At 55.3% G+C, this 43,932-nt stretch carries 41 protein-coding genes and 4 pseudogenes; 23 read left to right on the top strand and 22 right to left on the bottom strand.

The genetic code is table 11. The features are described from left to right. Positions 1 to 201, top strand: a 201-nt coding sequence (locus tag LPA44_RS15750; protein WP_230890455.1) for a transposase, incomplete at its 5' end; no start/stop codon positions are given. Between the two features lie 8 nt (positions 202 to 209). On the opposite strand, the gene LPA44_RS15755 is transcribed toward LPA44_RS15750, so the two are convergent. Further along, complete coding sequence (locus LPA44_RS15755) at positions 210 to 575, bottom strand: PD-(D/E)XK nuclease family protein (RefSeq protein ID WP_230890456.1); 366 nt, start codon at positions 573 to 575, stop codon at positions 210 to 212. Positions 576 to 852: 277 nt separating this feature from the next. Between LPA44_RS15755 and LPA44_RS15760 the strand changes: the two genes are divergently transcribed. After that, positions 853 to 9,414 carry a DUF5797 family protein gene (locus LPA44_RS15760; protein ID WP_230890457.1) on the top strand — a complete coding sequence of 2,854 codons (8,562 nt, stop codon included), beginning with the start codon at positions 853 to 855 and terminating at the stop codon, positions 9,412 to 9,414. Positions 9,415 to 9,520: 106 nt separating this feature from the next. Here the strand turns inward: LPA44_RS15760 and LPA44_RS15765 are convergent, their stop codons facing one another. Both LPA44_RS15765 and LPA44_RS15770 read right to left on the bottom strand, forming a co-directional pair. After that, positions 9,521 to 10,351: an IS5 family transposase gene (locus LPA44_RS15765; protein WP_230890458.1), complete on the bottom strand. Its 831-nt coding sequence runs from the start codon at positions 10,349 to 10,351 to the stop codon at positions 9,521 to 9,523. Between the two features lie 564 nt (positions 10,352 to 10,915). Beyond that, a pseudogene (locus LPA44_RS15770) lies at positions 10,916 to 11,551 on the bottom strand (IS6 family transposase). A 414-nt stretch (positions 11,552 to 11,965) separates the two neighbouring features. Between LPA44_RS15770 and LPA44_RS15775 the strand changes: the two are divergent. Continuing rightward, entirely contained in the window at positions 11,966 to 12,850 is an 885-nt protein-coding gene (locus LPA44_RS15775; protein ID WP_230890459.1) for an IS1595 family transposase, read from the top strand. 39 nt (positions 12,851 to 12,889) lie between these two features. Here the strand turns inward: LPA44_RS15775 and LPA44_RS15780 are convergent, their stop codons facing one another. Both LPA44_RS15780 and LPA44_RS15785 read right to left on the bottom strand, forming a co-directional pair. After that, positions 12,890 to 13,816 carry a restriction endonuclease gene (locus LPA44_RS15780; RefSeq protein ID WP_230890460.1) on the bottom strand — a complete coding sequence of 309 codons (927 nt, stop codon included), beginning with the start codon at positions 13,814 to 13,816 and terminating at the stop codon, positions 12,890 to 12,892. A gap of 91 nt (positions 13,817 to 13,907) precedes the next feature. Further along, positions 13,908 to 14,894, bottom strand: a complete 987-nt coding sequence (locus LPA44_RS15785; RefSeq protein WP_230890461.1) for a hypothetical protein — start codon at positions 14,892 to 14,894, stop codon at positions 13,908 to 13,910. 419 nt (positions 14,895 to 15,313) lie between these two features. Here LPA44_RS15785 and LPA44_RS15790 point away from each other — a divergent pair, with 419 nt between their 5' ends. Continuing rightward, the gene (locus LPA44_RS15790) at positions 15,314 to 15,628 is read left to right on the top strand and encodes a Duffy blood group (protein ID WP_230890462.1); all 315 of its coding nucleotides are present in this window, start codon (positions 15,314 to 15,316) and stop codon (positions 15,626 to 15,628) included. A gap of 893 nt (positions 15,629 to 16,521) precedes the next feature. On the opposite strand, the gene LPA44_RS15795 is transcribed toward LPA44_RS15790, so the two are convergent. The 5 genes from LPA44_RS15795 to LPA44_RS15815 form a co-directional block, all read right to left on the bottom strand. Further along, positions 16,522 to 16,809, bottom strand: coding sequence for a hypothetical protein (locus LPA44_RS15795; RefSeq protein WP_230890463.1), 288 nt, complete (start codon positions 16,807 to 16,809; stop codon positions 16,522 to 16,524). A 104-nt stretch (positions 16,810 to 16,913) separates the two neighbouring features. Next, positions 16,914 to 17,777, bottom strand: a complete 864-nt coding sequence (locus tag LPA44_RS15800; protein WP_230890464.1) for an ABC transporter permease — start codon at positions 17,775 to 17,777, stop codon at positions 16,914 to 16,916. Next, positions 17,774 to 18,706, bottom strand: a complete 933-nt coding sequence (locus LPA44_RS15805; RefSeq protein ID WP_230890465.1) for an ABC transporter ATP-binding protein — start codon at positions 18,704 to 18,706, stop codon at positions 17,774 to 17,776. The genes LPA44_RS15800 and LPA44_RS15805 overlap by 4 nt, the downstream gene beginning before the upstream one ends. Beyond that, entirely contained in the window at positions 18,703 to 19,566 is an 864-nt protein-coding gene (locus tag LPA44_RS15810; protein ID WP_230890466.1) for an ABC transporter permease subunit, read from the bottom strand. Before LPA44_RS15810 ends, LPA44_RS15805 begins: the two co-directional genes overlap by 4 nt. Positions 19,567 to 20,303: 737 nt before the next feature. Then, positions 20,304 to 20,585: a PadR family transcriptional regulator gene (locus LPA44_RS15815; protein ID WP_230890467.1), complete on the bottom strand. Its 282-nt coding sequence runs from the start codon at positions 20,583 to 20,585 to the stop codon at positions 20,304 to 20,306. A gap of 756 nt (positions 20,586 to 21,341) precedes the next feature. On the opposite strand from LPA44_RS15815, the gene LPA44_RS15820 reads away from it, so the two are divergent. The 7 genes and pseudogenes from LPA44_RS15820 (at position 21,342) to LPA44_RS15850 (ending at position 26,673) form a co-directional block, all read left to right on the top strand. Beyond that, on the top strand, positions 21,342 to 22,325 hold the full coding sequence (locus LPA44_RS15820) for a WD40 repeat domain-containing protein (protein ID WP_230890468.1): 984 nt from the start codon (positions 21,342 to 21,344) through the stop codon (positions 22,323 to 22,325). 101 nt (positions 22,326 to 22,426) lie between these two features. Continuing rightward, positions 22,427 to 22,640: pseudogene (locus LPA44_RS15825) on the top strand (RNA-guided endonuclease TnpB family protein); the annotation flags it as partial. Between the two features lie 313 nt (positions 22,641 to 22,953). Next, entirely contained in the window at positions 22,954 to 24,321 is a 1,368-nt protein-coding gene (locus LPA44_RS15830; RefSeq protein ID WP_230890469.1) for a hypothetical protein, read from the top strand. Positions 24,322 to 24,546: 225 nt separating this feature from the next. Beyond that, the gene (locus LPA44_RS15835; RefSeq protein ID WP_230890470.1) at positions 24,547 to 24,891 is read left to right on the top strand and encodes a DUF2178 domain-containing protein; all 345 of its coding nucleotides are present in this window, start codon (positions 24,547 to 24,549) and stop codon (positions 24,889 to 24,891) included. Between the two features lie 2 nt (positions 24,892 to 24,893). Next, a complete protein-coding gene (locus tag LPA44_RS15840; protein ID WP_230890471.1) occupies positions 24,894 to 25,106 on the top strand; it encodes a helix-turn-helix transcriptional regulator in 213 nt (70 codons plus the stop codon). Between the two features lie 245 nt (positions 25,107 to 25,351). Continuing rightward, entirely contained in the window at positions 25,352 to 25,510 is a 159-nt protein-coding gene (locus LPA44_RS15845) for a hypothetical protein (RefSeq protein WP_230890472.1), read from the top strand. Between the two features lie 923 nt (positions 25,511 to 26,433). Further along, complete coding sequence (locus tag LPA44_RS15850) at positions 26,434 to 26,673, top strand: hypothetical protein (RefSeq protein ID WP_230890473.1); 240 nt, start codon at positions 26,434 to 26,436, stop codon at positions 26,671 to 26,673. Positions 26,674 to 26,817: 144 nt separating this feature from the next. Here LPA44_RS15850 and LPA44_RS15855 read toward each other — a convergent pair whose 3' ends face one another. Further along, positions 26,818 to 27,039, bottom strand: a complete 222-nt coding sequence (locus LPA44_RS15855) for a hypothetical protein (RefSeq protein WP_230890474.1) — start codon at positions 27,037 to 27,039, stop codon at positions 26,818 to 26,820. A gap of 195 nt (positions 27,040 to 27,234) precedes the next feature. On the opposite strand from LPA44_RS15855, the gene LPA44_RS15860 reads away from it, so the two are divergent. The 3 genes from LPA44_RS15860 to LPA44_RS15870 all read left to right on the top strand — a co-directional run bounded on the left by LPA44_RS15860 (position 27,235) and on the right by LPA44_RS15870 (position 28,957). Beyond that, a complete protein-coding gene (locus tag LPA44_RS15860) occupies positions 27,235 to 27,996 on the top strand; it encodes an ABC transporter ATP-binding protein (RefSeq protein ID WP_230890475.1) in 762 nt (253 codons plus the stop codon). A gap of 367 nt (positions 27,997 to 28,363) precedes the next feature. Then, entirely contained in the window at positions 28,364 to 28,570 is a 207-nt protein-coding gene (locus LPA44_RS15865) for a hypothetical protein (protein WP_230890476.1), read from the top strand. Positions 28,571 to 28,579: 9 nt separating this feature from the next. Beyond that, positions 28,580 to 28,957 carry a hypothetical protein gene (locus LPA44_RS15870; RefSeq protein ID WP_230890477.1) on the top strand — a complete coding sequence of 126 codons (378 nt, stop codon included), beginning with the start codon at positions 28,580 to 28,582 and terminating at the stop codon, positions 28,955 to 28,957. Positions 28,958 to 28,973: 16 nt separating this feature from the next. On the opposite strand, the gene LPA44_RS15875 is transcribed toward LPA44_RS15870, so the two are convergent. After that, positions 28,974 to 29,147, bottom strand: a complete 174-nt coding sequence (locus tag LPA44_RS15875) for a hypothetical protein (RefSeq protein ID WP_230890478.1) — start codon at positions 29,145 to 29,147, stop codon at positions 28,974 to 28,976. Between the two features lie 126 nt (positions 29,148 to 29,273). Beyond that, positions 29,274 to 29,498, bottom strand: coding sequence for a hypothetical protein (locus LPA44_RS15880; protein ID WP_230890479.1), 225 nt, complete (start codon positions 29,496 to 29,498; stop codon positions 29,274 to 29,276). Between the two features lie 314 nt (positions 29,499 to 29,812). On the opposite strand from LPA44_RS15880, the gene LPA44_RS18485 reads away from it, so the two are divergent. Continuing rightward, complete coding sequence (locus LPA44_RS18485; RefSeq protein WP_442903408.1) at positions 29,813 to 29,965, top strand: DUF7837 family putative zinc-binding protein; 153 nt, start codon at positions 29,813 to 29,815, stop codon at positions 29,963 to 29,965. An 11-nt stretch (positions 29,966 to 29,976) separates the two neighbouring features. On the opposite strand, the gene LPA44_RS15885 is transcribed toward LPA44_RS18485, so the two are convergent. Both LPA44_RS15885 and LPA44_RS15890 read right to left on the bottom strand, forming a co-directional pair. Beyond that, positions 29,977 to 31,242, bottom strand: coding sequence for an RNA-guided endonuclease InsQ/TnpB family protein (locus LPA44_RS15885; RefSeq protein ID WP_230890480.1), 1,266 nt, complete (start codon positions 31,240 to 31,242; stop codon positions 29,977 to 29,979). A 146-nt stretch (positions 31,243 to 31,388) separates the two neighbouring features. After that, positions 31,389 to 31,994 (bottom strand): DUF835 domain-containing protein, encoded by a 606-nt coding sequence (locus LPA44_RS15890; RefSeq protein WP_230890481.1) that lies wholly within the window; start codon positions 31,992 to 31,994, stop codon positions 31,389 to 31,391. Between the two features lie 121 nt (positions 31,995 to 32,115). On the opposite strand from LPA44_RS15890, the gene LPA44_RS15895 reads away from it, so the two are divergent. The 5 genes from LPA44_RS15895 to LPA44_RS15915 all read left to right on the top strand — a co-directional run bounded on the left by LPA44_RS15895 (position 32,116) and on the right by LPA44_RS15915 (position 35,536). Then, positions 32,116 to 32,298: a hypothetical protein gene (locus tag LPA44_RS15895; protein WP_230890482.1), complete on the top strand. Its 183-nt coding sequence runs from the start codon at positions 32,116 to 32,118 to the stop codon at positions 32,296 to 32,298. 156 nt (positions 32,299 to 32,454) lie between these two features. After that, positions 32,455 to 32,826 (top strand): hypothetical protein, encoded by a 372-nt coding sequence (locus tag LPA44_RS15900; RefSeq protein WP_230890483.1) that lies wholly within the window; start codon positions 32,455 to 32,457, stop codon positions 32,824 to 32,826. 157 nt (positions 32,827 to 32,983) lie between these two features. Then, the gene (locus LPA44_RS15905) at positions 32,984 to 33,634 is read left to right on the top strand and encodes a hypothetical protein (protein WP_230890484.1); all 651 of its coding nucleotides are present in this window, start codon (positions 32,984 to 32,986) and stop codon (positions 33,632 to 33,634) included. Continuing rightward, on the top strand, positions 33,631 to 34,542 hold the full coding sequence (locus tag LPA44_RS15910) for a S49 family peptidase (RefSeq protein ID WP_230890485.1): 912 nt from the start codon (positions 33,631 to 33,633) through the stop codon (positions 34,540 to 34,542). The genes LPA44_RS15905 and LPA44_RS15910 overlap by 4 nt, the downstream gene beginning before the upstream one ends. Then, positions 34,529 to 35,536, top strand: a complete 1,008-nt coding sequence (locus tag LPA44_RS15915; protein WP_230890486.1) for a GldG family protein — start codon at positions 34,529 to 34,531, stop codon at positions 35,534 to 35,536. The genes LPA44_RS15910 and LPA44_RS15915 overlap by 14 nt, the downstream gene beginning before the upstream one ends. Positions 35,537 to 36,216: 680 nt before the next feature. Here LPA44_RS15915 and LPA44_RS15920 read toward each other — a convergent pair. The 3 genes from LPA44_RS15920 to LPA44_RS15930 form a co-directional block, all read right to left on the bottom strand. Further along, positions 36,217 to 36,597, bottom strand: a complete 381-nt coding sequence (locus LPA44_RS15920; RefSeq protein ID WP_230890487.1) for a hypothetical protein — start codon at positions 36,595 to 36,597, stop codon at positions 36,217 to 36,219. A gap of 177 nt (positions 36,598 to 36,774) precedes the next feature. Continuing rightward, positions 36,775 to 37,101, bottom strand: a complete 327-nt coding sequence (locus tag LPA44_RS15925; RefSeq protein ID WP_230890488.1) for a hypothetical protein — start codon at positions 37,099 to 37,101, stop codon at positions 36,775 to 36,777. A 206-nt stretch (positions 37,102 to 37,307) separates the two neighbouring features. Further along, a complete protein-coding gene (locus tag LPA44_RS15930) occupies positions 37,308 to 37,475 on the bottom strand; it encodes a DUF1931 domain-containing protein (RefSeq protein ID WP_230890489.1) in 168 nt (55 codons plus the stop codon). Between the two features lie 133 nt (positions 37,476 to 37,608). Between LPA44_RS15930 and LPA44_RS15935 the strand changes: the two are divergent. Further along, a pseudogene (locus LPA44_RS15935) lies at positions 37,609 to 37,889 on the top strand (helix-turn-helix transcriptional regulator). A 93-nt stretch (positions 37,890 to 37,982) separates the two neighbouring features. Here the strand turns inward: LPA44_RS15935 and LPA44_RS15940 are convergent. Both LPA44_RS15940 and LPA44_RS18290 read right to left on the bottom strand, forming a co-directional pair. Then, positions 37,983 to 38,543 (bottom strand): TATA-box-binding protein, encoded by a 561-nt coding sequence (locus LPA44_RS15940; protein WP_230890490.1) that lies wholly within the window; start codon positions 38,541 to 38,543, stop codon positions 37,983 to 37,985. 588 nt (positions 38,544 to 39,131) lie between these two features. Beyond that, the gene (locus tag LPA44_RS18290) at positions 39,132 to 39,998 is read right to left on the bottom strand and encodes a PQQ-binding-like beta-propeller repeat protein (protein WP_230890491.1); all 867 of its coding nucleotides are present in this window, start codon (positions 39,996 to 39,998) and stop codon (positions 39,132 to 39,134) included. 841 nt (positions 39,999 to 40,839) lie between these two features. On the opposite strand from LPA44_RS18290, the gene LPA44_RS18490 reads away from it, so the two are divergent. Then, the gene (locus tag LPA44_RS18490) at positions 40,840 to 40,986 is read left to right on the top strand and encodes a DUF7563 family protein (RefSeq protein ID WP_353635594.1); all 147 of its coding nucleotides are present in this window, start codon (positions 40,840 to 40,842) and stop codon (positions 40,984 to 40,986) included. A 153-nt stretch (positions 40,987 to 41,139) separates the two neighbouring features. Here the strand turns inward: LPA44_RS18490 and LPA44_RS18295 are convergent. After that, positions 41,140 to 41,262: pseudogene (locus LPA44_RS18295) on the bottom strand (ATP-binding protein); the annotation flags it as partial. Between the two features lie 561 nt (positions 41,263 to 41,823). Here LPA44_RS18295 and LPA44_RS15950 point away from each other — a divergent pair. After that, positions 41,824 to 43,125: a Cdc6/Cdc18 family protein gene (locus LPA44_RS15950; RefSeq protein ID WP_230890492.1), complete on the top strand. Its 1,302-nt coding sequence runs from the start codon at positions 41,824 to 41,826 to the stop codon at positions 43,123 to 43,125. A gap of 394 nt (positions 43,126 to 43,519) precedes the next feature. Here LPA44_RS15950 and LPA44_RS15955 read toward each other — a convergent pair whose 3' ends face one another. Further along, positions 43,520 to 43,738 carry a hypothetical protein gene (locus LPA44_RS15955; protein ID WP_230890493.1) on the bottom strand — a complete coding sequence of 73 codons (219 nt, stop codon included), beginning with the start codon at positions 43,736 to 43,738 and terminating at the stop codon, positions 43,520 to 43,522. Positions 43,739 to 43,932 lie beyond the last annotated feature (194 nt).

The following is a 43,932-nucleotide window of genomic DNA, read 5'->3' on the forward strand; positions in this document are numbered from 1 at the left end:
TTGGATGAGACGTACAACCGCCGTACTGGAGTCGAACGAACCAACGAATCAGTGAAGGACTGCGGCCTCGGGCGAACGCACGCCCGAGGCCGCGTCCACGCACGGGCGCAGGTGTTTGTTGCCCTGTGCCTTCGCCTCGTCGTCGCTATCACCAACTACGAACGTGGAGACAATCCGGGAAGTACGATCATCACGGTGTGAGAAGAGTTCTATGACACCCTCCACCGTGGGTGGTCGCCCAACGCACTCCCCCCGCAGATCACCAAGTCAATCCGTCCCTCCAAACCATCGTCTGCTATCCACACCTCGTCAGCAATCTCAACATGCTGCCTTGCCAGATTGAACTCAGGGAACCCAATACGCTCCAAAAACGAGTCGAGAAGCGTAGATCCAAACCCGTGCGGCTGCCGCGGATCCAAAAAATACTGCAGCGTATACTGGTATTTTTCCTCCCGAGGTCCTGGAAGAATCGAATATATTCCCTTCGGCCGCTGCACCCGCCGATCCAACCCCATATACTCCTGCACAAATGCCTCTAACTCAGCCGGGTTAAACCCAAAGACATCATCCCCCATACATCACCTCATCCACGTTCCCACCTTCAAACTAACTCCCAACCACGAGACGCTTCGACACTCTATTCTACGCAACACATAACTTCACACTCGAAGCGCTCACCGGAGCCACTCAGATACTATATTCGCGCTATACTGTACCCATCTCGATGGTATTCACCTCTTTACTGCAAGCAGTCCGCACCAGAGAACAGTTAGGATAGTCATACTGGTGTCAGCGAAATCTACATAGGGCGTCACGAGTTACCATATCGGAAGGACCCCTTCGCGCTTCATTATGGGACGGAATATTGACGACCTCGCGGACGACCGAGCACTAGGAATTCAATCAGCTGGTGAGAACTACCACGACGAATTCCTCGTTAAACGCCCCAAAACAGAGTGGTCGCCCTATATCGATGAAACAGCGAAGGATCTTTCGTCCGGCATCCAAATCAGCGATCTTTCACTCTCGAAAGATAACTTTGGCCGGGAGTTAGGGGCCTATTACCGGCGAGGATTAAAGAAATCCGCTGGACGCTATGCCGATTTACCTGCGGTGCTAGAAGAAAGAGTCAGCGATAAGAAACTCGGCCTTCTAGCATACCAACTTAATGAACTCAGTTATGATATTTCGACGACTGATATCGGTATCGACGACGTCGAGAAGGCGACCGAGGCCGTAATCGAGAAACTCCTCACTCGGCACGTCGGTGAGAACTTGAGTGTCTCGTTCGACCTTTCTGGTGTAACAGTCTCTGACATTACGACACAACTGTTCAACAACGATACTATCGCCTCCAACATCGATCTGCTATTGACTGAAATCGAAAACAGCGCATCACAAGGTCTGCTTTCGCTTTTGGACGAGCCCCAGATGATGACACCACTGTGGGAGCACCAACGTGATGCGCTGCAAAAGTGGTGGGACCAGGACAGGCGTGGCTACGTAGATATGGCAACTGCCACCGGGAAAACCGTTCTCGGTCTTGGCGCAATCGCGCTCCAGTACGGCGAGTTACATCCAGATGATCAGTCTATTGGTGGGGGAGGCGGACACGCAGATTCGAACAGCAGCGACGACGTACTCATCGTCGCACATAGCGATCTGATCCTTGAACAGTGGCGTCGGGAATTCGAAAAACACCTCAATATCCCCCAAGAGCGAACGTCGGGGAGTAACGATATTACGCTTGAATGGGGTACGATCCATTTCCGAACTCCCCAGTCCCTCGTCAACGAAGACCAAGTAGCATACGACCTAGCACTCCTTGACGAGGCGCACCATTACGCGACTGGAAGCGAGTGGGGATCGCTCCTTGACGAGTTAGATGGCGACGTATTGGCGATGTCCGGTTCTGTTGACGACGCAGGCAGCGACAGCGAACGCATCAAGGAACGACTCTCAAACAGTATCGGCCCGGAGGTCAAACGATTCACTATCACAGATGCGAGAGCGAAAGGTGTTATCCCCTCTTTCGACTGGGAAGTCCATTATGCTCCATACGATGTCGTCGGTGATGACCTCAAGAAAACCGCAGAACGAGCGGAACGATCGTTCCGTGGCTTCCGGAAGCGCCTACGACAAGACGATCTATCTCTCGATACTGATCGCCGACTCCGAACATATGAGGACGTCCGTCGGTTCTCCCACACGAAAGAGGGCAATTCGCTAAAACAACAGGACGAGGCGTTTCGAGACCTAGTCACTCGGCTATTTTCACGGCGGACAAAACAGTGGAATCTTTCGCCGATGTTAGATGCCGTGCTCGATCTCGTCATCGAAAATCACACGACGGAGAAGGTTGTTGTGCTTGCAGACAGCAACGCACAAGTTGAGGAGTTGGAATCCCGGATCACCGACATCGTTGCAAATCCATCTTCGGTGTATCTCGTGTCCGGCTCACAGAGCAGGGAGGAACAGCGTGAAACGATTGAGGAATTCGATGAGCCGGAAAGTTCGGGAGTCCTTATTGGTACTGGTGACCTGCTGGGTGAAGGGGTCGATATGGAGCACGCATCAGTGGCAATCAATATGGCCACTGGTGGGGTAAATCAGGAACTCGTTCAACGGATTGGGCGTGTGCTTCGAAATCCTGACGATACGCCTAAGCACGCGATGTTCTACAACGTCGTCGGCGTCTCTCCGACCGAAGACGCAGCTATTCCGCGGGAAGACGGTAAGCAGCTTCTAGAGCAAGCAGCAGGCTTCTGTTCGCTTGGACGCCGTTTCGATAAGCTACCCGGATTTGCAAAGTCAGAGACGCTTGATGGAAGCGTTGTCGAGACGCTCTTGCATGAGGGGACACAGTTTGTCACCGCGCTTGACGCTGACGGTGAGTACGACTGGGACAAAGAGATCATCAATCAAGCCGACCTAACGGCACTCCACGACGCTGTTCAAGCCAACGATGGAGATGTCGAGACGATTCTAGGCGAATGGGAGGAATACACCTGGGAACATAGCGAAGAGAGCACAGAGGCCCACAACGAGGAAGACACAGACGTTCCGTCTGAGACTACTGGCGACCAATCAGAAACCGAGCAAGGCGAAACGGGATCGATATCGAGTGATGCGGAGTCGCTGTCAACGACTAAGCGCGGTCGTATCGAAGACCTTGTCCGACTCCAACCAACGAAGAACGCGGCACTACAGACCCAGTGGGGGTTATCATCCGGGAGCGACGTTCACGAGTACCTCCAGTCTGACCTCGCAGACTATCACTTCCGTGATAGCGACAGCCTCATCTGGGCCAGTGACGAAGCCGAAAGCCTCGTGAATGGTGACTCATCCACTGGAGAGGAAACAACACCATCGAAATCGGGTGCCGGCACCGGCCCGGAATCCACTCCGGAACGTCTGACGGACAACAATTTGCTCGATGAGATTCGCCGTCTGAAGACAGATCTCGGCGAGGTACCCACAAAGATCGAGATGACGAATCAAGGAGAGTACGACGTTAGCCAGTTTGAGAGTGCCTTTGGTTCGTGGTCTACTGCAGTTCGAGAAGCAGGGTTTGAGCCCCATGGGTCACAGAAGGGCAAGTACACTCGAGAAGATGTACTCTCAGGCCTGCATGAGGTCGCCACGACGCTTGGGAAATCACCATCAGTAAACGACGTCAATAAGCACGCCCCATTCAGTGCAACCGTTGTCTACAACTACTTCGACTCAATTGGCGATGCGCGGCGAGCTGCGGGCGTTAACCAACTAGACAACAGTGAAGAAACGACAGACAGAGATGAGAACGCGGCGGACATAGAATCGAACCCACTTGCCGAATACTACGAGGTCTTCCGAACCTTCGCGTCGCTTCTCGAACGGCTTGTTGAGTCCGAGCAGACGGCGTACCGCGTCGACGGCGACGACCCGATGAACCGCTGGCGAGCCGAAGTTAATAACGTCATATTTGGCGATGGATTGATGGAGGACAGTCCGAGTTATGCCCAACAACAAGGCTCCCGAAATCCCCATAAGATGGCGGAATACCGCCAAGCGTTTGGTGACGGAGAGAGTGTCACTGAGTATCAATCCACAGAAACCAAGCGCTTGAACGACGAGGATGCCGCGGCGCTAATCGAACCTGACGTCATCGATCCTGACCAACAAATCTACCTCCCCGTCGCACCACACTCTGGAGTACCCCTCCCAATCACAGTCTCGTCTGACGACGAATTGGACGAGGCGATCGCGCTTCTTCAGGAATTCCCCTCGGAACCCGAACCCGCGAGTCGTGAGCAGTCCGAATCACAACCAACAGAAACCGATCAAGACGACCCGCAGTCCGACACAACTACGTCTGCCGACAAGGATGAGACTGCACCAGGGCAAGACGATAATAACCAAGAGTTAGACTCCGATACCGAGAAGGACAGCGAGACGCAGGAACAGACGATATTCTGGAAGCAGGACGTTGAGCCAATTACCGAGTACGAGGCGGAAGAAGCGGTTAATGAAGAGTCCTCCGCGAATGGCGACTCATTAGATACAAAGATCGACGAGTGGAAATCGCAGTTGCTCGACCTCACCCGGCGGAACAAACTCGTCTCGTTCAAACCAACGAAGACGAAGAGCCTCCCGTTCGAGGACTCGAACCCGACGACTATCGCGGGAGAGATTGACGGTGACGGTGAGCTCTTTATTCGGAAACGAGCGAACGAGGACGAAGAAGACGAGCAGTCTGTCATCGAAGCGAATGAAGTACTGCCGACTCGGTCACCGGATGAAGCGGCTAACTCGCTGTCTCAGATCGAGCTCAAGAACAAGCAGTACCTTCGGGAACGCGGGGTTGATTCGCTGTACCTATCACTCGGGATGCTGCGTTGGTATAGTGTAGACTACAGTGACGAGGCGAATCGCTCGCCACTGTTCCTCGCCCCGGTCGAATTAGAAGAGAAGACGATTCAGGATGAGGAGAAACACGACTATGTTCTCAAACCAAAAGCGGATGGAATCCGGCTAAACCCGGCTCTTCGCAAGAAACTCGCGGCCGAGCGGGGAATTAGCCTGCCTGCAGATGACGCTCTCTCACTTGCAGGAATCGACGCAGCATTCGAAGCAGTATACGAGACGCTGCGTGGCTTCGACCAGTGGACGATTCAACCGGACGTGGTGCTGGGAATCTTCGACTTCACCAAGTTCAGTCTCTACTCTGACCTAGAGCGCAACAGGGACGAAATCAAGAGCAATCCGATTATTCGGGCGCTCAACGGCGAGATGGAGCCGATTCAAAACGCCGAAGGTGACATCACAACACCGAGTGCCTCAGAGCTTGACGATGTCGTCGATCCTATCGACACGTACCAAGTCCTTGACGCGGATTCCAGTCAGCAAGAGGCAATCGAAGCGGCGAAACGAGACAAAAGCTTCGTCCTCCAGGGACCACCCGGGACGGGGAAGAGTCAGACAATTGCGAATATCATCGCGGAGAAACTAGCTGCCGGTGAGCGCGTCTTGTTCGTGAGCGAAAAGCAGGCAGCACTCGACGTGGTCAAAAGCCGACTCAATGATGTTGGACTCGGACGATTCTGTCTCGAAGTCCACGGTGAGAAAGCGGCCAATACGGAAGTTCTCGGAAGCCTCGAAACCGAACTGCAGGCCTCGAAAATCAAGTCTTCGGACGAACGTGCCAAACGGCTTGGAAAACTCCGAGAGCGGCGAGACACGATCAATCAGTACGGACAACAACTGTTCTACTCCCCTGACGGGTGGGATCTGACCGCGTACCAGGCGTTCGGCATCGTAAGTGAACGCGCAGACGCTCCCCGGATCGACATCGGCATCACACAACCACTGAGCGTCGAACAGGAGACACTCGAAAGTGCTGTCGATGAGTTAGTGACGCTGGCACGCTTCGACGACGAAATCGATACGTATGAAACGAGCCCGTGGCGACACACCACGCTCCGACAGTGGGGCGTGGATACCGGCAACTCGATGCGTCAGTCACTAGATCGGCAAGTCGAAGCCATCGAGACGCTACAAGACGTTGCAGACGAACTTAAGACAGAACTAGGGGTTCGTCCGGAATCAGTTGCTGACCTCCGTGAGATGAAGCAACTGTTAGACTACGTCTCGAATCGACCAGATATCGCCTGGCAGGAAGCCTTCTTCGATGGATCGTTCTCCCAAGCGGGTGGACGGTTTGAGGACCTCGCAGACCTCGAACAAGAGCGGAAATCACTCATCAACGACCTCTCAGACCACTATCAGCGGAGCTTCTTCTCTGCAAACGGCGCTGACCTCAATAATGACCTCGCAGCATACGGGATGCTGAAGGTGGTCAAACCGAGTTATCGCTCTCTCAAACGAAAGGTTACGACCCACACTCAGGAAGCCTACGACCCGAGCCACGACCAACTCCTCGAAGATACACGCAAGCTCGCCGAGGTACAGCGTATTGAAGACCGAAGGGAGGATTTCCGGGGGATTATACAGCGCCTTGGGCCGCTGTACGAAGGCGGCGATACAGATTGGGAGACGCTAGCCCAAGCCCAGCGTTGGGTTGCCGGACTTGATAAGTACGAATCCACGTTCACGGACCCGATCATCGAGTCCCTTGTTGATAACACACTTCCGAGCGTGGGTCAATTACTGGAACGGGCGGACGCAGCGCTCGCGGACTACGACGATGCTGCCACGTTCTTCGAGAACTCGATGAACGTACAGAAGATGCGGGTCAACAGCAACTCATTCCGGAAGGCATCGTTCCCTGACCTGTCGGAGACGCTTCGAACACTTCGCGGTGACGTCCCTGCCTTGCAGCGCCGTGTCCAGTTCGCCTCACAACTGGAAACCGTCCGTGAAACGATTTGTGAAGAGTACGTCGAACGGTTCCTCCAAGGGGACTACAGCAGCGACCACCTCGTCCCAGCCTTCAAAAAGCGATTCTACACGAAATTGCTCAACAGCGTGTACGAGCAAACGGGCCTCGGGTCATTCAACACTGACAAGATGGAACGGTACGTCGAAGAATTCCGTCGCTTGGACGAGGAACAACAGGAACTCGCAAAGATCGAAGTCCAACACGAGGTGACGAAACGCCGCCCGTCGTTGAATCTGGAGCACGCATCCAGCTCCGAGCAGGTACTCGTGCGCCGAGAAGCGGAAAAACAACGCAAGCACAAGCCGCTTCGTGAACTATTCGACGAAGCAGGTTCGTTTATCACGCAACTAACGCCGTGCTTTATGATGAGTCCACTATCGGTCGCCCAGTACCTCAAAGCGGACTCGATCCAATTCGACACTGTCGTGTTCGACGAGGCATCACAGATCATGCCACAAGACGCCGTGAGCAGCCTTATCCGTGCCGATCAAGCGATCATCGCGGGCGACACAAAACAACTCCCGCCAACATCGTTCTTCCACTCCGATGTCGAAACGACGGAAGACGTGCGAGAAGATCTCGACAGTATTCTTGAGGAGACAGCCTCAGTCCTCCCCGAGAAGAATCTCCGATGGCACTACCGGAGCCGCACAGAGGAACTCATTCAATTCTCGAACTACCACTACTACAACAATAGCCTGCGGACGTTCCCTGAGAACGACCCTGATATCGAAACCGGCGTTTCCTTCGAGTACGTCGAAGATGGCGTCTACGACCGGGGTGGGTCAAGACAAAACAAAGTCGAAGCCCAGCGCATTATTGACTTAATCGAAGAGCACGCAGAGGAACGTAGCAACAAGAGCCTCGGCGTCGTCGCGTTCAGTAGCGCCCAAGAACAGGCGATTCGAGATGCACTTGCCGAGCGGCGCGAGGAAAGTCCCGTACTCAATGCGTTCGTCAGCCAAGACGACGTGCTTGACGAGTTCTTCATCAAGAACCTCGAAATGGTGCAAGGCGACGAACGTGACCGGATGATATTCAGCGTCGGCTACGGTCCAGCCCAAGACGGCACGATATCCACAAACTTCGGCCCACTCAACAAGAGCGGCGGGGAACGACGACTCAACGTCGCAGTGACGCGAGCAAAAGAACAGGTCACAGTCGTGTGCTCGATGCTCCCCGGCGACATCGATCTCTCCGGATCGAACAGCACCGGTGCCAAGCACTTCAAGAACTATCTCGAATACGCGCGGAACGGCGAACAAGCGCTCGTCCGAAACGACCACGTAACTGAGACGCTTGATTTCGACTCGCAGTTTGAAGAAGCAGTATACGACGCCCTCGAAGCAGAAGGATACGACATCGTCCCCCAAGTCCAGAGCTCCAGCTACAGCATCGACTTGGCAATCAAGCACCCGGAGCAGCCCGGCAAATTCATACTCGGTATCGAGTGCGATGGTGCCGCATACCACTCCTCAAAGACAGCCCGAGATCGGGACCGCACCCGGCAGATGGTACTTGAAAACTTGGGCTGGACGATTCACCGGATATGGTCCCCAGACTGGGCGTCCAATAAAGAGCACCAACTTGAGAAAGTTGAAGAAAAGGTTCAATCTCTACTGCAAGGTAAACCAACCACGTCTGATGCGCAGGAAATCCCCTCATATGAACCAGAAGCAATTGATTTTGATTCGAAGACAGATCATGAGGCGATCACGGAGTATCAGACCCCTGAGCTAATCCCGTCTGATCGATATTCTCCGGATAAGCAAGGGCATAGTTCGGCAATTCAAAATTCCTTGAAGGACATCGTCACCCGATACGGACCACTTGATCGTGAGACGGCGTTTCAAACTGCTCTAGATGTCTGGTCCGAATCGAGACTCGGTAAAAACGTACAGAAGACCTTCGAGAGCGAGCTGAGGAGTCTGAAGGCCTCCGATGAGATCTTTGAGAAAGACGAGTATCTCTGGCCCAACTCTGAGGACTTGGATTTCACTGTGAAAGTCAATACTGATACAGCAAATCGATCTATTGACGAAATTCCGATTGAAGAAGTTGCGAAAGCAGTGTCACTGCTGCTAGAAGAAGGAGGTCAAATGACCCGTGATGACCTTGGACTGGAAACAGCCAAACTGTTCGGATATCACCGACGAGGGAACCGAATCAAGGAACGCCTCAAAACTACGATAAACTCCCTCAAAGAAATCGACGCCATCGAGGAGAACGAAGATCGGATTGCTGCCCGGCCAGAGGTAGATGTCGATAACCGATTGCTGCAAACCATATACGATACTACCTTCACCCAAGCAGAGGAAAAATCGTCTCAAGACCCTGATCAGCATACAACGAGCCTTAGTACGAATTCGGATAACTCGTTAAATGCTAAGCAAGGGAAGATCTCTGCTTCTGAACTCGGAGGACGATGCCCAAGCTGCGGCCATCAATCGTTTAGACTTGAACACGAAGGAGAAACGGTCACTTGTCTCAAGTGCGGCAAAAACCATTTGAAAGGCTCACTTGACCCCCTCTGATCCATCAAAGAGGACTTCTCAGCCACAAATAACGCTGGATAACGAGAAACACCTCGTCATGTTTTGAGTGGTACGGCTCTATTGAATCCGCAGAGGGCGGCGGGATTCACTGTTTCACAGCCTGTTCGACGTTGTAGACTGCGGCGGCAAGTGTAATCTCACGGAACTGGCGATACCATGCTCGCGCTCGGACGGCGGAGCCGTACGAGCGCTTGATTACCGAGTTGACAGTCTCACACACCGATCGCTGGTTGTAGAGTGCATCGTCGATCCGCGCGTTGTGCGCGTGGTCGTACGGCGCGAAGACGCGGTGCTTGATCAGCGGTCGAACGCCTTCTGCGCGAAGTTGTTCGCGGAAACTCATATCGTCGTAGCCCTTGTCGGCGGCGAGGCTCCGCAGGTCGCCTGCGTTCCGCAGGGCGACCTGCGGGCCGACATTCGTCCCGTTTGGCCACTTCGCACTACAATGAACGTCGATAACCGCGCCCTGCGCGGTATCGACGAGAAACGTAGCTTGAACGGTCTGTACCTCACGGTCAGACCGCTTGAGGTAGTGCTTGGACGCCTGTCGGCGGTCGAAGTAGGTGGCGTCGATGGCGGCGTGGCCGGATTGATCGAGCAGCTCCGACGAGAGTCGGAGCAGCGCTCGCCAGATGCGCATCGACGCCCGGTCAAACGACTTGCAGAGCGCGGATGGGCCGGGGAACTCGCCGCGCTCGAGGGCGAGCGCGGCTCGTACCCGTTCCATCTCCTCGGCCCAGTCGAGGATTTCTTGAAGCGTAGCCTCCATGTGAAGGCGGAGAAAGTGCAGGACGGCGTGCTTCCAGCCGGCAACGCCGTTGCCGGCTGGATGGCTGATCTGGAACAGCGCCGCATCAGTAAGTTTTCGTGCTATCGAGACAGCTTGTTTAACGAAGCGGAAGAGTACCTTTTGCACAACTGTACTCTCCCGCTTCACTTCCAACGCTCTGACGACTCATCCCTACGCTGTCCGTGGATTCAATAGAGCCGAGTGGTACAAAATACAGTCTATCCTACCCACTCAAGCGCCACGTTGTGCTGTGCCACATACAAAATGTCGTATAGGAACAATATTCTCACAGCTCCGAATATCGGAGAACAGGCGAAATAGACCCTCGTTCTACAAATTTCGCCGGACCTTGTTCACACGAACATCGTCGTCTCGTGTGTACATCCCGGAAATCGAAAGTCAAGACGTGAAACCGGGTGGGAAGAAGGAGGAAGGAAGTCCAAAGTTAAGTCAATACAACGGAATTATAGAGAGACCACTGATGGTCTAGGTAGTGAATGTCATCCGGTTCGAAGAGAATGGTTACTACCATCTCCCGAAGAGTGGATTCTACTGTGAATGTGGCACGGATCTAAACCCACATCACGTCGCTCGCGTTGATGAGTGGACAGCAGAATCTAATGGATATACTCCTTGTCCAGACTGCTTCAGCAATTGATGGTGGATCTGGCCAAACCGCTGTCATCGTGTTTAGTTTAGCGAGTTCCACCAGACGGCGAAGGCTTGGAGCCACGATTCCGCTGTTGTTGGCTCGACGTGGCTGAAACTATTACTAAACGAGGAAGTTCGTCGTTTTATCTCTCAAAAGACACGTTCGACAGCATTCCGATTCCCATGGCGAACGGTTTGGAATCGAAGCCCGGCTCGCTGGAGTGCTGTTTTGAGGTGCTGGGCGTGATCAACCAGAAATACCGCGTCTTCAACGTCGTGTTTCTCGCGTAACTCCTGCAGGAATCGTTCAGTCAACGCCGTTGTTGTCGTCGGAAACAGCCGTATGTGCAGGAATTTGTTCGAGTTGGGATTGACGGCAGCGTACAGCCAGTACTGCTGGTCGTCGATGCGGATCACCGTTTCGTCAACCACGATCTGACCCGGACTGGCGTCGCTAGCGGGCTGTAGACCAGCTTTCTGTACCCAATCATGGATGGCTTTCCGCGAGCGTTAGACACCGAACTTCTCAAGTTCTTTGACGGTATTCGAAAGTGAGAGTCCAGCCAAATGAAGTCGAATACCGAGGCTCATCAGCTCGCTCGGTGTCCGCTCTCGCTCCACAAAATCTAACTCAAGCCAGTCGCTACAGCCACTGAGGCGAGTGATTTCTGCCATGAACCAGCTGAAAATCACTTCCCCCTCACTTTTCAGCCTTAACTAAACACGACCACCGCTGTGGGCTCAAACTCTTAATTTCTATCGCTAAGTCTCCAGAGAAAGTACGCGAGAATCATGAATATTCCTGCAGTAGTCTCGAATCCTGAGGACACGGTAGATGCTTTCTGAGTCATAACTCCGGCAGCGATTGTGAATCCTAAGCCAGTACTTAGCAATAAGCTGTAGTCTAAACTACTGCCCGAATTAAGAACTATGGGAGTTTAATAAAATGAACAATAGCTAATGAACTCGTCCTCTATTGAGACGTTCAATAAAGCCATTCGCTCTTGCGTAGGAGATTGTGGATACTGCTGAGCGGTCGCTGTGGAGTCGAAGAGGACAAGGGCACCGCGTCAACGGTGCCCGACACGAATGATTCCGCTTGATGTGTTTGGGTCGGAATCGCTCGCAGCGGACCTGCTGGAACAGGTTCGCTGGCGTGACGGTGTTACCTGTCCTCGCTGCCGTTCTGACCGGACGGTCAGAAACGGCAGCTATCGAGAGTTTCAACGGTATCTCTGTAAGAATTGCGACCGCACGTTCAACGACAAGACTGGCACAATCTTCGCTCACTCGAAAATTGCGCTCCGGCGGTGGCTGTTCTCGATTTACGCGTTCCTCCGGTTTAACACGAGTCTCCGCCAACTACAGTGCGAAATCGAGGTGACACACAAGACGATGCACCGGCGCATCGAGCGCTTCGCCAGAGCGCTCGATGCGCCTTCCCTCGATCTCGTCGGCCCGGTCGAAATCGACGAAGTGTACGTCTCTGCTGGAAAGAAAGGCCGCGAGCGCGACCAGGAGTCGCGCTCGCGTGGTCTATCCACACGAGGACGTGGTTCGTACGATGGCGACAAACCACCCGTGTTCATTCTCGTTGATCGAGGAACTGGACAGCGGTACGTGATTCCAGCGAAAGCCGCCGACGAATCGACGATTCGACTCCTGCTTGCTGACCGCAAAGAGGAGTCGCTCACGGTCTATACCGACGGCTTTCGAGCGTACGAACCGCTCGAAGCGGACGACGCATTCGACCGCGAATACGTCGTCCACGGCGATGGTGAATACGCCGATGAGGAAGTTCACGTGAACACCGGCGAGAGCCACGCGTCGCTGACGCGCCGGTGGCTCTCGCCGCATCGAGGCATCTCAAAAGATAAGCTGACACAGTATCTCAGAGCGTTCCAGCTCCGCCGAGAGTTATACAGAAAACCGGGACGAGACGCACTCAAACACGCTGTCCGAGCGACGCTCTGAAATCAACAATATGCTACGCAAGAGCGAAGCCATTTTATCTCAGAGAGACTCGATCATCTTGACAAGCTCACGCCCGTTGATTAACCTGAGATTATCTATCTGAGCGGCTCGATCCTTTGCGTCTTTTGTATATCCGGCTGTTGTTACAATCACTACCTCAGAAGGTGTGAATTGTTTGTCTACCAATAAACCAGCCGAACGCTGAACGGTTCCTATTCCAACGTTATTGTTGGTGTACTTTTTCGCTTGGATAAGAACCCGTTCCCGATTCTTTTCGGCAATAATGTCAATACCGCTGTCTCCACTACCTTTCGTTAGTTTGCAAGAATACCCGTTGGCCTGCCATACGTGGGCAACATATTCTTCAAAACTTTCAGCAGACAACTCTTTCAATTGGTGGAGGTCTACCTTTATACCTAGTTTGTCTTCCACGGGTTGAAATCCTTCTACAGTGAGGGACGTGCACTCGTGCAAATACTGGTACGCTAACGTCCGTTCGTTGGTGAAATCTATATCCAGTTCGTATCTTAGGCCATCTGCCTTAATCACCATCTCCGTAGTAATTGCTTCAATATCGTCGTATTCAAACTCAGATACTATGCTTCTATCTTGCTTTCCGACAAGTAATAATATCTTTTCGTCGGTGATAAATAGAATATTTGAATAAGGTTCCTTAGCGCTCAGATAGCCGACCTGACCTTCACTTATTAGCCCTCGTTGAATCTTGTCAAGCTGAACGCGTGCATTTGCCTGAATTTCGTCATCTTCGGTCGCTTCAACCCGCAAAGCTCTCTGGTTGCTGGCGGCAACGAAATGGGGTTGCTCACCATTATCTAAATAGTCCACTGGACGTTCTTGCGGAAGCCACTCTTTGACACCAGGTGGCACGTATCCGTTTTGATCACCCCTAAGTGCGCTCTCCCATAATTCCCCCTTTGCGTTTTCAATCATCGATTCTATAGACATAATTTCTAGTTACTACTCAAACAAGTAAATCCTCTGGTGGGAGAGTCGATATCGCCTGTTAAATAGATTTTCTGTACTGATCGAGTTCCAGTTACAGTTCGCCGTCTGATTTGGTGTCGAAAGATGACGCTGACTCGAAGCTAGTGAGGTCGTCTATCCGCTGTTCTAATTCTTGGATTTCTTCCTGTAGGTCTTCGGTGTCCTCGTCAGTGGCAGCTAATCGATCTTTGAGTCCTTGGAGACGCGTCTCTTTGCTTTCCTCATCGACTTCAGCTTTCCGAACATATTCACTCTCCTCGATTTCATAGACGTCTGATTCTGAGAGTTCCGTCACCTCAAGCGCATCATCTACCTTGCTGGGATCTACGCTTGTCACACGTTCACGGTCAATCCCTGCGTCTTCCAGTACGTCCAGTACGTCCGCATCTTCTTTGAGTGACCGATTTCGGCGTGAGGTTCGCTGGACAGACCCGTACTGCCCGGAGACAGGTTGATCGTGATGGAGCTGGTCGAGTAACACACTCCGCACACCCTGACGGAGATCATTCGCGTTTCGCTGTACGTCGGAGAGTAGTGTATAGAGGTTCACCAACGCAGGAGTGTCTACTGATTCAAGATTAGTTGGGTCGTTGCGTTCGAGCGCATCGATAAGCAAGAGTGCGTCGGAGTAGACGGAAATATCGGGCTCCTCGCGGTCGTCTCCATCTCTCTCCACCTCGTGAGCATCGACTAACGGGGAACTCGTCGGGGATTCACTTTCCGAGAGCATTCCCTCACGGTCGTCAATCTCAAACCGCGGGTGCAAGCTCAGGACAGTGGCGTAGGGTTCGGCATCAGGGGGAAGATTGTCGAGTTCAAAGCCACTCGAACCTTCGGTGACGTGCTCGTATAGAGTCTCGAACTGCTCGCGGTGGAGTGGAACGGTACCATCATCTTCTCGATACTCAATGAGAATACGGTGTTCTTGCACGTCTGTGAGTCGGAACGGTTTGCGAGAGAGCGGCGTGAGAAGAGTCGCGTCCGGTGGCAGTTCCTCGGCGTTTTCAAGCAGGTTGTGCCAACTCACGCTGAATGTCATATCGTGGTATACCCCACCAATAATCAAAAGCTCACGGATGAATTTGTCAGAGATGGCGCAGACATCTCTCCTGATCGGTAGATAGGCCGTCTGTGCTGAGCGCTCCCTGTCTGGTGTGGAAAGCCTTCTATGACACCCTCCACGACTGGCAGATCCGTGTCACTGAGAGTCCCACGAACGGAGCCAGATTCGAAATTCTTGGCGTAGAAACAGTTACTGAATAGAACATCTGTATTTAGTGAAACGACGCACCACATCGAGGCGGATTCTTACCAGCGGACTCGGAAACAGCCGGTGAGTGGGTATGCGAAGTGAGCAGCTACTTGCCGTCAGAACGGCCTCGGCTACCGAAAGCGCTTACCGGAATCGATAGTGACGGACCCCAAATAGTTTTCTGACCGAGATTTGTATGCATTCGTATGGCTACGTCAGAATCACGTGCGCCCGCCGATGTTCCAAACCTCTACGACGGGCTTGCGGGGATTGTCGCGCTCTCCATCCTCGCGTGGGCGTTCCTGTACGCCTTCCAGCCGATATTCGGCCTCCTGCTGACGGTCGCCTTCGGCTCAGCGTACGCGGCTGGCCGTATCGACGACTTGGAACACGGCGTTGTCGTTGCTGGCCTCTGGGGATTCGTGATTGCGTCGGTTTGGTTCATCGGGACGTTCCTCAGTTTCGGTGTCGCCGCCATCCTCGCCGTCATCGGATACGGCTACTGGCGAGGCGCTTGGTAAGCAGGCCTCGGACTTGTAGACGGGACACCCACGTTTGGTTGCCAGCCTGTACTTCCCGAATTCACTCACCATATTGATGCGAATTCTCACTATCTAAGTCGGTGTGAAACAGCTGCTCAGACGGTGTGTGGCCCTGCCACTGTACTTTCTACAAACTGAGTTCCAACAGTCGTATAATACATATGCTCAACCTGAGTAGGATGGGCTATGTCTTCGACTGGGTTTCCGTCCTCGTGGAGTGACCCAGAGTATATCGCAACCGTTGTCGGTGTCCTCGCCACCGGCGTGGTTATATTCCACAGCGCGTTGACCAAATCTGGGCCAACCGTTGAGGAGGTACTATTCGTCGTGCTTGCTATCACTCTTCCAGCCGGAATCGCCTACGAGATCGCCAGCCGCTGGGGATAACGCTACAGTCTTACGAGGTAGACCTGATTATCTGGCTCTATTGAAGTGTGATGGGTCCAAAGCGGCACTCAGATTAGTGCCCTTGAGCTGTGTCTTATCTCCTCCAATTCAGAGCACGTTCCGTAGGACAAGTGCCGCCTGTACACACAGGAGAAACGTGACGAGTAGGACAATCCCCAATTGATAGTACGGACAGGCGCTAACGCTTCGTTCTTCGCGCTGCATTCGTAACGCGGACATCTATGCGCTCGCGTACTATCACGATCATCCCCGCGAAATGAGCGAAGTCGAAGCCGGCCGCAAGGACGCAATCGAGTCAATCAAAGAGTCGATTGATCGTCCGGACAGCGTTGAACCAGACACCGCCTGAAATGGCCGAGTGGCAGTTCCTCTTGGACGAGCATATTGACCCGAAAGCGTACCTATCTGGCCAAAGAAGACGTCGCTGACTGCCGAGAGAGAGCTCGGACCCTCCTTGAGGGACGTCATGATTCGTCGAGAGTGTAATCGCTGGTGTCGCCGGAGAGGAGTGTGAGCGCGTCGTAGCCGAGGCGGATGAGCAGGGCAACGAGTACTGTGTCAGTCCAGAGCGTGACACCCGCGAGAACAACTGCGCCGGGTAGCCACTGGAGGGCGTTCTGTGTGCTCCACCGCGCTCGCATCAGGAGGACGCCCATAATTGCGCCTGTACCTGCAATCCAGGGGTCTGCGTTGAATGCCAGGAGCGTTTCCAAGACGAATCCGTAGAAGATGGAGAGTGCGAAGTCAAACACTGCAAGATTATTAGTTAGATGATCGCAGCTGGAGGCCTTTGGAAATGCGACAACCCCGTCCTGTTTGGGCGCGGCTCCTGCTTGTTGAGCCGGCTGCAGGGATTCTACAGGTCCCGCCGACAGTATCGACCCACCGCGAGCACGAGGAGCGCAACGGGCCACGCGAACAGCGCGCAAAGCGAAACCCCGTCGGAGAGGACGAGCCCACCAATTGGAGCCGGCGGACGGGCAGTTGGAACCACCCGCGGGATGGCGACGAGTTGGGCGTGGGTGCCCGCGACGAGGAGTTGGTAAGGTTGGATGAGTAGTCCCGTCCGAAGCACCGACGGGACACCCGGGTCAACTCCGAGGAACGCGGATACGAGAAACGGACCCAGCGAGAGTGCGACCGCCCGTAATCGTGCCATGACCAGCGTCGAGACGGCCACCGTCGTCCCGGTCAACGACAGTGCGAACGCCACCGAGGCGAGGAGAAACAGGCCGTAACCGACCAGATCGGCGGTTCCAAACCGGAGCCACGACGTCAGCGCGCCCGCAGTCAGACCGAGTAACACTACGCTCCCCACAACGGCCGACCGGGCGAGGAGCTTCCCACCGACGACCGCACTACGTGAGACCGGGAACGTCTGGAGCGTCCGGAGCCGCCCCGACTCGGCGTCGCCGGCGAGCGTTCCGGCTGTGAGTACGACAACGACAAGCGGGAGCAGAAGTGTCAGTACTCGTCCAAGCGTGAACAGAACGACTGCGGTCGGTGAGAGAGGATCACCGTTGGGGACCAGTACGAGAAGCGTGAGCGGTTGTTCCCCCGGCCCGGGCGGATCGGCCCGCCGAACGACACTCACAACTGTGAGAACGAACAGGACGGCGACGGTCGGGACCGTCCAGCCACGCCAGAGCCACAGGAGTTCCTGTCGGGCGACGTGACCCGCCTGTGCCGCCAGCCGACGGACCGACGAACGGTCGGTCACTGCTCGTCGGTGTAGGCCTCAAACACCTGTTCGAGACCGGGGAGGGATTTCTCGTATGATTCGAGTGCCACGTCCGAGCGTTCGAGTGCGGCGATGACACTGGCGGTCTCCTGTTCGGCATCACACTGCACGATAAGTACGCCGTCGTCGGCAGTCACTCCAGTCACGCTGTTGAGGTCTCGAAGGAGCTCGCGGGCCCGGTCGATCGATCCAGTCGGCCTGACGCGGAGCGTCGCCTCGGTCTCGACGGTGCGCCGGAGGGTCTCCGCAGAGTCCTCCGCGACAAGCCGGCCATCGTCGATGATGCCGACCGTGTCACAGACTGCTTCAACCTGCGCGAGTTGGTGGGTCGAAAGCATGACGGTCGCGCCGCGAGCGTGTTCCTCACGGACGATGCGTCGTAACAGCTCGATTCCGTGGGGGTCGAGTCCGGCCGCCGGTTCGTCGAGCACGAGTAGATCGGGTGCGCCGACGAGTGCCATCGCCAGCCCCAGCCGCTGGGTCATTCCGTGCGAGTACCCGCCTGCGGTGCGGTCGGCGGCGTCGGCGAGTCCGACCCGCGCCAACGCCTCGTCCGTATCGATCGTCACGCGGTTCGCGCGGGCGGCGGCGTTGAGATGCTCCCGGCCGGTCAGGCGCTCGTACGGCGTGAACCCGTCTGGCAAGATACCGGTTCGTCGGCGGATCTTGACCGGTGAGGTACGGACGTCCATTCCGAGGACACGGACCGTCCCCTCGGTAGCGTGGACGAGCCCGACCAGCGCGTCGATGGTGGTCGATTTCCCCGCACCGTTCGGGCCAAGCAGGCCGTACACCGATCCGGCCGGCACCGTCAGCTCAAGCCCATCAACGGCCGTGACAGAGCCGAATCTCTTGGTGAAACCGTCTGTCACAACCGCAGGTGTGCTGTCGTCGGATGCGTCCGTCATCGGTTGAGATCCCACCGTTCATAGCCGACCGCGCCGAGCAGTGTTGGCACCACCACCCACGCACACAATACGAGGACTCCAGCCGCCATAGAGCCGAACAGCGGTCGAAAATCGCCGGTCGCGTCCGCCAGGGCCTGCTGGAAGAGCGTCGTCCAGTTCTCGTGCAGGCCGGCCAGCGCGACGTGGAAGGCGGTTTGCGGTGCGAACAAGCCGGCTTGCATGAACTGCGAGGAGAGGAGACCGCCCATGACTAGCAGGCCGACGGCGGCGACGACACCGAGCAGATACACCGCGATGGGCTCGCTCCGGAGCGTCGAAACCATCGCGCCGACGGCGACGCCGCCAGCGGCGTGGAGCGTCAGGAGAACGGCGAAGCCGAACACCATTGCCCGAGAAAGTTGAACCCCAGCGAGGGACGCAGCGACGACGGTACAGATCGTGAGGACGGCGACGACAACTGCGATAACCACGAGCCGGGAGAGGACCAGACCGACGAACACACTCCGCCGGCTGTACGGGAACGTCTGAATTGTCCGGAGCGTCCCCTCGGTACGGGGCGTCGTGACGGTGCCCACGCCGAGGAGAACGCCGGCACAGAGCAATAGCGGGCCGACGAAGACTGAGGTGGCAGCGTCGAGGATCAGGAGGTTCTGGCCAGGGTCGATTACGGAGAATACGCCGTCGTTTCGCAGCGACGCGTTCGGGGGATACGTAGAGATGGAGAGGTTGTGGACGCTCCAGAACGTACAGAACAGTGTGAGACCAGCGAGCGTTCCGACCGTGCCGCGCGAGCGACGGTGTCGGCGGAGTTCGAGTCGGACGATGTTCAGGAGGGCAGTAACGGTGTGCCGACCGTTCATATTTGAATAAGATAGCCAACCGATAAATCAGTTACTGCTCAGTCGGTGGGCGTATTAAGCGATTTGGCGTCTACTGCAGTTCTGTTGCCGTCCAGTTCCAAACTCGGGTTCCAGCGAGATACAATCCCACAAGTAGTACGCAAATCGTGACGCCGACCGTCAGTGCTACTGCCATCCACTCCCGCGGGTGGACTGTAATCGGCCGGGGTTTCAGCACCTGAAAGTACAGGTATGACAGGTCTTGGTAAAATACGTGTGGGAGAAGAAACCCAGCGAAACTCCCACCGCCGCAGGCGAGTGCCCAGACGAGGCGACTTGATGTGGACAGCCCTCGCCGCGTACAGTCCAGGTATACGAGACCGGTGACAACCATCCCGGCAGCAAGTCCGGTCCCAAGCAGGATTTCGAAGAGGGTCATAACGTCAGCGTATGCGGATAGAAACTCTCAGGGGTATAAGAGTGCGTTCTACTCGAACGGTTCGTAGTTCATCTGTACTTCGTAACAAGTCATAACCAGATTTGAAGTTTCCACGGATAGGAAGAGTGAATCCACGGCCACCACACCGGGATTCACCCGCTTGGGACTCTCCCAACACTGGCTGATCGCCATCGTGACGGAGACCGGCAGTTTGTCGACGTGCCCTCCTCCACTTGAACGTCAGCATTCTCAGCCGTCCGGTGGGTCAATAGAACGCACGTGATTGATCGGCGTTGTGGCGTGCCAAATCCGATCCGGATTAGGTGTCGACGTCGATATATTCAGATTCCCAGCTGCGACGTGCCGCAATTTCTCGACGTCCACGGCGAGTAAGGGTGTAGGAATTCGTTCGCTGGTCTACTTCTCCTTTCTCTACAAGTCCCTTATCAACGAGTGTATCTAGGTTTGGGTAGAGTCGGCCATGATGAATCTCGGATTCGTAGTACTCCTCTAGCTCGTCTTTGATCGCCAATCCGTGCGGCTCATCAAGTCCTGCAATCACATACAACAAATCGCGTTGAAACCCCGTCAAATCGTACATACATATATCATCCGCCGACTTTGGTAAAAGAGTTCGCACAATCTGCTGGCTATTAGAATCCAAGAGATGCACAGTCTCACTGTGCGCCTGAGTCGTTGCATCAGCACGAATCAGGCGGGCTGGGACTCTGCGCCAAAACAAGGCCACATGTACGTGGGTAAGATCTCGGTAGATCGCCACTGTCATTACCAAGTGCTATCTTCTACAAGGAGAGAATCCCGTCGTTTACGGCGTTGACGAGACGCGTTGAGTCTCGTTCGCACACCAGAACGCTCCGCGTTCTGGGGACGGGCGTGAATCCACCAACGCCGACACAAACCTCGTTCAGCAGCAATACGGATATTTAAGTGGAATCGTATCATAGAGTGACAGACACCGAGGCGGTCACACCGCCCACTCAAATGCACAATATCGGGACTCCGAGGCCCAAAACGTTTGAGACACCCTCTCGAAGGGCTGTGGTGTCTCGGTCAGAAGATAACTCCGAGTCCCCTGCTAGGATAGGAGTAACGGCGGTGTGGCCCCGTCCTCAGAACGCATAGCGTTCTGATGGGCTGCGCAAGAGCCCTGCTCTTGCGAACGCCATCGGCCTGTCTTGTCGATAGGTCGCAAACCAGCAAATATCCCAACTCAGCGGTGTGGTACCGCGGGAAGCCTCGCCGTTTACCGCGAGGAGGAGGTCACGTTTCGTCTCAAGTCTTCTCCAAAAATTCAGTTTGGCAAATAATTATGCTGTCGACTACGCGATTGCGTTGTATGCTGTGGGCAGGAACTGGTGATGGCGTGTACCGAGTTACCGGTATCACCCAGACAGCAGAAGCAACCGTCGAAAAAGTACTCAATGTGCCGCGTGTCGAACGTGTCCGGCAATTCGACGCGATTGACGGTCTATTCGCAGCCTCGGACACTGGCCTCTACTATTCTCAAGACGGCGAGGACTGGACGGACCTCGGTGTCCCAGAAGAAACGGTTTGGGCCGTCACGTACGAACCAACAACCAAGCGACTGTACGCCGGCACCGCACCAGCACACGTCTACCGTTCCAACCCCCTCCCCAACCACCAACCCACCGCAGCGGACCTCTCGTGGGAGGATCTCTCCGGGTTCCAAGAATTGCCGTCGCAGGATGCCTGGGGCGTCGAACGCCACGATTACATCGCTCGTGTCCGCAGTCTCTGCAGCAACCCGAATGCGCCTGGTCAGGTGTTTGCCGGTGTCGAACCCGGCGGCGTTCACGTCACCGACGACAACGGACAGACCTGGGAAGAACGCCGGGACGGCGTCCATGACGACATCCATAACCTCCGCTGCAGTGCCCAAGACGAGGTCGTCGCGGCAACCGGTGTGGGGCTCTACCGCTCTCACGATGCGGGTCACACCTGGACACGACTCGATGAGGGGCTTGATCAACAATACTTTCGGGCCGCATTCGTCCACGACGACACCCTGTACACGTCCGCGGCCTGTGTTCCCCCAACCCGTTGGGACAGCGACGACGCCGAACCTGTGCTCCTCACAGCCAGTGCCGGCGAGTCACTCACGCCAGTTGAATCGCCGCACCCCGACGAAGTCGTCGTCGGGTGGACGACTATCGATGGTGACCCTGTCGGAGCAACCCACCGCGGTACCATCCTCCGTAAGGCCGGTGACACATGGACGAGGGTCGGAACGATTCCCACACCAGACTCTCTCCACGGCAAATACATCAACCTCGCTTGGTTCGATCCGGTGGACGCCTAACGTCCCAATTCTCCGCCGGACAAGGTTCACCGCTTTGTATTCCGAGCGATGAGGTCGTTGTCGGCTCGATCCTCAGTTGTCATCCAGCGATGCACGGACCGTGTTACACACGTGGCGTGGAGACAGCGAACCCAATCTGGGTACGTAGACACTCCTGCCCCTCGTGTGGATTCGAGGCGGACAGGGACGCGAAGCGGCTTTGCTGAGTCAGGGCTAGGATGGTCCGAATCGACGCCTGTGAAGCCTGCGCACCCTGTGGACACCACTCAGGTGTCTGCAAAGCACGTCGTTGAACCAGGAAGCCTCGGGGCTTGACCCGAGGCTTTTCAGAAGAGCGGTCTGATATCCGGATACGATCGTGATGGCTCGCTCTTGGCTCCGGCATGCTCTTCTAATCGCGCGCATCGAGCGCACGCGGAGCCAACGCCAACCCGGCCATTCGTCCACTTGGCAGACACTCCGCGTGATCGCCCTTGTCGTGTTCTCTATTGGAGGTGGCATCGGCGCATACGGGGTTGGCCAATTAGTTGCTCGTGGCCGCCTTACACTGCCGGTTAGCGCTATCCAGGCCACCGTCGTCGCGGGATTTCTCACGTTTCTCTGGATGGCAATACAGCGGACATCAAGGGTGAACGAGCAGCTCAATACGGATCACCTGTTGACGACGGTCAGGGCGTCTGAAGCCGCGCTTGGCCTAGTGTTCACCGTGTATCGTCGAGTCGCGGTTCCAGTGTTCCTTCCAGCTCTCGGCGTTGCTGTCGGGCTTGCACTTGGCACGCAAACGCCGGTCATAGCTCTCACTACTGGTGTCGCAGTCGTTGGAATCGTTACGCTCGCCGCCCTCCTCGGTATTGTTCTCCGCCTCGGTGCGAAACTCGCCACCAGTCAGTCACCCCGCCTCCGCCGATACAAGAATTACACCTACGTCCTTGCGTTCATACTCGCGTTCTTCATCTGGATCACCATATTTCAAGGCCCAGTCTCGAACCAGGCGACGATTGAATGGCTTCGAGTGGTCCCGCTCGCGTGGTTCGTTGATCTCGCTTTCCTCGGGCTCACAGACGTTCCGGCCAGCCAAGCCCGCGGCCTCGGCGTGCTCGGCGCGACTGTCGTTGGACTCCCTATCTTGATGATGGCAACTATTTCGCTCGCTGAACGCGTTTGGACTGCTGACCGGGTCGGCGAATCAGAAATTCACCGTTCGCGGTCCCTGGTTGGTGCCGGACTTGCTGAGCGAATGTTCGCTGGGTGGGTATCGCGGCCGGTGTTGACCGTCGCACGGAAGCGCTGGCTGCAAGAACGCCGCGTTCCGATTGGATTGCTTTTCCAGGGGTATGTGCTCATGCTGACCCCGCTCGTGTTTCTCCCGATTTTCGCCGCTGGTGAGGTGCCGGGTGTCTCACTCGTCTCGCTCGCATTTCTATCCGCGATCGGGACGGCACTTGCCTTTGGGGCGGAACTGCTTGGAGCCGAATACTCGTCGTTACCGATGACGCTCACTTCGGTGTCAGGGCGTCACTTCATCAAGGGAACCATGTTTGCCGGCGTCACAATCAGCGGCCCGCTCACGATGCTGGTGATTCTCCTGCTTGGTCTTGGGAGTCCACTCGGTGGCGTTGAACTGCTAGTGCTGGGCTTGGCAGGTATCTCCCTCATCGCATGTAGCGTGACGGTGTCAGCACTGCTCGCGTTGGACGTGTCGTACTACGAGTTCCGGCCAGAATCGATTCCGTTCACTGGCATCACAGCGTATATTGAGAGTGGTGGTATTTTCAAATGGGCGAAGATTTTTGCGGCCGTTGGACTCGTCTGCCTGCCAGCATTCGTGGTCTACGGAGCGGCGTTCGTTGGCGGGCCAGTAGCACCGGCACTCGGTGCCTCCATGCCAGCCGTTCGAATCGCGGTACTCCTTGTGACGGTGTTCCTCGCTACCATCGTCACGGTCTTGGCGTATCGGCGAGCAGTCACACGGTTCAACGAGTACACCCTCCCATGACCGCAGCAGTATCCAACTATGGTGGTATTCTATTGACTGAGGAGGACGGATTCCCCAATTAGTGTATCGCAGATGGTGTCTGTTTTAAACAAAATCCTTTTTATAAAGGTGTAAAGATTGCTTTACTGTAAAGGAGGCTTTACGGAAAGCGAGGTTGACACGACCATGTCAGAACTCACACCCACCGGCATACAATCCCGGCCACCACAGACGTACAAACGACTGATGACATCCTGCTTCGTGTTCGCAGGAATCGCGCTCGGTGTCGGAACCGCCCTCGAATTCCCACTCGTCGCCGTCGGCCTCTACATCCTCGGAATGGCCGGCGGAATGGTCATCCCGTACATCACGGACTACACCATGTTCGACGAGCGAGACACCACAATCCACCAGCGTGCGAGTGGCACCACCCTCGCACTGTTCGGGTGGCTCTCCACTCTCGTATTCCCGTCGCTAGTCGCGTTATCGACAACCCCACACTTCGAATGGGGGCCCGCAACGACCACCCTCAGTATCACCACCGCAATCGTTTACCTCACCTATGCGCTTCTCCTCGGCTACTACCGATAACGATGCACTCTAGAATCCGCGAGGAACGGCAAGCACGTGACGAGAGTCAAGCCGACCTTGCGGACGCAGTCGGCGTCTCTCGGCAGACTATCAACGCGATCGAACGCAACCGGTATGATCCCTCACTGGAACTCGCGTTCAAACTCGCAGATCATTTCGATTGTGCGATTGAGGACCTATTCAACCCCGAGACTGAGGGTGCCAATGCGCCCTGAGATCCCAGAGCGTAGGTTTGGAGGAGGGTATATACTGCGAAGAATAGTACTGAAGTGCATGTCCAGAGACGACGAGAAGCCAGATGATGAAAGGGAGAAGAATGAGTGGCTTGACCGTTTCATCAATGTTCTCGCCACTTATCTTCCTTAATCGCTATTGGATCCATTCAACGATGGATACAGAGAAACTACTGAACGGTAACGGTGTGGACAAAATCTATTATCCGGATGACCGTACGTTGCCTATGGCCATCTTTGAGTTTCTCCTCTTTTGGGGACCCATCGGATTTGCACTAATGGTTGCCGCGTCCTACCTCGGAACAAAACTCGCGCTCCGCTCGTACTTCGAGGGTGAAGACCCTCCAGCAAGCCCGGTCGCTATCGAAGATGAGTCTACCGACTAATAGGTTCACACCTACTGAGCGGCTGTTTCACTCCAAATAGGCTGGTAAGAATTCGCCTCGATGTATTGCGTAGCTTCGCTAAGTGCAGGAACCTATTTATCAGAACCAAATCCTCCTTCCAAGCCCTATTGAGGTTCCAGAGCGAAAATCCAACATGACGAATCGACTTAATGAGTATCTGAAGGAACGACCATACCTTGGCGGCCTCGTTGTCCTTGGGTATCTCCTTATTGGATTGTTCATATGGGCGATAATTTTCCAACCATCCCGTTCAATCACGGCGATTGTTAGTGACTCCGGTCTTTGGCTTGCCTTCTTCCTCATAGGGCCAGTCGTTTACGCAGCATATGTTGCCACTTCAAAACAAATCCAATAAGTAGGTCAGTGGCAGATAGCCACGCACACCGACTAAGCGGCTGTTTCACTCCAAATCCACTGGTAAGAACCCTCCTCGATGTGGTGCGTATCTTCGCTCAGTTCAGGCGTCCCACCCACCGAAGCCTTGACGGATACTCGTCGGTAATCCTCTGATAGATTCGGCGTGGATTATTTTGATAATCAAGTGGTTCGAGCGCTCGCCTTCTTTCTCGCCTGTGTCGTAGTTGGGCTACCGATGTGGGTGTTCATTCTCTACCCAACAGAGGAAGCAATAACCTACCTGAGTGACCCGATAACGTGGGCTATCCTCATCGGTACGTGGCTTTTGCTGACTGTCTCGTTCCTGATTGCGCAACGCAGAGCAGGCTAAGTCACCCGTAACTTTGCACACTCACTTACCGGCTGTTTCACACCGACACAGGTGGGGAGAACCCGTCTCGATGTGGTGAGTCCCTTCGGTACGTACAGGCAGGGTAATTAGTGTAGACGAGAACTTATTTTCGTGAAACAAGGTTATAACATTACAGGTCTAATTCAGATATGACATGGAGGTTACAGAGTTCCGATGGGGACGGATATTGGCGTTTTTCCTCGGAGCTCTCAGTGCCATCCTCTATATTTGGGTGAACCCATTTGAGTTTCTTCCTGCTCCAGTCGCTGCCGCTCTCGCTTCAATACCAGTGATCATGACATTCTATGGGGTTACTGAACGGTCATGGAAAGCATGTATCCTGGCTGGGGCAAGTGGTGGTATCGGGCTGGGAATTGGAAGATATATCGGATAAGAGAAACACGCTATTGGGCGTGATGGGGTTGCTGTCCTATCAATTGGCTGTTCCACTCCAAATTCAACTGGTGAGAACCCGCTAGATCTGGTTCGTCGTTCAGTTACGTACAGGTCAAAGATCTACCCCTGAGTAGGAGAGATCCTATACGAAGTGTTTGAGGAGGAAGTATGTGGTCGCAAAGATAATGCCGAATAAGAGGCCCTCGACGAGTCCTTCCATAATAGACCTGCCCGAGAGAACGACTTCCAGTAGAAGACGCCCAGTAGCGAGGAATACGATGAGTAGCAGATACCAAATCAGTTGGTGTGATTCGAGCCACGTATCCGCCCGCGAAACCTGCTCCCGGACAGTTGCCAACTCCATCTTCCAAATACAGTCTATCCTACAAAATATAGTTTATGACTCTTTAATCGCCCATCCCGATACGTGTACTATAACCTACCGAGGGCTGTTGCGTCACAGATCGTGTCTAATCAATCGGTTCAGCAGAGTTGTATCATCTGCGTTCACCGGTGATAGGGGCACTCTCAAGACAACGGGCTGTCAACATGCCAAGTAATGGCCGAACGTCTGGCGATTAATACGACCGGCCTCACAAAGGAATACGGCGATACAACAGCTGTTTCAGATCTGAATCTCGCTATTCCCAAGGGGCACGTATACGGTTTCCTCGGGCCGAACGGCGCGGGAAAAACCACTACGATTCGAATGTTAACCGCGCTTACCGACCCAACCAGCGGCACCGGCTATGTTGCCGGCCAACCCATTACAAACCGGCAGGCCATCATCCCCCACATCGGGTATCTCCCCGAATCACCACCGATCTACGACGAACTCACCGCCCGCGAACAGCTTGAATACCACGGCGGCCTCCGTGATATGGACTCCTCCGAAATTGACGATCGGATTGAGGAATTGCTAGACCGGTTCGACTTGACGGCTGATGCGGACGATCGGATTTCGACGTATTCGAAGGGGATGAAACAGAAGACTGGGTTGATTCAGGCGCTCATGCACGAGCCCGATGTCGTCATTCTGGATGAACCGACCAGTGGCTTAGATCCGCGGGCCGCGCGCACTGTCCGGGACACGATTACCGAGTTGGCTGCTGGTGATCGAACGGTTTTCCTCTCAACCCACATCCTTCCGGTCGTGGAGGAATTGGCAACAGAGGTCGGAATCCTCTACGACGGCGAGTTAGTGGCAGATGGATCACCGGGGGAACTCAAAGACCGGATGGAAGTGGGCGGTGAACGAACGCTGGAGGAGGTCTTTCTGGACGTCACAACCGATGCTGCATATGATGGTGTCGAATCTTAATGGGCTGCCACCCAGACGGAGCTCGGCTCCGCACTCATTCTCGGTTGCTTACGGTTGTTGTCCTGTCTTCCCGACGTGGACAAACCCACTCCCGGAATGGCCACCGCCTGTTTTCAAACCAAGAGAACCTATAGTAGAATCTGGAAGTCTTTGTAGTGGCACCTATCGTAGATAGGCGAGCTTAGTCGGTTCTTGAGGATATGGTGAGAGATGTGAGTAGACACTTCTGGAGATTACTATAGATCGCTGGCCGGGCGTGGCGCACCGATTGTGACCGAAAACGGTGGTTATCTGTCCGGAGAGTGGGATTCTCAGCCGCAGCACATCGTGACCGACATTTTTGATCTTGTCCAGTAAGGCACTCAGTATGGACGTTTCTGACGTAGTCGTTACCCACCTCCCCACAGCAGTAGTTGCATCGCTGTTACTCGCAGCGTTCGACGTCTACACTGGGGAGATTACGTCACCGTCCCAACTCGGTATCGACGTGTTGGTTCATAGTCTGGCCTTCTTCGTCGGCTTCGTCGTCATTGAGGCAGTCTGGAAGCAGGTCTTTAGTAAAGAAGGGTTGTGAGGTTCCAGTATGGAGGAGACGGCCCCGGTGGACGTGGCGGTGTCGTTTCTTGAACGGTTCAGTAATGGGGAGTTCGAATCGGCAGACAAGCTCATTCACTCCGAGGGGCCACTAGATGGAGCCGCTGATTTCGCTTTGCTCTCATCGTTGCTGTTCACTGATTTCCTCGCCACGTTCATTCTGGGAGCAATCCCGACGGAAGTCACGGAGACGACAGTCATCGAGGAGGGGCCGACGACGGCGAGCATCGACACGACCCTCGATGTCGCGGGAGTATGGTCGATTGACGCACGAATCGAACTACGACCGCGGGACTTCGACGAACAGCATCTCGGTGATGGGCGACGCGCTGGCTGGGCGGTTTGGACCGTCGATTTCGAGGTATGATACGACGGCGGTGTGCTCAGTCGGTGTGCGTTCCGCGTGCGGTTTTGAGGCCGTAGACGACGGCACTTCCGCCGAGTATCACTAGGAGGACCTGCTGCCAGAGCTCGCTGACCGAGACGGCGACAACCAGGCAGACCACGCCGAACAGGATGTCCCAGCCTGCACTGGCTAGCGGTGACTTCCCGGGCATACAACACACTTCGTGGTCCTCTCTCAAAAATTGGTACCCTGATGGGTGGGCAATTCCGGATGACAACCGTCGTGCCGGGTAGTTGCTCTGTGACCGGGTGAGGCGTTCAACTGATGCGACGACTGGTTAGCTGAATGTGTCGGCGAGCATCGCTCGCAGGTCGTAGATGTTGGCGATGATCGCACAGGCGACCATCAGGACGACCGCAGCGAAGAAGATGATAAGCCCGAAGGTGCTGTCGAACAGTTGCTCGGGGACGAGGAACGCAATCGCTATCACGCCCATACAGGCGATTGCAACACCCACGACGATGGCAGCACCATACCGCTGCCAGGCTGCGTACGCCGCCATACGTCACTGTACCCGTCCTCGGCCAAAATACTGTGCCTCCTGGCCAAACTCACTTCCGCCGCACGCTGGCATTACAGGGTCTCGGACGTTACCTCAACAACGACATCGGCCTTATTGATTGAACGGAGGTGAGCGGGAATGGACGAATTCCCCTTGTTCATCTGCCACCTGAGGGTGCGTACGTAGTCGGTATGGGTTGCGCGTATTCGCCGGTTATTTCGTCTACGAGCCGCTGGAACAGTCGAAACCATTAGGGCAACGCAATCAAACGTTAAGACGGACGGAAGAGTCACACGCTCCGTCCACCCCGTTCCATGACCACAGACACATCGCTACTTGGGTGCTGTCCGAACTGTGGCGACCGCATTACCCAAGCGTGGTCACTCGTTGAATACGAGACGAGCGACGGAGAGGACGGACTCTGGGCAGAATGTCCCGGCTGTGAGGATGTCGTCGAGCCCAAGTGAACTACCCCACCCTACTCGCGGACGGCTGACGCCGTTCGCTCGTTGAGGGTGGGGCTTCCTGTTTCGATGACGCGCTTTCCAGACACTGACTCAACGCGAGTCGTGTCCGTAGGGAGCGCAGTCTCCACAGGCGTCGATTCGGGCCATCCCAGCCCTGGGTGAGAAAAGCCGCGCTGCAAGATGTTCATCGCCGCGTTCGCGTCCCTGTCTGTCTCAAACCCACACGACGGACAGGCGTGTTCTCGCACCCAGATCGGTTTATCTGTCTCCACACCACACGACGCGCATTCTTTGGTCGTCCCCGCCGCGTCCACCTGCACGACGTGCGTGCCGTACAACTCGGCTTTGTATTCGAGCAGATTGATGAATTGGCGCCACGCCGCATCCTGCTTGTTCCGGGCGTTCTGGGACTGTTCGAGCATCTCTTTCACGTCCAAGTCTTCGACGAATACGGCGTCGTATTCGCGGACGAGCCAGGTGGTGAGTTTGTGCTGGTAGTCCAGTACCTTCCGCCGGATGTGGCGCTTGACGTTTGCAACCCTCTGGCGTTGTTGGTCGTAGTTGGTTGAGCCGTGGTCTTTCCGCGAGAGGGTGCGCTGTTCGCGGCGAAGCCGCTCGTACTCCTCAGAGAGGTCAAGCCAATCCACAGCCGTCCCATCTGAGGTGTGAATGTAGTTCTGGATACCGAGATCAATCCCGATGCTATTGGTCGTATCGAGGGAGTCAACGTCGGGTTTCTCGGGGAGGTCAGCAGCATCGGTTTCGAGGCCGAAAGAGACGAACCACTCACCGGTCGTCTCCTTCTTGACTGTGACTTCCTTGATGGTGGCTTCGTCGGGGAGCGGGCGGTGATACCGGATCGGGATATCGCCGATTTTTGAGAGCCAGAGTGTCGCACGTCGGCCACTCGTGTTTTTGAGTTCGAAGCCAGACTGCGAATACGTCAGACTCTGGTACTCAGTTGGTGATTTCCAGTTGAGTTTCCCGACCTTGTTTCCGTTCTCTTTTTGCGTGGCGAGGTTTGAGAGGTTCTGGTAGAAGCGCGTGACGGTTCGCTGAAGTGCTTTCGAGTGCACCTCTTTGAACACAGCGAAGTCGTCTTTCCAGTCGGTGAGGCGGTCGTGATGCTTGTACGCCGATCCAATATTGTCGGCGTCAACGTTCTCGTACTCGTAGCGAGTATAGTTGTACGCCTGGCGATGAACGTCGATATGATAGTCCAGTGTAGCCGCTACCTGTTGTGTCGGATATGCACGGTAGCGGTGACTGTACTCCAACGCTATCTTGTGAATCGGGGTGTGTCTCCTTAATGGTTTATACTGGCGTGCGGCGATTCATCCCCTCCCTACTCGCTCGCGTTGCTCGCTCCTTGAGGAAGGGGCATTCTCGCCTTATCTCTGGTAAAACCTGAAATACCTCGGATTTAGGCTGGCGAATCCGTGTCCTCGATGACGGCGTCGAATAGCGTACGAAGTGTGGAGATTGTCTGGTTGTCGTGGGCCTCGGGATCGAGATGGAAGTGTGCAACTGCGCCCGCTGATTGAAGCCGGCCAGTGAGAACGTGGAGGAATCGGAATGCTTCTTGCACGTCAACGTACTGGAGCAGCTCTGTCAGGGAATCGAAGCAGACAACGAAGTTGTTTGGGCTACTGTTTTTGCTTTCGGCTTCCCATCGGCCAAGGCACTCGCTGATGGCGATTCCGAGTTCCGCCAAATTGTGTGGGTCGCTGACTGTCTCAATAGGGATTCCGCCATTCACCGTCGGCGCTCCGTCTGTCGTCGCTGGTGATGCCGACCGTGTGAAGTCCCCGACGCGGATGACGTTCAGTTGGGCCAGGCGTTCGCCTGTGTTCTGCTCCCAGGCTTGTAACCAGTTCGTCGGTCGATCGTGGTTCGTGTAGGTGACGAGAAGCGCTACCGTGTCCGTCGGCTCAGAGACGGTGAGAGAGTTGATACAGGCGTCACCCCCAGTGGAAACCGGGGAAGAGAGAATGAGACTACAGTCTGTTTTATCGTTCGGCCTCCCCATACTCCTATGTCATATTCTACCGCCTTAATGATGCTGTATCAGTAATCTAACTAACTTCTTATGTACATACTACGTAAAATGTCTGAAAACTGGTATCTGTACATCGTCAGCAAGCTCGTACATGGCGAAGAAGACGGTCAAGGTTCGAGGACGAGAAGGCACTGCGACGATGGACATCTCTATTCCTGCTCGCATCACCCGTGAACACGACGTTGAACGCGGAGACGTATTCACGATCGAAGCTGATACCGACGATGAAGGCCGCTTGGTTCTCCAATACACGAGAGTGTACGACGGTGAATAATTACTGCGCTGACGCCGCGTTCTTCGTCGGCGCAGCAATCGCCCTCGCGTAGGACGGGTAAAACTGACCCTCACGGCCTATTCGAATGCCTGGATTCTCAACACAGACTTCAAGAAAGGGAAAGATTTCCAAGCGTGCCGATCGAACCTTGACGGAATGGCCGTTGACAAGTCGCTCCCACTTGCGGTCGTGTTCGGACTCCTCGTCGGCGGTCTTGTGTACCAGTTCTTTCTCCCAGACTGGTATCCCGCACTTGTAATCGCCGCTATCTACGTTGGTGCAGCGTATTTCTATCTCGCCTACGATCTCTCCCTCTTCGGCGCACAGATTAAGTTCGCCGACCGCTCCGACAAAATCGGCTACGCCGTTGGGGTGTTCGGACTGAGTGTAAGTCCTCTTGCACTTGGTGAATACGCTGCGCTACAGGCTTCAGCAGTCGCTGGAATTATCGTGTGGGTCGTTGGGATACTCACCTTTCTCCTCTTAGCGACAAAGGCTGCCCACAGAGAACAACCCGAGCCTCAATAGTAGTAATCATCCGACACCTGTTACTTCTCTGCTGGAGAAACCAAATTGGCCAGTACGGCTCAACACATGTGCTCAACCACTATTCGAGAATTCGCTATGGCTTGGGCTTCATCGGATATGTTTTGTGCCCCCTCGAAAGATGAAGATATGGAGAGTAATGAATACTACACAAATGCGAGTGGCGGTAACAGCCGCCCTCGTTGCCCTCACGCTGACTGCAGGCTGTATCGGCGGGCTATCTACTGATAGCTCCGTCAACGCCGCTGCAGTCGGAGACGCGGTTGAACAGCGACATGCCGCCCTTGACGGCTACGACGCGACGGTCTCCCGTACGGTCGAGGTTGGCGACGCCACTATGGAGACTCGCGCAATCGTCACCGTCCATGGCGATCAACGAGAGGTTATGTATACGGCTGGACCGAATGCTGGTGAAACAGTTACTAGCGCAGCCGATAGTGGCCCGGTCTTCACCACGGGACCAAGCAATACTGGCGCGGTTGCGCCGGCTAGTTATGGGGCACTTGCGGAAACGCTTGTCCGAACTAGTAACGTCTCCGTTGATCGGGTAACTAGCTATGGCGGCCACCAGACCGCTGTCGTTGAACTCACGCCGGCGGCGGACGCAACGGCGACAGGGACGGCGAACGTGACACGTACCGTCTGGGTGGATCTCAACCGCGAGATTCCCCTGAAGGTCGTCACGTCCTGGACGACGGCTGACGGGCAGCCGGCGACCGTTACCGTCTCCTACGACGACGTCGATCTCCACGAAGATAATGCATCGAATACTGCTGAGGTGGCGATGTGACGGCCCTTGATGGCTCTACTCGCCAACTCACGCTCGTTCTCATCGTTGTTGGTCTCCTCGTCGGCGTTGCGGTCGCACCACAGGCATGGGATCGTGCGACCGAGCCCGACGGCACGGTCGCCGTGGTGGAACTCCACGGCTCGATTACGGGTGACTCTGCGACCGCAGTTATCGACGACCTCCGGGACGCCCGGCAGAACGACTCCATTCAGGCGGTTGTTCTTGACGTGAACAGTCCTGGTGGGACGGCGTCGGCGAGCGAGCAGCTCTATCTCGCGGTGAAGCGCACCGCGGGTGAGATGCCTGTCGTTGCGAGCGTCACCGGCACTGCGGCCTCCGGGTCGTACTACGCTGCCGCGCCCGCTGACGATATCTACGTCACGCCCGCGTCCGTCGTTGGGAGCATCGGCGTGCGCGCCACCCTGCCCTCGGCAAGCATTCCTGAGGGGCAAGTCGTCACTGGTCCGGACAAAGTCGGTGGGTCGACGCCTGATGAAGTCCGTCAGCGCGTGGAGACGCTACGGCGCGCGTTCGTCGGTTCCGTCTTCGCTGAGCGCGGCGACCGCATCGAACTCACACGCGAGGAGGTCTCGCACGCGAAGGTGTACGCAGGTGCGAGCGGTGTGGAGAATGGTCTCGCGGACGAAATCGGCGGTGTCGACACGGCCATCGGGGCCGCTGCTGACGACGCTGGCCTTAGCAACTACGACGTGGTACGCATGGAAGCGCCCCAGCCGTCGGTGCTCGCCCAGCTTGGCCTCTCCGCAGACACCACTGGCGACGCAACGACCGAGCAGACCTTCGAGTACCGCGGCGTCGACACCGTTCAATATCTCATGCTGCATGGAACCATTACAACCGACACAGCTCGTAACGCAACGGAGGTGACCGCGAATGCAACCGCGTAAGGTTGCACGCGCCATCGGCGTCATCGCCGTCGTCGCTGCGGTCGTCGTCGCAGCAGCCTACGCCGGCGGCCTCATACTAGGGGCGCCGACGCAGGCCGCCGCACCGGACGCACCCGCCTACGACACAAATGAACTTGTTGCTGAACCCATCGAAGACGATGGGAGCATCACCGCACCCGCTGACGGCGACTCGAAGACAGTCGTAATTGATATGAGCCACGGCAACGGCGTCAGCGAGAATGCTCTCCAGCCGCTCGTGGATGCGCTCGTTGCCGCCGACCACGAGGTTCGAATGTATGCCGGCGGGTCGATGAGCATCGGCGCCGAACCCGGCGCGGCATTCAACGAAACGTTGCGGAGCGCCGACGCGCTCGTCGTCGCCAGCCCTGCGACAACGTACTCGTCGAACGAGGTCGCGGGCGTTGAAGCGTTCGCTGACGCCGGCGGCCGCGTCCTGCTGGCTGCCGAACCACCGACAACCACGAGCACGACGTCGACTGTCTCGATTCCCGGCCTGACGTCCAGCGGGACGGTGACGGCTGCGGGGCAGCCGACGAACCTTGCAGCGACGTTCGGCATCTCGTTCGGGAACGGCTACCTCTACGACATGGCCGAGAACGCGAACAACTTCCAGTCCGTCTACGCGGGCGGTGACGACGGCGTTGCCAACGGCGTGGAGAATGCAGTCCTCACCGACGCGACGCCCGTGACAACCAGTGGGGACGCTTCGTCGGTGCTCACCGCCAGCGACGTGTCGCTGTCGTCGACGCGCGACGAGGCGTCGTACACCGTCGCCGCACGCAACGGGGACGTGCTCGCCGTCGGAGACACCGACTTCCTGACGTCCAGCGCCACTGAAGGCGACAACGACGTGCTGTTGAGTAACGTTGCGGCGTTCCTCGTCACCGGCGACAAGCAACCCGGGATCCCCGCTAGCAGTCAATCCGGCGGGCAATCGTCCGGTACAGGCACGACACCCGTGATGGCTACCTGATCGGGGAGACAGCTCTGCATCGAGCATCTGGCACGTTGTTCATCTCGATTGGTACTCATCCGCACCGATAGGGATTTGCGGAGCATACACTCTTTGCCCTCGGGGCAAGCTTCGTGCCAGTCGGCCTGCTCCGCCGGTAGATACCCCGAAAACTTGTTCGGTGGATAGACGCTCTGAAACGCCCATGATAAGCATATACATATCGCAAACGGGGGTGGAGACAGTTGTTCAGTACCGTTCGCAAGGGGGGTTATCTCACCGCGCCGGAACGTTCATACAGGGCTTAACCAACATTCACTCCGAGAAACTCTCCGCTGTTGGTTAAGCAGAGGCGAGTCGTTGATTCCGTACGGATACTTCGACACGCCCAAAACCCTGATTATGGGCGGTAAAGGCGATTCAATTTGTTCTGTTCCGTCTACGCTTGCGCTTCTACCGAGGGTGATTCTGTGTTAACGTGATACTGATCGCAGAGGATTAGCCTTCGTATGGCTGTGGGTCGTGTGTTGTAGACCACATGGGCGTGTCAAACTTAGCAGTGGTTGCTAGCGCAATTTCTTTATTCAGAGAGGTGCGTGAAACTGGAATAGTCGAATCGGTAAGCAAGTCTGCGATTTTGTAAGTTATATTTGAGGTTGGTGTTAACCGAACTAGAATGTGGATTTAGAACAGGGTTGGTGTTACTGCATCCGAACGTAGTATTCGACAGCGGCTATCACCCCGATAACAGCGAGGAAGAACGGCCACACGGCGACATAGAAGCTGGTGAAGTCCTCCATCGAGCCTCCCGGGAGTCTGTCTGCGAAACAGTACCCGGAGAGCAGGATCGTCAGTAGGGGAGCGGTGAGTAGATTGTACTCGAAATAGAGATAGAACGGGACAGCTCCGAGGAGGAAGGTCCCAGTAATCCAGAATGCCCACGCTCCAACCTGGGTGGCGAGAGTGGTTTGAGGACCAGGACCACTTGCACCTAAAACAAAGAATGCCCACGAGTGGAGGAGTGCAGTGTTCAACACTCCAGCGGCGATTGTGAGGGCGAGACGATTGTTTGAGGAGGGCATTATTTATTGACAATTATCTATCGGCATAAATGCACCTAATTTTGCCATCGTGAGCATTCCAATTCGAATTATTGTACTGAGCGAAAGCACTCCCTAAATCAAGGCGAGTTCTTACCAGCTGATTTGACGCGGCACAGCCGCTCAGTCGATGAGTATAATGAACAGTCCCTCCAAGAGTCAGGGAGCCGAACCAAGCAGTATGAATGCCGTGGTGGCTACAGTCGTAAATACAAGTGCCACGACGAAAGCTGGTAGTTCGATTTGAGTTTGGATGATTTCCGCTCTCCGGAGAAGTGGCAGTAGTAGGATCGCAATTGCAGCCTCAAGAAGCACGGCCCCACCTGCGGCAGGGAGGATTGCTGTAGGAATCCCAGCAGCTGCATGAAGATACGCAAGTCCCAGTAATAGGACTCCGAAAATCAGTCCGCCAATCCCTAATAATCCTATTCCAAGCGTTCTTCCGACGGAGTTTCCTATATTTCGGGAACCGGAAGCAACTGTCACAGAAGGAATACTGTAGTGTTCGATAAAATAGGTACCGTTGAGATAATACTCTGTACTGAGCGATTCGTGAGTCCCTGTACGTAGCGGCGGTTTCATTCCCGGCCCCAAATAAAGAAACCGTACTGGCAACTACTGTTAATTCTACACAGAACCTTCGAAAGGAATTAGAAATCTTCGAGTGACGAGTGCGCTCGCGGAATCCGGAGTTACAGGTCGCGGGGCTGGACCGTCTTCCGGTCGTTGGCCTCAGCACGCTCTGCGGCGTCATTGAGCAGTTCAGCGACTTCCTCGTTGAGGGCGTCGTAGAAGTCCGCCGAGACGTTGTGCTCCGAGAGTTCGTCCTTCACGGCTGCTTTGACGATGAGGTCAGACATTCCATCATCAAATTCTCTTGTCCACTATATAAAGGTTAGAAGTTTCTCACCGCGGATTTCGGCCATAGGACTGCAAGACCCACTAGGATATCAGAGGGGACTTATTCAACCCCATAGAAGTGGATACAGACGGATGCACGATCTAACTGGATCCAGCGGGACCTCTTGTACGTGATCGCTGGGCTTGAGGAACCACACGGGCTCGCAGTTAAGGCCGAACTCGAGGACTACTACGAACAAGATATCAATCACGGCCGGCTCTATCCAAACCTCGACGACCTCGTCGACAAAGGCCTCCTCGAGAAGGGCGAACTCGACAAGCGCACAAACTCCTATACGCTCACCCAGCATGGAGAACGAGAAATTGCTGCTCGCCGCGAGTGGGAAACCCAGTACGTCGACCTCAGCGAGTAACATCCCTGTTTTCAGCGATCAGGGACGGGTAGATGTCACCCACTCCAGCAACATGGCTCCTTTCGTGTAGTTATCGTTTTAGAGACCATGGGCTTACTCAAGCAGGCCGAGTTCAGTGAGGCGGTCTTTGACGTGTGCCAGCGCGTGCTGGGCGTCCTCAGATTCATTTGCACCAGTAATCACGAGTTTCCCACTACCGAACAAGAGAACGACGACATCGGGTTCATCGAGTCGATAAACAAGGCCGGGGAACTGTTCGGGTTCATACTCGATTTGCTCCAATCCCAGCCCGATCGCTATCGCGTTCAAGTTCAGCGATTGCTTGAGGTTGGCACTGGAGACGATATTCTGCACCTCAATCGGCGGATTACTCGCGACATCGATACCTAACTCGCGGATATCATCGAAAACGATCCCGAGAGCTTCGTGAACGTCATCGACGCTTTGCGCGCCGGTACAGACGACTTTCCCCGACCGGAAAATCAGCGTGGCTGACTTTGGCTCTTGGAGGCGGTAGACGATTCCAGGGAAGTCCTCGGGGTTGTAGTCGGCGCCGGGAAGGTCTGTGGAGAGTTGGTCGAGGGCGAGTTCTTGGCCGATATCACTGGATGCAACGACGTTCTCGATTTGGATTGTGTCCACCAAAGTGCTCATACAGAGTATTCGTCGGACAACTCACTTAAAGTACGGCGGGTAGGAATGTGTGGCGCTGGTGAGACCCTCAACGGCTACTAGATCCGAGCGTAGATTGGTAAGGACAGACGCTGTATCGCTCAATCAGTGGAACGCCGTTACGTGACCTCCTCCGTTTCGAGCCACTCCTTGAGTTCCCAGAAACAATCGGAACACAGACGCCCTTCCAGTGTCTCGACCGAATCCGACGGATGCTCGATTCGGTACCGCTGGTGGCGTTCCTGGGATGAGCCAAGTTCCGTCCCACACTTATCACAGTACTCAACCATACCAAGGGGTTGTCGCTGACGAGGGGAATATTTGGGGGCCCATTCGTTCAAGCCCTCTCAGTAGGGCAACTTCGGGTTGCATATACAAGTCTATTTATCGTTTATCATAGGTGAAAGAATCGGTAAGTACAGGTGAACGAGTTAGTGGTCCACTCTCAGATTCCAGATTTATTGAGTGAAACTTCGTCTGTTGAAATCGCCCGCTGCTACCAAGATTGAGCGACGATCTGGTACGTTAGGAGTCCGAGATATCTTGGTTCTGGGGAGTAGCGGCGTACCGTCAGTCCGAGTCGTTGTCTGTCAGTGCAACGACGGTTCCCTGTTGGCCACCGACGTAGAGCCGGTTGCCCGTTCTCATTACGTCTTGGGGTGCGATCGAGAGGGTGGAACGCCACTGGACTTGGCCCGCCGCACGCGAAAGTGCAACTACCTCGCCATGGCCTGTCCCCTGCTCAGGATTCGTTCCGTATCCGACGACGAGCGTCTCCCCGGTAACCGCAGGCTGGCAGAGCCTGAATTCATCACCAGTACCGACCGACACGTTCCGGCCCGCGAGTGATTCACGGTGGAGCCACTCCAGTTTCCCCGTTGCCGCCTGCAACGCGAACACGACCAATTGCTCCTGCTGTTCGTAGCTCGCAGCAACGAACACGTGATCGCCGTCAGTCGCCAACGGTGAGTAGGCTGCCGCGCCCTCGCCCGCATACCCGGGGAACTGCCATTCCACGTCCTCGCCAGCTACACCGACGGCCAACGTCTCCTGGGGGCTCGTCCCCCACACAATATCGTGTGTGAGGACCGCTTCTCGGTCACCAGTGACCACCGGATGCGACGGGAATTCGAACGGCAGGTGCGTCCGCTCAACTTCGAGGCTGCCGTCAGACAGCCGGACCGTGAACAGCGCTTGAACGTGGCCACCGTAACTCGCCCACACCCGCCGGGGAGTCACCGCTAGGCCGTAGGGATCCTCAAGGGCAGCTTCGTCAATTTGATCGCCCAGATACAACCGCCACCGTTCGCTTCCATCGCCGGGATCGATCCCGTGCAACCCGTAACTACTCTGAATATACACGGTCTCCGGTGTCGCTACTGGAATGGGGGAAAAATCCACCGCAGAGTTAGACGGGGATAAGAACTTCTCGGGCACGGTGTCGGCGACCTGGTCGTAGAGGTTTCGTCGCCACTAAATCGTGCCGTCACCTGCATTCACGGCGATAACATCGGTACCGCCGTCAGTCATGTAGAGCGATCCATTGACGAGGCCACCGAATCGCGGTACTCGACGCCCCGACTGATACTGGATACGGCGGTTCCATCGGTGCTTGCCATCGATGGCATCGTAGGCACGCAGGTGGAGTTCGCTGTCGAATCGACCCGCAGTAATCACCTGGTCCGGGGTTGCAGCGACGAGTTCGCCAGAGATCAGGGAGGCGGAGGAGGTATCAGTAATGCGGTCCTGCCACTTGATGGTCGGTGGCGTCTGAATCTTCTGGGGGCTCCGTGCTATGTTCTGTAAATCAGCGTACTTGAAGCGCCAGGTATCCGTTGAGGGCGACCAGGAGGTTCCTAGTGTATCTGGTGGGCGTTCGTTCGGGCCATTTCCGAGAGGTAACGAACTGCACCCAGCGACGCTCGCTACACCGGCGAGACCGATTGTTCGGAGGGCATCACGCCGAGATAGGGAGGGCATTCATAGTTGGATTTACACCAATTGGCAAAATATCTGGTGAAGGCCGTGCGTATGAGTACTATCGCCAGTTAGTGCTCATCCTCACTTACCGGCTGTTTCACCGCACATAGTATCTGATCAATAGGATTTCAACAGCGCCAAATTTGTCACTCCATAGCCAGGCGATCTATGCGACAAGGTATTGAGTTGTGAGCTTCCCAAGACTGAGTCTGGAACAGTTGTGGACGCTTCTGCAGTTCTACTCGGTCGTTTCGGCGCTGACAGAAAGCCTATGACCGATAAGATGACTGCTACTGGTATGCCGGAGTGCCAGAACTGTGGCAGCCACGTCACAGATGTCTACGTTCGTGTATTTACACCGGACTCTATCGACGAGCCACGTGTGTGTCCGAACTGCGAAGACATGACTCGCAGCCGCGAAGGAGTCCGTGAGAAACGAACATGATCCAAGCTGTCACGTATCGCAATATCGAAAGAGCCGATGGCTGACCCCTGACAGACTGGCACTCTACAGTGTTATCAGCCTGAGGGGTGGCGGACTTCGTAAGTGACCGATGATTCTGACCTCTTTTCTCGTCTGTCTCATCAGGATGGGCGATTAGCAAGTGGTAGTGATCTCGAAGCTGGCGCCACCGCTTGGTCCATTTGTTGCCGAAACCTCCCAGCCGTGCCGACTGGCAACTTCCTCGACAATACTGAGCCCGAAGCCGGTCCCCTCGTCAGCAGTTGTATAGAGTAGTCGTCTCCTCGGTAAGTCCCGAGGTCGATAGTGTCAAAAATCTCTCGCTCAAATGAGCGAAACCGTTGGAGCGGGCTGGACACGAGCAAGGACAAGACGAGGAGAGACCAAGCAGGACGTCAAGCGGATTGGTGCTGGAAGCGTGGTTTCTCGTGGACGATGCAGGAGATGGCAAGATAAAGACAATCACCCTCAACCACCGCCTCCACGACTTCCAACGGGGCAATTCTTTAAAATACACCCTCTCCCCACTATTTCCAACTCTCCACAGGATGCTGGACAACAGGATGGGTTCATCGGTCGGAGGACACTCTTCGAGTGCCTCACTCCCTTTGATTTGAACCCACTACGGTTTTGGTTCTGCTGTCAACCACTTACTTGTTTCCCTATCTAGAGTGTAAATGCTGTAGACTGCACTTGTTATCCTAGTCTAGGTTGGAAATAATGGGGAGAGGGTGTTTTATAAGTGTTCGAGGGGTTGGAAGTCGTGGTAGGTGTGGAACCCTCTGGTTTTATGCCAATCGCTGTCTCACTCCATCAGTAATGACTGAGTATTTCGACGACAGCCTTGTCGAGGATGTCTTCATCAAGGACATCTCCTATCTGAAGCCGGAATACCAACCAGACGAAATCGAAGAACGGGGCGAGGAAATGGATGAATACGTTAATCTTCTCGCTCCAATTCTGAAAGGATGGGACGCCGACAACATCTTTCTCTTCGGCGAGTCAGGTGTCGGCAAGACACTCGCCACACGAACACTCCTGCCCGAGCTACAGCAGAAAGCAGAAGACAACGGTGTGGACGTAGACATCGTGGAGACGAACTGTTCTGGCTCGCAGTCATCGTATCAAGCCGCCATTGACATCGTCAACGAACTCCGCTCTCCGACAAGCCCACTCACAACCATCGACCTGGATGAGCCCGAACTCAGTCGCACTGGGTATCCTTCCTCAGAGGTCTACGAACAACTCTTCGAGGGGCTGGCGAACGGTGACGATTACGTCATTCTTGTTCTGGACGAAATTGATGGGCTCGGTTCAGACGGCGAACTCCTCTACCAGCTCACTCGGGGGCAGTCTATGGGTCAACTTGACTCAGAAATCTGCATCGTCGGCATCTCCAACGACCTCTACTTTAAAAATAACATGAAAACCTCAGTGCGGGACACACTCTGTGAGTCAGAAGTTCACTTCCCAGAATACGACTCTCAAGACCTGCAGTCTATTCTTCAACGCCGAGCAGAGGACGCATTCTATGAGGACGCACTCTCCGAGGACGTTATCCCGCTTTGTGCTGCGGTCGCCACCAAGGAACACGGGAGTGCCCGTTACGCCATCCGCATCCTTCGGAAGGCAACTCAACTCGCTGAAGATGAGGTTCGGAATGCTCCAGAATCCACGCAACCGTTTGAACAAGTGAAAGAACGCCATGTCCGAGAGGCAAAACGAATCGTCGAGGAGGAGACGGTCACTCGTGGAATCAAGAATTTGAGCGATTCGCAGCGGTATCTCCTGCTGTCCATCTCCCAGTATCATGCACGAGCCGAAACACCGGCTGGCACATCGGATATTTACGCTACGTATGAAGCAACAGTCAAAGAGTATGGGAAGAGTGCTATTTCCCGGCGTGGAGCGCACAATAACCTGCTTTCAATGGTAGATAAGGGCATTCTCCACATCTCCAATAACGCTCGCAATCAGCGTGGCGTCCCAAATCGTTACTCGCTCGTTACAGATTTGGAAACTGTAGCGTCAGCACTAGAGGAGTCAGATCAGACAGATGATGGATTTATCTTAGATGATTTGCGTGCGGAAGCGAGAGAACACGGTGTATTAGATGAGTGAGAAGTAAGTTGGAAGTCGTGGGGGGTGTGTGGTTAAGAGCGTGGAACTCCTCGAAGCCGTGGAAGCATGGGTTTTCGGAGAAGTTGGAAGCCATGGGGGGTGTCTGTTATAAATATCTGCCGGGAGATGGAAGCCGTGGAAGTATGGGTATGGCACACGTCAGACACCATTCCGTCCCCTACTTATCCGGACTGATCCACGCCGACTTGCGATAATACGGGGAGTAACTTCTCAGAATGAGCGGGTTCTGCAGTGTAGTCGAAAACGGTGAAGCGGTGTATCGCCGGTGCTCCTCCACGGGGATGGAGGGCGAAGGGTAGTGACAGGTAATCTGGCGGCAGCGGTCTCAATTCTGGCGCCAACTCGGCGATACACACGGTAGTGATTACTCGTGTTATGTATTCTTTCCGACCACTCGAATACTTTCCACAGCCAACCTACTCGCCTTCGTGCTCTCTAACTCCGGTTGTTCCCAGCGCTCCTCGATCTCCTCGGCCGCGCTCTCGAACCGGTCTGCCCGCCCGCGAAGATCGTCAAGCACGTCAGCCGGACTGTGGGCGCGCGCTCGGAGCGTGTCCTGTTCGTACGTCTCAACGTACTCCCGGTCGGTCAACGATCGCAAAACATCGTCGCTCTTCCGTAGGAGATTGTTGATACAGTTCTCTCAAAGGGATTGAGGATCATCCGTCTTTAGTTAAGCGAGAAACCGCGTGATAGCGGCGGCTTATCGAGGCACCTTTCGGAAGGAATGAGGAAGTCCAGTCTGTGCACGACAAGGACTCCTCATCTCGGATTATGCGTCGGCTC

It is taken from the genome of Halobacterium sp. KA-4 (assembly GCF_021028995.1).
In the GTDB taxonomy this organism is placed as follows: domain Archaea; phylum Halobacteriota; class Halobacteria; order Halobacteriales; family Halobacteriaceae; genus Halobacterium.

Bases quoted from the DNA above. Each gene is read 5' to 3' on its own strand.
- LPA44_RS15920 (WP_230890487.1), bottom strand. From the start codon at position 36,597: ATGCCCTCCTCAAACAATCGTCTCGCCCTCACAATCGCCGCTGGAGTG.
- LPA44_RS15835 (WP_230890470.1), top strand. From the start codon at position 24,547: ATGACATCCTGCTTCGTGTTCGCAGGAATCGCGCTCGGTGTCGGAACC.
- LPA44_RS15810 (WP_230890466.1), bottom strand. From the start codon at position 19,566: ATGAACGGTCGGCACACCGTTACTGCCCTCCTGAACATCGTCCGACTC.
- LPA44_RS18485 (WP_442903408.1), top strand. From the start codon at position 29,813: ATGACCACAGACACATCGCTACTTGGGTGCTGTCCGAACTGTGGCGAC.
- LPA44_RS15860 (WP_230890475.1), top strand. From the start codon at position 27,235: ATGGCCGAACGTCTGGCGATTAATACGACCGGCCTCACAAAGGAATAC.
- LPA44_RS15905 (WP_230890484.1), top strand. From the start codon at position 32,984: ATGAATACTACACAAATGCGAGTGGCGGTAACAGCCGCCCTCGTTGCC.
- LPA44_RS15930 (WP_230890489.1), bottom strand. From the start codon at position 37,475: ATGTCTGACCTCATCGTCAAAGCAGCCGTGAAGGACGAACTCTCGGAG.
- LPA44_RS18490 (WP_353635594.1), top strand. From the start codon at position 40,840: ATGCCGGAGTGCCAGAACTGTGGCAGCCACGTCACAGATGTCTACGTT.
- LPA44_RS15875 (WP_230890478.1), bottom strand. From the start codon at position 29,147: ATGCCCGGGAAGTCACCGCTAGCCAGTGCAGGCTGGGACATCCTGTTC.
- LPA44_RS15805 (WP_230890465.1), bottom strand. From the start codon at position 18,706: ATGACGGACGCATCCGACGACAGCACACCTGCGGTTGTGACAGACGGT.
- LPA44_RS15940 (WP_230890490.1), bottom strand. From the start codon at position 38,543: ATGAGCACTTTGGTGGACACAATCCAAATCGAGAACGTCGTTGCATCC.
- LPA44_RS15815 (WP_230890467.1), bottom strand. From the start codon at position 20,585: ATGTACGATTTGACGGGGTTTCAACGCGATTTGTTGTATGTGATTGCA.
- LPA44_RS15775 (WP_230890459.1), top strand. From the start codon at position 11,966: ATGATTCCGCTTGATGTGTTTGGGTCGGAATCGCTCGCAGCGGACCTG.
- LPA44_RS15890 (WP_230890481.1), bottom strand. From the start codon at position 31,994: ATGGGGAGGCCGAACGATAAAACAGACTGTAGTCTCATTCTCTCTTCC.
- LPA44_RS15900 (WP_230890483.1), top strand. From the start codon at position 32,455: ATGGCCGTTGACAAGTCGCTCCCACTTGCGGTCGTGTTCGGACTCCTC.
- LPA44_RS15845 (WP_230890472.1), top strand. From the start codon at position 25,352: ATGGCCATCTTTGAGTTTCTCCTCTTTTGGGGACCCATCGGATTTGCA.
- LPA44_RS15850 (WP_230890473.1), top strand. From the start codon at position 26,434: ATGGAGGTTACAGAGTTCCGATGGGGACGGATATTGGCGTTTTTCCTC.
- LPA44_RS15895 (WP_230890482.1), top strand. From the start codon at position 32,116: ATGGCGAAGAAGACGGTCAAGGTTCGAGGACGAGAAGGCACTGCGACG.
- LPA44_RS15755 (WP_230890456.1), bottom strand. From the start codon at position 575: ATGGGGGATGATGTCTTTGGGTTTAACCCGGCTGAGTTAGAGGCATTT.
- LPA44_RS15780 (WP_230890460.1), bottom strand. From the start codon at position 13,816: ATGTCTATAGAATCGATGATTGAAAACGCAAAGGGGGAATTATGGGAG.
- LPA44_RS15950 (WP_230890492.1), top strand. From the start codon at position 41,824: ATGACTGAGTATTTCGACGACAGCCTTGTCGAGGATGTCTTCATCAAG.
- LPA44_RS15785 (WP_230890461.1), bottom strand. From the start codon at position 14,894: ATGACATTCAGCGTGAGTTGGCACAACCTGCTTGAAAACGCCGAGGAA.
- LPA44_RS15870 (WP_230890477.1), top strand. From the start codon at position 28,580: ATGGAGGAGACGGCCCCGGTGGACGTGGCGGTGTCGTTTCTTGAACGG.
- LPA44_RS15840 (WP_230890471.1), top strand. From the start codon at position 24,894: ATGCACTCTAGAATCCGCGAGGAACGGCAAGCACGTGACGAGAGTCAA.
- LPA44_RS15790 (WP_230890462.1), top strand. From the start codon at position 15,314: ATGGCTACGTCAGAATCACGTGCGCCCGCCGATGTTCCAAACCTCTAC.
- LPA44_RS15915 (WP_230890486.1), top strand. From the start codon at position 34,529: ATGCAACCGCGTAAGGTTGCACGCGCCATCGGCGTCATCGCCGTCGTC.
- LPA44_RS15865 (WP_230890476.1), top strand. From the start codon at position 28,364: ATGGACGTTTCTGACGTAGTCGTTACCCACCTCCCCACAGCAGTAGTT.
- LPA44_RS15820 (WP_230890468.1), top strand. From the start codon at position 21,342: ATGCTGTGGGCAGGAACTGGTGATGGCGTGTACCGAGTTACCGGTATC.
- LPA44_RS15855 (WP_230890474.1), bottom strand. From the start codon at position 27,039: ATGGAGTTGGCAACTGTCCGGGAGCAGGTTTCGCGGGCGGATACGTGG.
- LPA44_RS15880 (WP_230890479.1), bottom strand. From the start codon at position 29,498: ATGGCGGCGTACGCAGCCTGGCAGCGGTATGGTGCTGCCATCGTCGTG.
- LPA44_RS15760 (WP_230890457.1), top strand. From the start codon at position 853: ATGGGACGGAATATTGACGACCTCGCGGACGACCGAGCACTAGGAATT.